Source organism: Bradyrhizobium sp. Ses1 (assembly GCF_059512365.1).
In genome coordinates this window covers 1-57671 of record NZ_JCAMOQ010000030.1, presented here as the reverse complement: position 1 = coordinate 57671, position 57671 = coordinate 1, and the positions used below count along the sequence as shown (strand labels likewise).

Sequence of the window (57671 nt, the reverse complement as noted above, 5' to 3'; positions counted from 1 at the left end):
CACCGGATCCTGCCTGACCGCGGTGAGGAAGGACGCGGCGCGGTCATAGCCGTTCGGTACGCGCGCCAGCGTGGTCGCGAGATCGAAGCGGAAGCCGTCGACGTGGCAGACCTCGACCCAGTAGCGCAGCGAGTCCATCACCATCTGCAGCACGCGCGGGTGGGTGAGCCTGACCGAATTGCCGCAGCCGGTGAAGTCGTCATAGTAGCGCGGATTGTCCGGCTTCAGCCAGTAATAGGAGGCGTTGTCGATGCCGCGGAACGACAGCGTCGGGCCCATATGGTTGCCCTCGGCGGTGTGGTTGTAGACGACGTCGAGCATCACCTCGATGCCGGCATCGTGCAGTCGCGCCACCGTGGTGCGGAAGGAATCGAGCGCATTGTCCTGCGCGTAGCGCGGCTCCGGCGCGAAGAAGGCGAGCGTGTTGTAGCCCCAATAGTTGGCGAGCTTCTTCTCGACCAGGATGCGGTCGTCGATCAGGCCGTGGATCGGCAACAGTTCGATCGTGGTGACGCCGAGCCGCCTCAGATGATTGATCATCGCGGGCGAGGACAGTCCGCCATAGGTGCCGCGCAGGTTCGGCGCGACGTCCTCGCGCTTCTGCGTCAGTCCCTTGACATGGGCCTCGTAGATGATCGTGTCTTCCCAGGGGATGTGGGGACGGATTTCGCGGCGGCCCCAGTTGAAGGTCTCATCGACCACGACCGCCTTCGGCATGCCGCGGGCATTGTCGCGCCGATCAAAGGATAGGTCCTCGCGCGCGCTGCCGGTGCGGTAAGCGAAATGCGCATCGCTCCACACCAGCCGCCCCGCGAGCCGCTTGGCATAGGGATCGAGCAGGAGCTTGTTGGCATTGAACCGGTGGCCGCGCTCCGGCGCGTAGGGGCCGTAGACGCGATAGCCGTAGAGCTGGCCCGGCGAGACGTCGTTGAGATAGCCGTGCCAGACGTCCTCGGTGCGCTCCGGGAGTTCGATGCGTTCGAGCTCGCGCCGGCCCTGGCTGTCGAACAGGCACAGCTCGACCTTCTCCGCATTCGCAGAGAACAACGCAAAATTGGTACCCCTTCCGTCCCAACTGGCGCCCAGCCGGGACGACGTTCCCCCAGTCAGTCGCATACGTCAGCTTTCAGGTACGAGGAAGATCGCAGCCAGCGGCGGAATGGTCAGGCTGAGCTCGGGCACAATGCCTTCATGCGTGACCACCTCACCGATATTGCCGACATTGCTGCCGCCATAGTGGGAGGAATCCGAATTCAGCACCTCGCGCCATTTCCCGGCAAAGGGAACACGAATGCGATAGTCGTGATAGACGTTCGGCGAGAAGTTGACCACCACCAGGCAGCGCGAACGCGCGCTGTTGCCCTTGCGGATCCAGGCGAACACGTTGTGGTCGGCGTCATCGGTGATGACCCATTCGAAGCCGGCCGGATCGCAATCCAGTTCATGCAGCGCGGGGAGCGCGCGATAGAGCCGGTTGAGATCGCGGATCAGCGCCTGCACGCCGGCATATTTCGGTTGCGCGAGCAGATGCCAGTCGAGCGAATGTTCGTGAGCCCACTCGCGCTCCTGGCCGAACTCGCAGCCCATGAACAACAGCTTCTTGCCGGGATGGCCGAACATGAAGCTGTAGTAGGCGCGCAAATTCGCGAAGCGCTGCCAGTCGTCGCCGGGCATGCGGCCCAGGATCGAGCGTTTGCCGTGCACGACCTCGTCATGCGAGAGCGGCAGGATGAAGTTCTCGGAGAAGGCGTAGTGCAGGCCGAACAGGATGTCGCCGTGGTGGTACTTGCGGTGGATAGGCTCCTTGCCGATGTAGCGCAAGGTGTCGTGCATCCAGCCCATGTTCCACTTGTAGCCGAAGCCGAGCCCGCCGAATTCGACCGGGCGCGACACCTGCGGCCAGGCGGTCGATTCTTCCGCCGCGGTCGTTGCCTGCGGAAAGCGCCCGAACAGTTCGGTGTTGAAGCGGCGCAGAAAGTCGATCGCCTCCAAATTCTCGCGGCCACCATATTTGTTCGGGATCCAGCCGCCCGGCGGACGGCTGTAATCGAGATAGAGCATGGAGGCGACCGCATCGACGCGCAGTCCGTCGATGCCATAGCGGTCGAGCCAGAACAGCGCGTTCGAGACCAGGAAATTGGTCACCTCGGTGCGCCCGTAATTGTAGATCAGCGTGCCCCAGTCGAGATGGCGACCCTGCAGCGGGTTGGCGTGCTCATAGAGCGCGGTGCCGTCGAAATGGCCGAGGCCGTGCGGATCGTCCGGGAAGTGTCCGGGCACCCAGTCGAGCAGCACCCCTAACCCTTCGCGATGACAGGCATCGACGAGCGCAGCGAAGTCGGCCGGCGAGCCGAACCGGCTGGTTGGCGCGAACAGGCCGGTCGGCTGATAGCCCCAGGAGCCGTCGAACGGATGCTCGCTGACGGGAAGGAATTCGAGATGGGTGAAGCCCATGTCGCGCGCATAGGCCGGAAGCTGCTCGGCGAGCTCGCGATAGGTCAGCCACTCATTGTTGCCTTTGCGGCGCCATGAGCCGAGATGGACCTCGTAGATCGAGATCGGCGCGCCAATGCCGTTGATGCCTGGTGGCGCTGCCTGCGGATGCGGAATGTGGTCGAGGTCGACCACGATCGAGGCGGTCTTCGGGCGCAGCTCGGCGCCGAATGCCACCGGATCGGACTTCAGCGGCAGATGTTGGCCATTGGGGCCGATGATGTCGAATTTGTAGTGGTCGCCGGCGCGGGCATGCGGGATGAACAATTCCCAATAGCCAGGGCCGCGGACCCGCATCGGATGCCGCCGCGCATCCCAGAAGTTGAAATCGCCGACCACGCTGACCCGCCGCGCGTTCGGCGCCAGCACCACGAAGGCGACGCCCTCCACGCCGTCGAGCGTCATCGGATGCGCACCGAGCTTGTCGTAGATGCGCTGGTGGGTGCCTTCGCCGAGCAAATAGAGATCGAAGTCGCTCAACACGGGCGGGAAGCGATAGGGGTCGTCGAGATCGACGACATGGTCGCCGAAGCGGGCGCGGAGCTGGTAACGGCGCGAGCCGTTCGGCAGCGCGCCGGCGAACAGGCCAGCATCATGAATGCGCGCGAGCGGCGCGGTTTCGCCATGCTCGCCGATCGCCTCGACATTGGAGGCTTCCGGCAGGAAGGCGCGCACCACGCTCTGGTCGCCCTCGGAGTGGAGCCCGAGATAGCGGAAGGGGTCGGAATGGCGGCCCTCGATGATCGCGTAGGCTTCAGCAGGCAATCTGGTCATTGCGGCTCATGCGGTTGTTGCGCCAGGATGCGGAGCATCCCGGTCAGCGGGACGCGCAGCCAGTCGGGCCGGTGCGCCAGCTCATATTCGATCTCGTAGAATGCTTTCTCAAGCAGGAAGAAGTTGAGCATCCGCTCGGCGGCTTCCGGATCGGCCGGCCACAAGGGCTGGCCCGCCATGGTCTCGCGATAGACGGCCAGGAACGTCGCGGTAGCCCGATCCCGCCAGTCGGCGAGCGCCAGCGCGAGCTTGCTTTGTTCGTCGGGTGCGACCTTGAGCGCCCGATCGAGCGCAGCGGTGACGGAGTAGTCGATCGAGCGGACTAGCCCGGCGACATCGCGCGCCGCCGGCGCCTTGCGCCGCCGCTCAGCGATGCTCCGCCGCGGCTCGCCCTCGAAATCGATGATGAAGATGTCGTCCTTGACGATCAGCATCTGGCCGAGATGGAAGTCGCCGTGATGGCGGATGTTGAGGCCGTCGATGTCTCCGGGCAGCAGCGCCTTCAGCCGGGCCGGCAAGCTATCCTGCTGCGCCAGAAACTGAGCCACCAGCGGGCGATCGGCCTCTTTCAGCGTATCCCGTCGCTGCGTCAGTGTCTCGAAAACGCGATCGGCACGGGCCAGGATGTCGTCGATCCAGCGCTGCACGTCTTCCGGCCTGGTCGGCTCCGGCACGAACTCGGGCAGGTCGCGGTTGCTCGCCAGCGCAATGTGCAGTTCGGCGACCCGCTTTCCCGTCTGCGCCATGTAGCGCAGATAGGAGATCTGCTGTTCGCTTTGCTTCGTCTCATGATTCGTCGCGAGCAGCCGCTGCTCCTCGACGAAGCGGTCGAGATAGGCTGATGTGACGGTCCATGCCTCGCCCTGGTTGGTGACAAAGGCGTGAACGATGCCGATCGCACTGCGCTTCTCGCCCTCGACGAGCTCGACCGTGCCGAGCAGCGCCGGCGTGTTGGCGAAGCCCGCGACGTCGGTGAGGAAGCGTCCCATCTCGATCTCCGGATTGATGCCGGGCTCGAGCTTGCGGTAGATTTTGACGACGTAATCCTCGTCAACCAGCGCCGTGCTATTGGACTGCTCGGTCTCCACCGCGCGGATGCGCTGGGGCTGTTTGATCGGCTTGTCCGTGAAGCGGCTGGTCGGGCGGAATTCGAGGCGCAGCGCGATGCCGAGCTCCTCGTCCTCGACCGTCAGCGACTGCGCCAGATTGCGGAGCAACAGCGCGATGAAGATCTCGTCGGTCGCAACATCGAGCAGCGTGCCCTCGCGCGCGCCTTGCCGTACCGCGGCTAGGGCGCGCGGATTGTAGCGCTCGCGGTCGAAGCGCACCCATTCGATCCGGATCGGCAGCACGTAGCGTGAGGTGGCGCCGCGCTGAGTCGTCTCGAAGAAAGCGAGCCAGGGGCGGTTGTCGCCGATATCGCAGAAGGGAATCGCGGAGACGAGCTGCGGCTGGATCGCCTTCGACAAACTCTCCGGATACCAGCGCGCCCGCGACAGGTGGCCCGGCAGCACGTCGCGCTCGAACACACCGCGGGCGCGCGCCAGCGACACCCAGGTCGAGTTCAGCGGCACGACCAGCGTCTCGAATTCCGGCACCGCGCGCCGCGGGATGGCGATGGACTTGTCCGGCTCCTGCAGCTGGAACCAGTAGAAGCCATACGGCGCGAGCGTGACCATGTAGGGCAGTTCGCCGATCGTCGGGAAGCGCGTGCGGCCGAGCATCTCCAGGGGAATGCGTCCCTTGAAGGCGGAAAGGTCGAGCTCGGTCGCCTGCGCCGAGCGCGACAAATTGGCGACGCAGAGAATAACCTCGTCCTGATACTGCCTGACATAGGCGAGCACCGAACGGTTCTCGGGGCGGATGAAGGTCATGGAGCCGCGGCCGAAGGCCAGCGTCGACTTGCGCACCGCGATCAGGCGTTTGGTGGCGCTGAGCAGCGATGATAGGCTGCGCGACTGCGCTTCGACGTTCACGGCCTCGTAGCCGTAGACGGGGTCCATGATCATGGGTGCGTAGAGCCGCGCCGGGTCGGCGCGGGAGAAGCCGCCATTGCGGTCCGGGCTCCATTGCATCGGCGTGCGGACGCCGTTGCGGTCGCCGAGATAGATGTTGTCCCCCATCCCGATCTCGTCGCCGTAATAGATGATCGGCGTGCCCGGGAACGAGAGCAGGAGCGAGTTCATCAATTCGATCTTGCGCCGGTCATTGTCCATCAATGGCGCGAGGCGGCGGCGAATGCCGACATTGATGCGGGCGCGGGGATCGTTGGCATAGGTCGACCACAGATAGTCGCGCTCGACATCGGTGACCATTTCCAGCGTCAGCTCGTCATGGTTGCGGAGGAACAGCGCCCATTGGCAACTGGCCGGGATGTCGGGCGTCTGCCGCAGGATGTCGGTGATCGGAAAGCGGTCCTCCTGCGCGATCGCCATGTAGATGCGCGGCATCAGCGGGAAATGATACGCCATGTGGCATTCGTCTTCCCGGCCGAAATATTCCTGCACGTCCTCCGGCCATTGATTGGCTTCGGCGAGCAGGATCTTGCCCCTGGCGTAGGTGTCGAGCTCGCGCCGCAGCAGTTTGATGATGGCGTGAGTCTCGGGCAGGTTCTCGTTGTTGGTGCCTTCGCGCTCGCAGAGATAGGGAATGGCGTCGAGCCGGAAACCGTCGACGCCGGTGTCGAGCCAGCGCTTCATCACCTGCACGATGGCGCGCACCACGCGCGGGTTGTCGAAGTTCAGGTCCGGCTGGTGCGAGAAGAAGCGGTGCCAGTAGAACTGGCCCGCTTCGGGGTCCCAGGTCCAGTTCGACTTCTCGGTATCGGTGAAGATGATCCGCGTGCCCTGGTATTTCTGGTCGGTGTCGCTCCAGACATACCAGTTGCGTGCGCTCGAGCCGGGATGGCTGCGGCGCGCGCGCTTGAACCAGGCGTGCTGGTCGGAGGTGTGGTTGACGACGAGCTCGGTGATGACACGAAGGCCGCGCTTCTTGGCTTCATGGATGAAGCGCTTGAAGTCCTTCATCGTTCCGAAATCGGGATTGATGTCGCCATAGTCGGCGATGTCGTAGCCGTCATCACGCCCCGGGGACGGATAGAACGGCAACAACCACAGCGTGGTGACGCCGAGATCCTGCAGATAGCCAAGCTTCTCGGTCAGCCCCGCGAAATCGCCGATGCCGTCATTGTTGCTGTCGGCGAAGGCCTTGACGTGGAGCTGGTAGATGATGGCGTCCTTGTACCAGAGCTCGTCCGCCGTCTCGGTGGCCACCAGTTCCTTTGTCTCGACCGCTGAAAGCACGTTCATGGCACCGCCCCCTTCAGGCCAGGCAGCGGAACAGCACCGCCGGATCGCGCATCGGATCGATCCGCACCCGGATGCCGCCCCAGTCGAGTGCATGGCGTTCGCCCGTGATCAGGTTCTCGACCGCAGCGACGTGGCGGCGCTCATCGCCGGTGCCCGTCTGGACATCGCCGAGCGGCAGCCAGACTTCGTGGGCGTCGCGCGACAATGCAATTGCGACCGCAACCGTGTTGCTCCCGTCGACGGATTCCTTCACGAACCCTATTACGTTGCCGTCCTCGATGGGCAGGAAACGCAGATTGCTGGTCTGCTGCAACGCTGTGTTGGCGCGGCGCGCCAGGTTGAGGTCACGGATATAGGGCTTGATGTTGCCGGGCTTGTCCCAGTCACGCACCTTGATCTCGTATTTCTCGGAATCGAGATATTCCTCCCGCCCGGGGATCGGCTCGTGCTCCAGCAGCTCGAAACCGTTGTAGATGCCGTAGGTGCCGGACAGCGTCGCCGCCAGGGCCACGCGCGACTTGAACATCCAGGGTTCGCCGCCCTGCAGATGGAAGGGCAGGATGTCGGGCGTGTTGACGAAGAAATTCGGTCGGTAGAAGTCGCGCTCCGGATAGCGGGTGAGCTCGATCAGATATTGCTCCAGCTCCCAGCGCTGGGTGCGCCAGGTGAAATAGGTGTAGGACTGGGTGAAGCCGAGTTTTGCCAAACCCTTCATCAGCTTCGGCCGGGTGAAGGCTTCGGCGAGGAAGATCACGTCGGGATGGTGCAACTGCACCTGGTGGATCAGCCATTCCCAGAACGGGAACGGCTTGGTGTGGGGATTGTCGACGCGGAAGATCTTCACGCCCTGGTCGACCCAGAACAGGATCACGTCCCGCAGCGCATTCCACAGCGAGCCTGAATCCTCGCAGCCGAAATCCGGGTTGACGATGTCCTCATATTTCTTCGGCGGATTCTCCGCATAGCGCATCGAACCGTCGGGGCGCTTCTTGAACCATTGCGGATGTTCCTTCAGCCAGGGATGGTCCGGCGAACATTGCACCGCGAAGTCGAGCGCGACTTCCATGTTGTGCTCTCTGCATGCCGCGACGAAGGCGCGGAAGTCGTGCAACGTGCCCAATTCCGGATGGATGGCGTCGTGGCCGCCTTCGGCGGAGCCGATCGCGTAGGGGCTGCCGGGATCGCCTTCCTTGGCGGTGACCGCATTGTTGCGTCCCTTGCGGTTGATCTTGCCGATCGGGTGGATCGGCGTGAAGTAGACCACGTCGAACCCCATCGCCGCGACGTCAGGCAACCGGTCGATGCAGTCGCGGAAGGTGCCGTGCTGTCCCTCGACTTTGCCCTGGCTGCGCGGGATCATCTCATACCAGGAGCCGAAGCGCGCCCGCGGCCGATCGGCGACGAACGGGAAGAGCTGTGAGCGCGTCAGGTCGGGTCGCGACTGGCTTTCGGCCATCGCGTCCTGCAATTCAGGTGTGAGCAGGGCAGCCGGATCGCCGGACTGGAGATAGGTCTCGCACTGCTTGAGGATGATGGCCGCCGCCGCCCGTCCGCCGGCCTGCGCCTTGGTCAGCATGCCCGCGCCTTCGATGGCATCGAGCGTCACATCGGTGCCGGCCTTCTGCTTCAGTTCAAAGCCGTGCCGCCAGGTGGCGAATTCGTCGGTCCAGGCCTCGATCGCATAGAAATAACGGCCGGGCGTGTCGGGGACGAAGGAGCCAAACCAGCGATCGTTCCCGTGCATGGTCATCGGCTCGCGCCGCCATTCGTGGTCGAGCTCGCCGCGCCAGATCAGTTCTGCAGCGACGATGTCATGCCCGTCGCGATAGACGTCGGCCCAGACCTCAACGGGCTCCCCCACGATGCGTTTCACGGGGTAGCGGCCGCCATCGATCAGCGGATAGACGTCTTCGATATGGAAAGTGCCGGCGGCACTCTCGACAGTTTGAGCGGTTTTGTTCACGGTGATGCCGCCATTGACAAGGAAATGACGCCCCCGTTGCGTGAAGGATACGCTCCGGACTGATATAGAAAGCCGCTCATGGGACATTGGTTCCCATGGAACGCCTCGAAGGACAGCGAGTTAAACGTCATCTATCCCCTTCCCGCATCTACATAATTTCGTGACCCACTCTCCCGGGTCATGTGCAAAGCGCGTGCCGAATGGACCCCTACGCCAAAGCCAGAGACCTTGGAATTACGACCGAATATATCGACGGTCAGGGCCACCGCCGTGTGACAGACGCGGCTGCGTTGAAAACGATCCTCGACGCCTTGCCGCCGCGCGAGCCACGCCGGTGGATCGATCAGCCGGTTGTCGTGCGGCGCGGCCGCCCGGCGCCCTCGGAGCTTTCGATCGACGCCAAGTTGCCGGTCGGATGGACGATTTCGGCTGGTGGCAAAATGATGGCGAAGGGTGAGGCGGGCGACCAGACGATATCCTGGCCGCAGGATTTGCCGGTCGGGGTGTACCAGCTCCGCCTGAACGATGCTGCCGGATCGACCGAAGAGCTGCCGCTGATTGTCGCACCGGAACGTGCCTTTGGCGGCGATTTTGACCGCTGCTGGCTGCTTGCGGTTCAGCTCTACAGCGTGCGTTCCGCGCGCAATTGGGGCATGGGCGATTTCACCGATCTGCGGGGCTTGATCGAACTCGCCCATCAATTGGGTGCCGGTGGTGTCGGACTTAACCCGCTGCATGCGCTGTTCGATGACCGTCCCGGTGATTGTAGCCCCTATTCGCCGAACAGCCGGCTGTTCCTCAACGCGCTCTATATCGACGTCGAGAAGCTGCCGGAATTCCGCGTCGATCCCAGCGCGAAGGACAAGCTCGCGCAACTGCGCGCCGGGGACATCGTCGACTATCGTGCGGTTGCGGCGTCAAAATGGCAGGCGCTGCGCTCCGCGTTTGCGAGCTTCAAGGCGAGCCCGACGCTCGAGCGCCGTCAGGACTTCGAACGCTTCAGGAGCGAGCGCGGGCCTCTCTTGTCGCGCTTCGCGTGTTTCGAGGTGTTGCGGAAAAAGTTCAACCAGCCCTGGTGGGAATGGCCCGAAGAATGGCGGCGGCCGGACGACGGCAAGTGCAGCCGTCTGCGCAAGGGCGCCGATTTCGGCGAGATCGAATTCGTCGAGTTCGTGCAATGGAACGCTGACCGGCAGCTTGCGGCATGCAAGGCGCTGGCGCACCAGCTCGGCATGAAGGTTGGGCTTTATCTCGATGTCGCCGTCGGCGTGCAGTCCGACGGCTTCGATGCCTGGAACGAGCAGGGAGCGATCTCGCGCCTGCTCGGCGTCGGCGCGCCGCCCGACCCGCTCAACACCGCCGGGCAGGATTGGGGTCTTGCCGGCTTCAACGCCGCCGGCCTCGAAATGCGCTCCTTCGAGCCGTATCGGGAGATGCTGCGCGCCTCGATGCGCCATGCCGGCGCAATCCGGCTCGACCATGTGCTCGGCTTGAAGCGGCTTTATCTGGTGCCGCAGGGCTTTGGCCCCGAGAACGGCGCCTATGTGCAGATGCCGTTCGAGGCGATGCTGGCCGCAACCGCGCAGGAGAGCGTGGCGCATCGTTGCGTCGTGATCGGCGAGGATCTCGGCACCGTGCCGGACGGTTTTCGTGAGCAGATGAACGACTGGGGCATCTGGTCCTATCTCGTGATGATGTTCGAGCGCGACGCTACCGGGGCGTTTCGCGGCACCGACCGTTACGCCGCCAATGCGCTCGTCACCTTCAACACTCATGATCTTGCGACCTATGCCGGCTGGCGCTCGTTCAGCGATTTGAAGCTGAAGCGTTCGCTCGGCATCGATCCGGGCGAAAGCGACCAGGCGCGCTGGCATGCGCTGGGCATGCTGGACGAGGTGCTGCGCCAGAATGGCATCGACCGCCATGATCTTTATTCGGTCGCTACTTTCCTCTCCCGGACCAGGTCCCGCCTGCTGACGATCTCGCTGGAGGACCTGCTCGGCCTGGTCGATCAGCCGAACATCCCCGGCACCGTCGACGAACATCCGAACTGGCGGCGGCGGCTGCCGGTGTCGATCGAGCACATCGCCTCCGCCATCGATGTCGAAGCACTGAGGAACGCCACTCGCGAGCGGTCGTCCGCACCAGCTTAAAGAGGAGCAGTCGCCACCGTGTCTTGCAGGATCGAGGATTACGGACTGATCGGCGATTGCGAGACGGCGGCGCTTGTCGGCCGCGACGGATCGATCGACTGGCTGTGCTGGCCCGCCTTCGATTGCGATGCCTGTTTCGCGGCGCTGCTCGGCAACAACAGGCATGGCCGCTGGTTGATCGCGCCAGCTGGGACCATCATCAAGACCTCCCGCCGTTACCGCGACAACACGCTGATCCTGGAGACGCGGTTCGAGACCGAAAGCGGCGTCGTCGAGCTGATCGATTTCATGCCGCCGCGCGGCAATGCTTCCGACATCGTGCGGCTGGTGCGCGGCGTGAAGGGTAGCGTCAAGCTGCGGATGGAGTTGATCATCCGATTCGGCTTGGGTGCTGATATTCCCTGGGTCAAGAAGAGCGAGGACGGGTCGGCGCTGCTGGCGATCGCCGGGCAGGACATGATCGTGCTCCGCTCGCCGGTCGAGACCCGCGGCCATAACATGACCACGGTGGCCGAATTCACGGTCGGCGAAGGCGAGAGCTTGCCTTTCGTGATGACCTATGGACCCTCGCATCTGCCGGTTCCCGGGCCGATCGATCCCGCCCAAGCCTTGCAGGACACCGAAGCGTTCTGGACCGAATGGTCGAGCCGCTGCACCTATGAGGGGTTTGGTCGCAACCTCGTGCTGCGCTCGCTGATCACGCTGAAGGCGCTGACCTTCGCGCCGACCGGCGGCATCGTCGCGGCGCCCACGACCTCGCTGCCGGAAAAACTCGGCGGCCAGCGTAACTGGGACTACCGCTACTGCTGGCTGCGGGATGCGACCTTCACGCTGCTGGCGCTGATGAACTCGGGCTACACCGAGGAAGCGCTGGCCTGGCACAATTGGTTGTTGCGCGCGGCCGCGGGGACGCCGGCCAACATGCAGATCATGTACGGCATCATGGGCCAGCGGCGGCTTCTGGAGTGGGAAGCGGTCTGGCTGCCCGGCTATGAGGGCGCGCAGCCGGTGCGCATCGGCAACGCCGCGCATGCGCAACTGCAGCTCGACGTCTACGGCGAATTGATCGACGCCTTCCACCAGGCGCGCGTCGCGAAGTTGCAGCTCGACGATGCGAGCTGGTCGCTGGAATGCGCTGTGCTCGAACACCTTGCGGAAGAATGGGACCGGCCGGACCACGGAATCTGGGAGCGTCGTGGCGCGGGCAAGCACTATGTCTTTTCGAAGGTGATGACCTGGGTCGCTTTCGACCGCGGCATCAAGAGCGCGCAGAAATTTGGCCTCAAGGCGCCGCTCAACAAATGGCTGGTGCTGCGCGAGACCATCCACCGCGATGTTTGCGCCAAGGGGTTTGATCGCAAGCTCAACTCGTTCGTCGAATCCTACGGCTCCAAGCTGCTTGATGCCAGCATCCTGCTGCTGCCGGCGGTGGGATTCCTGCCGCCGACCGATTCACGGATCCGCGGTACGCTGGCCGCGACCGAGCAATACCTGATGCGCAATGGCTTCGTGATGCGGCACGATCCGCGCGAAGTCTCCGAAGAGAAGCAGCCGATCGAAGGCGCCTTCCTCGCCTGCACGCTTTGGCTTGCCGATGCCTATGTGCTCGCGGGCGAGGTCGGGAAGGCGCAAACGCTGTTCGATCGCGTGATCGCGCTTGCCAATGACCTCGGCCTGCTCGCCGAAGAGTACGACGCCATCGCCGGCCGCCAGACCGGTAATTTCCCGCAGGCGCTGACTCATATCGCGCTGATCAACACCGCGCACAATCTCAGCGACGCCAAGCGGGCGGCCGAGAAGCCGGCCGTGCAGCGGTCGAAATAGGCTGCCGCCCGGACCCGCGCGAAGGAACCGGCGGGGTCAACGATCATTGTCTGAAAATATCTGGTTGGAGGATCGGCAATGGCTCGCCTGTTCGCCGCAGCGCTGGTTGCATGTCTGATGTCGGGGCAGGCATTCGCTGCCGGTCTTGATGCCGCGGCGATCAACAAGGCCGGGTACCGGGCTCGCCCCGCGTCCGAGGAAAAGGCCGACGCGACAATCATCAAGGCCCAGGTGCTGCTCGAGCGCGCGCTGTTCTCGCCCGGAGAGATCGACGGCAAGTTTGCCGAGAATACGCGCAAGGCGCTACAGGCGTTCGCGGAAGCCAAGGGCCTGTCCTTTCAGAAGACGCTCACGCCGGAGATCTGGGCAAAGCTGAACGAGACTGCCCAAGGCGACATCATCACGAGCTACACGATCTCCGAAAAGGATGTGAAAGGACCGTTTATCAGGAGGATTCCCGCCAAGTTGGAGGCGATGAAATCGCTGTCGGCGCTCGGCTACAAGAGCGCGCGCGAGGCGCTTGCGGAGAAATTCCACATGAGCGAGGGGCTGCTGGCCCAGCTCAACCCCGGCAAGAAGTTCGACCGCGCCGGCGAGACCATTCTTGTCGTCAACGGTCGCGATCCCCAGCTGAAGCTCAACGTGGCGCGGATCGAAGTCGACAAGTCGCGGCAGACCGTCAAGGCCTTCGACGGCGGCGGCGCGTTGGTCGCCTTCTTTCCGGCAACTGTCGGCAGCGAGGACAAGCCGACGCCGAGCGGCACGCTCAAGGTGATCTCGTCCGACGCCAATCCCTTCTACCGCTACAACCCGGCCTACAAGTTCAAGGGCGTGCACGCCAAGCGGCCGTTCGTCATCAAGCCCGGCCCGAACAATCCGGTCGGGCTATACTGGATCGGGCTTTCAGGGGAGGGTTACGGTATCCATGGTTCGCCTGAACCATCGAAGATCAGCAAATCGGAATCCCATGGCTGCGTCCGTCTGACCAACTGGGACGCAACGCTGCTTGGCACGAGCGTCAAGAAAGAAACGCCGGTGGATTTTGTCGAGGGCGCGGGGAGCAAGGAGAGCTGACGGGACGGCGGTGCATTCGCCGTCACGCGGTCTCGTTATAGTTCAGCACCATCTCGATCGCCTTGGCGAAGCCGTCATGCTCGTTGCTGTCGGTGACGAACTTGGCGTGGCTCTTGACCTCATCGGTTGCGTTGCCCATGGCAAACTGAACGCCGCTCCTTGCAAACATCGGCAAGTCGTTGCGCATGTCGCCGATGGTTGCCACCGCCTCGGTCGGAATGCCCAATCGTTTTGCCATCGCCTCGACAAAGGTGCCCTTGTCGTGGCCGGGCGGGGTGACGTCGAGATAATAGGTTTGCGAGCGGACGGCGGTCGCCTCGGTGCCGACGGCCTCTTGCATCGCGCTTTCGCAGCGCGCGAGCAGCGGGGCGTCGGAAGAGGCGCCGACGATCTTGCAGGCCTGGTCGAGATAGGGCGCGAAATCCGTAACGATGGTCGCCTCGTGCCTGATGGTGTGCCGCTCGTGCGCGACATATTCGCCGTCGAGATTGGCCGTCAGCCAGCGGTCGTTGGTGAACAGCCAGATGTCGACGCCGAATTCGCGGAGCAGATCGATGGCCCGCCGCGCGGTCGCGGGCGGGATCAGGTGCTGCTCGATCGGCTTGAGCTCTGGATCGATGATCGAGCTGCCGTTGAAGGCGCCGACCGGCAGCGTGATCGCCAGCGGCTCGATCAAAAATCCCATGCCGATCGAGGGGCGGCTGGAGACGATGGTGAAGCCGATGCCGGCCGCATGCAGTTTTTGCGCGGCTGCGCGGGCGGCGGCCGTCAAAACCTTGTCCTTGGTCAATAGCGTACCGTCGACGTCGGAAACGAGCAGGGCGATGCGGGTCATGGGGCTACTTCATTTGGCGGATGATGGCGTCGACGATGGTCTCGATCGTCGCGTCGATCGAGACGGTGATCGGGTGTTCGCTCAGGGCCGGCGGCTCCAGGGTCTGGAACTGGCTGGCGAGGAGGCCCGGCGGCATGAAATGGCCCTTGCGATGGGCGAGCCGGCTCGCGATTAGCGCCTCGGTGCCGTCGAGGAAGACGATGCCGACGTCACTGCGTCCATGCAGCAGGATGTCGCGGTAGGCGCGCTTCAGCGCCGAGCAGGCGACCACCAGGCGCTCGCCAGCCTTGCAGACACGGTCGATCTCATCGGCGATTGCCTGCAGCCAGGGGCGGCGATCGTCATCGGTGAGCGGCTGGCCTGCGCTCATTTTCGCGACATTGCTTGCGGGGTGAAAGCGATCACCGTCCTCGAAACGCCAGCCGAGCCGCCCCGCGAGCGTCTCGCCGATCGTGCTCTTGCCTGAGCCGGAGACGCCCATCACGACGAGGGCGCAGAGGGTTGCCGGATCAGCCACTAAAATTCTCCGGCCGCGCCGCCTCGTCGATCAACCAGACCGTCTCGCCGATCGATTGCGTGCGGTTCGCCGGCAGGTTCTCGCCGGCGAAGACGCGGGTCAGGATTGCGCGCTTCTCCTTGCCTGCGGCCTCGAACAGCATTTCGCGGCAGCAAGCCAGCGTCGGCAGGGTCAGGCTGACGCGCGGCACGAACGGTTCGACATTGGCCTTGGGCACGCCGACCGCCCAACGGTCGATCACCTCGATCGCGGGGTAGTTCGGAAACAGCGAGGCGGCGTGTCCATCCGGCCCGACACCCATCAGCACCAGATCGAACAGCGGATGGGCGGCGTCCAGATCTTCCGCGCCGTAGAACGATTGCAGCTCGCGCGCATAGCGCTCCGCCGCTTCATCGGGGCTGGCGGCATAGGTCGGGATCGGATGGATGTGGGGGGCGGGCGCGTAGCGATCCAGGAATGTCGCGCGCGCCATCGCCATGTTGTTCCTGGGATCGCCAGCCGGCACGAAGCGCTCGTCGCCGATGAACCAGTGCACGCGGTCCCACGGGATCCTGGCGCGGTAGGGCTCGGTCGCGAGCAATTGGTAAAGCGCTTTCGGGCTCGATCCGCCGGTCAGGCAGATCGCGATCCGGCCGCTGTTCGCGGCAATCCGCGCCAGCACCCGCTCAGCGGCGGCCTTCGCCAGCGCCGCGGGATCGGCGACGGTGATGATCTGGCGGCGACCGACGGCGGTCATGGTCAGCTCAGCTTTCGCCAGCTACGGCCGTCGCGGGTCAGAAGCGCGTTGGCCGCCTCAGGCCCCTCGCAGCCGGCCTTGTAGGGCTGCAGGCCGGCGCCGCCAGCCTTCTTCCAGGCATCGAGGAAGGGTTGCACGGCCTGCCAGCCGGCCTCGACGCTGTCGGCACGCTGGAACAGGATGTTGTCGCCGATCATGCAGTCATAGATCAGCGTCTCATAGCCGGTGGACGGCTCGGCCTTGAAGTAGTCCTTGTAGCGGAACTTCATCTCGACGCCGTCGATGTCGATGGTCGGGCCGGGAACCTTGGTGTTGAACTGCAGCTCGATGCCCTCGGTCGGCTCGGTCGAGATCACGAGGTAGTTCTGCGAGAGCTGGTCGATCGGCGTGTCGCGGAACATCGCGAACGGCGCCTGCTTGAACTTGATGGCGATCTCGGTGCGCTTGGCGGCCAAGGCCTTGCCGGTGCGCAGATAGAACGGCACGCCGGCCCAGCGCCAATTGTCGATGATCAGCTTGAGCGCGGCATAGGTCTCGGTGGCGCTGCCGGGCTTGACGTCCGTGGTCTTGCAATAGTCCTCGATCACGGTGTCGCCGATCTTGCCGCCGCGATACTGCCCCCGCACCGAATTGTGCAGCGCTTCCTGTTCGCTCTGGATCTGGATCGCGGCCAGCACATTGGCCTTCTCGGTGCGCACCGAATGCGCGTCAAAGCGGATCGGCGGCTCCATTGCCACCAGCGACATCAATTGGAACAGATGGTTCGGCACCATGTCGCGCAGCGCGCCGGTCGAGTCATAGAAGCTGCCGCGATGGCCGACACCGAGCTTCTCATCGACGGTGATCTGGATGTGGTCGATATGATTGCGATTCCAGATCGGCTCGAACATGCCGTTGGCAAAGCGCAGCACCAGGATGTTCTGGACGGTTTCCTTGCCGAGATAATGATCGATCCGGTAGATCTGATGCTCGTCGACCAGCTTCAGCAACTCGGCATTCAAGTGCCTTGCCGAGTCAAGGTCCGTACCGAACGGCTTCTCGATCACGATCCGCCGCCAATAGCCGTTTTCGGCCAGCATGCCAGTGCGGGCTAATTGCTTGGTGATCGGCAGGAAGGCGCCCGGCGGAGTGGCCAAATAGAACAGCCGGTTACCGCCGGTGCCGCGCGCCGCTTCCCGTTCCTTGAGTTCGCTCGCCATCCTGTCGAAGGAGGCGGGATCCTTCGGGTCGGCTTCGACCGCGGTCACGCATTCGAACAGGCGTTTGGCGACGGTCTCATCGACCGGACGGGTCGCGAACTGGCGCAATCCCTTCATCAGGCTCGCGTTCAATTCCTCGTTCGACATGCCGCCGCGGGCGACGCCGACGATGCAGAATCTGTCGGGCAATAGATTGGTCGCTGCGAGATTATAGAGGGCAGGGATCACCAGTCGGTGCGCGAGGTCGCCTGTGACGCCGAAGATGATGAAGGAGCAAGGGTCGGGTTTCTTTTGCGCGTGACCGTTCGTCATCATTGGGCCTTCCCTAGCTCTTCTTGGCGCTTTGCGGCGGCTCCCGGTGGCCGCCGAAACCGGCGCGCATGGCGGAGAGGATCTTCTCGGCGAAGGTGTGGTCCTTGCGCGAGCGGAAGCGGGCAAACAGCGCCGCCGTCAGCACTTCCGCGGGCACCGCCTCGTCGATCGCGGCGTTGACGGTCCAGCGGCCTTCGCCGGAATCCTCGACGAAGCCGGAATAATTATCGAGGGTGGCGTTCTCGGCGAGCGCGATGGCGGTGAGATCGAGCAGCCAGGACGGGATCACGCTGCCGCGGCGCCAGACCTCGGCGATATCGGCGATCTCGAGATCGAAGCGGTGATCCGGCGGGAGCGCCTCGCTGCTCGCATTCTTGAGGATGTCGAAGCCCTCGGCATAGGCCTGCATCAGGCCGTATTCGATGCCGTTATGGATCATCTTGACGAAATGCCCGGCGCCGACCGGGCCGGCATGGATGTAGCCCTGCTCGATACGGGGATCGCGGCCCTCGCGGTGCGGCGTGCGCGGAATGTCGCCGAGGCCGGGCGCGAGTGCGCTGAAGATCGGGTCGAGCCGGTCGACGACGGATTTCTCGCCGCCGATCATCATGCAGTAGCCGCGCTCGATGCCCCAGATGCCGCCGGAGGTGCCGACGTCGACGTAATTCAGGCCGCGTTCCTTCAGCGCCTTGCCGCGGCGGACGTCGTCCTGCCAGAACGTGTTGCCGCCGTCGATGATGGTGTCGCCCGGCTGCATCAGCTTGGACAGCGCCTCGATCGTCGCCTCGGTGATCTTGCCGGCCGGCAGCATCACCCAGGCGGTGCGTGGCTGCTCCAGCTTGAGCACGAATTCCTCCAGCGAGGCGGAGCCTAAGGCATCGTCGGCGGCAAGCGCGGCGACCGCCTTCGGATCCTTGTCGTAGACCACGGCGGTATGGCCATGGGCCATCAGCCGGCGGACGATGTTGCCACCCATCCGCCCCAAGCCGATCATGCCGAGCTGCATGTTGTCATGTCCTTGACTGTTGCGCGTGATCCGAGAACCGGTGTCCGGTTTTTCGGGACCATGCTCTAGTTGAGGGCTTCGTTAAGTGCGGCGTCCAGCGTGGCTAGCGCCGGGCCGAGTCCGCCCTTGAGATGGACGCGCAGCGCGCGCCGGCCGCGTTCGGTCAAGACGTCGAAATCGCCGCGCGCCTGCGCTGCCTTGATGACGCCGAAGCTCGCCTTCTGGCCTGGCACCGGCAGGTCCGCGGCATCATCGGCGGTGATCTGCAGGAACACGCCGCTGTCGGGGCCGCCCTTGTAGGCTTGGCCGGTCGAGTGCAGGAAGCGCGGACCGAACTCGGCGCAGGTGGCAAGATGCCTGCTGTCACGCACGGCAAGCCGCATTTTTTGCAGCGCGTCGATGAACGCTTTGTCGCGTTCGATATAGGCGAGCAGGGCGACATAGTCGCCGCGGTGCGAGCGCGACAAATGCGCCTTGAGCCATGAGCCGAGAGTGCCGTCGGCGCCGGCCTTGCGCAGCTCGGCGGCGTTGTGCTCGTCGGTGTAGAGGTCGGCCTCGGCGGTGGAGACCACCGGCTGTTCGGCTGGCAGCGATCCGGACTTCTCGAAGGCTGCGGTCAATTCGCGCGTCTTGATCTTGGCCGCCTCGACATCCGGCTGGTTGAACGGGTTGATGCCGAGCACCGAGCCTGCGACCGCCGTCGCGATCTCGAAGCGGAAGAACTCCTGGCCGATATGGTCGGTCGACGGCAGCACGATGCGGGCCACGGGATGGCCGGCCTGCTCCAGCGCGTCCAGCCGGGCGTCATGCTCGGCGTCGTCCTCGCCCTCGGTGCGGAGATCGATGAAGAAGCGGTCGTCGCCATAGGCAGCCGGCTCGGCCAGCGTCTCGCCGTCAATTGGGATCAGGCCCTTGCCGTCCTTGCCGGTGGATTCGGCGATCAACTGCTCGGCCCAGGCGCCGAAATCGGCAATCTTCCTGGACGAGGTGATCGTCACCTTGTCGCGGCCTTCGAGGCCGGCGAGCCCCATCGCGAGCCCGAGCTGCACGCCCGGGTTCTCGTGCGGCGGCACGTCGGCGCCGCAGGAGCGCACCATCGACAGCGTATGCTTGATCAGGCTGCGGACATTGATGCCGGCGGCTGCCGCCGGCACTAGGCCGAAGGGGGAAAGCACCGAGTAGCGGCCGCCGATCGTAGGCTCGCCATAGAAGATGCGGGCAAAACCCTGCCGCTTCGCCGTCTTCTCCAGCGACGAGCCGGGATCGGTCACTGCGATGAAGCGGTGGCCGGCCTTGGCGGCGCCGATCGTCTTGGAGACGCGGTCGAAGAAATAGTCCTTCATCACGTTCGGCTCGGTGGTGCCGCCGGATTTGCTGGAGACGATGAACAGCGTCTTCGAGATATCGACCGCCGCTTCCATCGCCCGCACCTGCGCCGGGTCGGTGGAATCGAGCACGTGCAGCTTGGGGAAGCCTGCCTTCTTGGCGAAGGTCTCCGCCAGCACCTCCGGCCCCAGGCTGGAGCCGCCCATGCCGAGCACGACCGCGTCGGTGAATTTCTGGCCCTTCACGCGCTCGGCGAAATCCTCGTAGTCGGCGATGTCGGCCTTCGCCGGGCTGGTCAGCCAGCCCAGCCATTTGTCCTCATCCTCGCCGGTCCAGACCGATTTGTCCTTTTGCCAGAGCCGGCGGACCTTGGCCGAGGCACGCCATTCCTCGGTATTCTCTTCGATGGCCTTGGCAAGCTCGCCGCCGACCTTGAGCTTCTGGCCGTCGATCCCGGTGCCGAGCGAGGTGGCGCGCTTGAACGCGACGGCGCCATAGAGCTTGTCGGCGGCATCGGCGAACAGCCTGACGCCGTCCTTGACCAGTTCGGCGGTGATCGCATCCAGCGAGATCCCGGATTTTTCCAGTTCATCGAGCACGCTCCGCGCGTCCTCGATGTTCTCCTCGAGGCTGTCGCGCACCTTGCCGTGGTCGCGGAAGGCGTCGAGCGTTGCCGGCGGCACGGTGTTGACCGTGTCGGGGCCGATCAGCTCCTCAACATAAAGAACGTCGCTGTAGTCCTTGTTCTTGGTGCCGGTCGAGGCCCACAAGAGCCGCTGTGGCTTGGCACCCTTTGCCATCAGTTTTTCCCAGCGCGGACCGGCGAAGATCCGCTTGTAATCCTGGTACGCCAGCTTGGCGTTGGCGATCGCGACCTTGCCCTTCAGCGACGCCAGCCGCTCCTTCTCGGTGGGATCGTTGGCCTTCGCGATTTTGTCGTCGAGCTGCTTGTCGACGGCGGTGTCGATGCGGCTGACGAAGAAGCTCGCCACGCTCGCAATATGCGAGGGGTCGCCGCCGCCGGCGACGTACTTCTCCAGGCCTTTCAGATAGGCCTCGGCGACCTCGAGATAGACCTTTTGCGAGAACAGGAGCGTGATGTTGATGCTGATGCCTTCGCCGATCAGGTGCTCGATCGCGGGCAGGCCTTCCGGCGTCGCCGGCACCTTCACCATCAGGTTCTTGCGCCGAACCTCCTTCCAGAGCCGCTGCGCTTCGGCGATGGTGCCCCTGGTGTCCATCGCCAGATAGGGCGACACTTCGAGGCTGACGAAGCCGTCCTTGCCGTCGAGCTGGTCATAGACCGGACGCAGCACGTCGGCGGCGTGCTGGATGTCCGTGATGGCGAGATGCTCGAACAGTTCGGCGACCGGGCGATCGCCCTTCTTCAGCGCATGGCCGATCGCCCCGTCATATTCGTCCGAGCTGCCGATCGCCTTCTCGAAGATCGAGGGGTTGGAGGTGACGCCTTTGACGCCGTCCTCGTCGATCAGGTGCTTGAGGTCGCCTTTGGCAACGAAGCCGCGGGCCAGGAAGTCCAGCCAAACCGATTGGCCGTGGTTTTCGAGTGTTTTGACGGGGTTCATGATGCCTGTTTCTGCTCGATCGGGTCGGTGGACGGGTTCCCCAGCAGCTTTCTGGGGCGAGACCGGATTGTCAACACGGGGCGGAAAGGGCTGCCAAAAATGAATATGCGCATCAAAAAGAGACAACTCCACCCTGACAGGTTCGATCCCTCGGATTTGATCCGATGCAACCGCGAACTCTGAACAATTTTATGACGGTGCAGTGCACTGTTCACGGCCTGAGATACAGGTAGCCCTGCGACTGCAGCTCGGCGAGGCGGACGACGCCGCCCTTGTCGGCGACCGCGAAGCCGGGGAGGAGCTCCTTCAGGCTGACATTCTGCGATTTCATGGCGTTGCCGCAGGCGGCAAGCTCCACGCCATCCCCGGAAATTGCTGAACGCGCCGCGACAGGTCGGGATTGGCGGAGGCTGCGTGGAACGCGCGCAGCGCCGGCCCGTGGACCACGAGGGCGATGGTCACATTCTCGGGTCCGACGACGCCGTCGAAATGGTTCTGGATGTTGCCGAGCACAAAGTCGACCTTTTCGAGGTCGCTCAGGTGATAGACTACCTTGAGGTTGGCGGGAGGAGATGCCTCGGTGGCGGCGCGGGCGCGTGAGCCGGCTAGGGCGCCTAAAGTCGTAAGCGCGCCGGCTAAGATGCTGCGGCGATGCATGGCACCCTCCCTCAATTGAGTTGGCTGGCCGACGAGCGTATTATCCACTTCGCGAGCGTATCATTTGTGCCTGATGGCGGCGAGTTCCCGGCGGTCGGTCACAAGCTCGGCACATTCTTCCGCGCCTGCGTGATCGACGCGAAAGAGCCTGTCGTCCGCGCCGGCGACGAGCGCGCCTTCGGCCTCATGGTCCGGCTTGTTGCGATTCCAAGTCCTGATCCGCTCAAGACGGATGATGGTGGACTTGTCGTCTTTCGACAATGCCACATTGATACCGCCACCTTCACAATCGACGCCGCAATCGAAACGGATTTCATTGCTCGCGTCCTCTGTGACAACATGGCCGCAAAAGCCGCTCGAGTCGAAATTGCCGGTGCGGTGACGGTACTTAATTCCAAGGCGGAAGGAGTGGCTGGTGGTTTTTTCCTCCCGCGCGTTCTCCGCCGCCACCAATAATTTCATCGCGCTCACTTTCTGCTTCGGACGTTGCGCCAGATGATTGGCGTCATAACCGCGCACGAAGCAGGCGTAGCTCTTTTCGGCGAGGGGGCCTGCGAATATCCTCTTGTCGAAAGCTGCGGTCTTGGCGCTGTCGACGCCATCTTCGGCGCGAGTGTGGCCAATTCCCGCGAGCATTGCGGCTGCTACAACAAGATGAACGGAGAATAAAATACGCTTCATGATCTGTTCAGCGAACGCAAGCGATCTATATGAAATGATACACGCCACCTCGATCGGCGCGGCAACGACGCAGCGTCACGATGTGCCGGCAGGTTTGGCTTAGTCGCGGCAGAAGCCGATGCGTTCAAACCTGTGGCAGTTCGTAGGCGTGAAGGAGCAGCGCGATGGCGGCCAAAAGGCGGTCAGAATGGCATTTGCGGATGGCAGGGAAGCCTGGTCTTTGTCGGTCCTCCGGCATGCATTCCGGTAGAATCACGGATGTGGCGGACCAGTTACATGGCCAAGAAAGTAAATGACAAATCGCGTTTTTGATGAACTATTAGGCTGGCTGCTTGTTGATAAGGCAGCAGCTGCTTGCGCCGCGCATTGCGGAAGAGAGGCTGGCGAGTGTCCAATAGGACCAGCATGTCGAGCATGATTCGAGGAACGTTTCGGCAAACCGGGTCGTTCTCGTAAGGCGGCGCAACATATCGTGGAGAGGGATCATGTACAACGATTCTCTGTTCAACGCTTTCGCTAGGTCGTTCGAGGCTCGAAGCCAGAGCGATATGTCGATGGCGGAATATCTCGAGTCGTGTCGAACTGATCCGATGCGATATGCGAATGCAGCAGAACGACTATTGGCCGCGATCGGCGAGCCGCAGATGATCGACACGGCCAAGGACCCTCGCCTTGGCCGTATCTTTATGAACCGCACGATGCGCACCTATCCGGCGTTCGCTGGCTTCTACGGCATGGAAGACACGATCGAGCGGCTCGTCGGCTTCTTCCGTCACGCCGCGCAAGGCTTGGAAGAGCGCAAGCAGATCCTCTATCTGCTCGGGCCGGTCGGCGGCGGCAAGTCATCGCTCGCCGAGCGGCTCAAGGCGTTGATGGAAGTGCATCCGATCTACGTGCTGAAGGCCGGCGACGAACTGAGCCCGGTGTTCGAAAGCCCGCTCAGCCTGTTCGATCCGGATCAGCTCGGGCCGATGCTGGAGGAGAAGTACGGCATTCCGCAGCGGCGCCTCACCGGGCTGATGAGCCCGTGGTGCTACAAGCGGCTCGAGGCCTTCGGCGGTGATATCTCGCAATTCCGCGTCGCCAAGATCCAGCCGTCGCGGCTGCGACAGATCGCGGTCGCCAAGACCGAACCCGGCGACGAGAACAACCAGGACATCTCCTCGCTGGTCGGCAAGGTCGATATCCGCAAGCTCGAGACCTACGCGCAGAACGATCCCGACGCGTACAGCTATTCGGGCGGACTCAATCGCGCCAACCAGGGCATCCTCGAATTCGTCGAGATGTTCAAGGCGCCGATCAAGATGCTGCACCCGTTGCTCACGGCGACGCAGGAAGGCAACTATATCGGCACCGAGAATATCGGCGCGATCCCGTTCGGCGGCATCATCCTCGCGCACTCCAACGAGGCGGAATGGCAGAGCTTCAAGGCCAACAAGAACAATGAGGCCTTCATCGACCGCATCTGCGTCATCAAGGTGCCTTACTGCCTGCGGGTCACCGAGGAGCAGAAGATCTACGAGAAGTTGATCCAGGGCTCCGAGCTTGCCAGCGCACCTTGCGCGCCGGCGACGCTGGAGACCTTGGCGCGCTTCTCGGTGATGTCGCGCCTGCGCAAGCACGAGAACTCGACGCTGTTCGCCAAGATGCGGGTCTATGACGGCGAGAGCCTGAAGGAATCCGATCCAAAGGCGCGCAGCGTCCTGGAATATCGCGATGCCGCCGGTGTTGACGAAGGCATGGACGGCGTCTCGACGCGCTTCGCGTTCAAGGTGCTCGCCGCCACCTTCAACCACGACACGACAGAGGTCGGGGCCGATGCCGTGCACCTGATGTATGTGCTCGAGCATTCGATCCGCCGCGAGCAGCTGCCCGAGGAGGTCGAGAAGCGCTATCTCGAATTCATCAAGGCCGATCTCGCCCCGCGTTACGCGGAGTTCATCGGCAACGAGATCCAGAAGGCCTATCTCGAATCCTATTCGGATTACGGCCAGAACCTGTTCGATCGCTACGTCGATTACGCCGACGCCTGGATTGAGGATCAGGACTTCAAGGATCCCGACACCGGCCAGTTGCTCAACCGCGAGCTTCTGAACCAGGAGCTGACCAAGATCGAGAAGCCCGCCGGCATCGCCAACCCGAAGGACTTCCGCAATGAGGTCGTCAAATTCTCGCTGCGGTCGCGGGCGCATAATGGCGGCAAGAACCCGAACTGGACCTCCTACGAGAAGGTTCGCGACGTGATCGAGAAGCGGATCTTCTCGCAAGTCGAGGATCTGCTGCCGGTGATCTCGTTCGGTTCGAAGAAGGACGGCGAGACCGAGAAGAAGCACGACGACTTCGTCGCGCGGATGGTGGAGCGTGGCTACACCGAGCGGCAGGTCCGCCGTCTCGTCGAATGGTATATGCGGGTGAAGCAGGCTGGCTGAGGCGGGATGCGAAGTGACGATGCACATTGTCGATCGGCGCCTGAATCCGGGCGGCAAGAGCCTTGAGAACCGACAGCGGTTCTTGAGGCGCGCAAAGGCCCTGGTTCAGGGAGCAGTCAAGAAGACGTCGCAGGACCGGGACATCAAGGATGTGCTGGAAGGCGGTGAGATCTCCATACCGCTCGACGGCATGGATGAGCCGCGCTTCCGCCGCGAGGGCGGCACCCGCGACATGGTGCTGCCCGGCAACAAGAAGTTCGTCGAAGGCGATATCCTGCCGCGTCCGAACCAGGGCGGTGGCCGCGGAACGGGGCCGGGCGAGGGCGACAGCGAGGACGCGTTCCGCTTCGTCCTGAGCCGCGACGAGTTCGTCAATTTGTTCCTCGACGACCTGGAATTGCCCGACCTCGCCAAGCGCAAGCTGGCGGAGGCGGAGAGCGAAGGCCTGCATCGCGCCGGCTACACCACCTCGGGCTCGCCCGCAAACATCTCCGTGAGCCGCACCGTCAAGCTCGCGCTGGCGCGTCGCGTCGCGCTGCGCCGGCCGCGGCCCGAACAGATCGCCGAGCTCGAGGCGGAGGCGGCGGAGGCCGAGGAGCCGCGACGCTCCGAACTGTTGGCGCAGATCGCGGCGCTGAAGGCCAAGGCCAAACGGATCCCGTTCATCGATCCCATCGATATCCGCTACCGCCGTTTCGAGACTGTGCCGAAGCCGGTGGCGCAAGCCGTGATGTTCTGCCTGATGGACGTGTCAGGCTCGATGTCGGAGCACATGAAGGACCTGGCGAAGCGGTTCTATATGCTGCTCTACGTGTTCCTGAAGCGGCGTTATCGCCACGTCGAGATCGTGTTCATCCGCCACACCGATCGCGCCGAAGAGGTGGACGAGGATACGTTCTTCCATGGCCCCGCTTCCGGCGGCACGCTGGTCTCGAGCGCGCTGCAGGCCATGCACGATATCGTACGCACCCGCTTTCGACCGGCTGACTGGAACATCTACGCCGCGCAAGCTTCGGACGGCGACAACATGACCTCGGACAGCCTCCTGACCGGACGGCTGCTCACCGAGCAGATCCTCCCGGTCACCCAGTTCTTTGCCTATCTCGAAGTCGGCGAGGCCGCAAACTACACCTTCGACATGCCGGACTCCTCGCTCTGGACCCTTTACGAGCGCCTGCGCAACGAGGGCGCGCCGCTCGCGATGCGCAAGGTGAGCGAGCGCAGCGAGATCTTCCCGGTGTTCCAGGACCTGTTCAAGCGTCGCGGCAAGCAGGAGAAGGCCACGCCATGACGAAGACAGGTGAGCGGCTGTTCGACGGCGCCGACTGGGATTTCCGCACGCTGCAGCGCGTCCACGATGCCTGCGAGGAGATCGCGAAATCGGAGCTCGGTCTCGACGTCTATCCCAACCAGATCGAGGTCATCACCGCCGAGCAGATGCTGGACGCCTATTCGTCGGTCGGCATGCCCCTGTTCTACAAACACTGGTCGTTCGGCAAACACTTCGCCTTTCAGGAAGCGTCCTACCGCAAAGGATATATGGGACTGGCGTACGAGATCGTGATCAACTCCTCGCCGTGCATTTCCTACCTGATGGAGGAAAACACCGCGACCATGCAGACGTTGGTGATCGCGCACGCAGCCTTCGGCCACAACCATTTCTTCAAGAACAACTACCTGTTCAAGCAATGGACCGACGCCGACGGCATCCTGGACTATCTCGAATTCGCCAAGGGCTATATCTCGCACTGCGAGGATCGCCACGGCCGGCGGGCGGTCGAGCATACGCTCGACGCCGCGCATGCCTTGATGTCGCACGGCATCGATCGCTATCCCGGCAAGAAGAAGCTCGACCTGCGCACCGAGGAGAAACGCGCCGGCGAGCGCCGCGCGCATGAGGAGAGCGCCTTCAACGATCTCTGGCGCACGGTCCCGACGGGACCCGCGAAGACCAGGGCTGCGCTGACCGCGGAGCGCCGCCGCATCCTGCTCGGGCTGCCGCAGGAAAACATCCTGTACTTCCTGGAGAAGACCGCGCCGCGGCTGCAACCCTGGCAGCGCGAAGTGCTGCGCATCGTTCGCCACATCGCGCAGTATTTCTATCCGCAGAGCCAGACCAAGGTAATGAACGAGGGCACCGCCACCTACACCCATTACCGCATCATGAACCGGCTGCACGAGCAGGACCGCATTTCCGACGGCAATTTCCTCGAATTCCTGCAGTCGCACACCAACGTCGTGTTCCAGCCGGAATTCGACGATCCCCGCTTCTCCGGCTTCAACCCCTATGCGCTCGGCTTTGCGATGATGCAGGACATCGAGCGGATCGTGACCGAGCCGGAGGACGAGGACCGCGAATGGTTTCCTGACATCGCGGGCAGGGGCGATGTCATGGGCGTGTTGCGCGAGGTCTGGGCCAACTACCGCGATGAGAGCTTCATCGGCCAATTCCTGAGCCCGCGGCTGGTACGGCGCCTGCGCCTGTTCCACCTGCATGACGATCCCGCGGAGACCGCTGGCATCCGCGTCGATGCCATCCATGACGAGCGCGGCTATCGCCGGGTGCGCCGCGAATTGGCGCGGCAATACGATGTCGGCTTCATCGATCCCAACATCGAGGTCGTCGATGTCGACCTTGAAGGCGATCGTCGGCTGATGCTGCGCCATACCGTCGTCAAGGGATCGCAACTGGTCGAAACCGATGCGCGTCGCGTGCTGCAGCACCTCGCCGACCTCTGGAGCTACGACGTGGTTCTCACCGAGGTCGACACTCACGACAAGGTGCTGAAGGAATATGTCGTGAGCCCGCGCATCCTGCCCGCAGTGGCGTAGCGGTCGAAGCCGTAGCCCGGGTGAAGCGTCAGCGTAACCCGGGACCTCTCGTAAATACAGATGCAGCCGTCCCCGGGTTACGCTCCGCTCCACCCGGGCTACGCAGCGATCGTGTGTCTCACGAATTGCCGGCACGCGGAATTCTTGCGCGATTGCCTCATCTGGCGCGATTGGTATGGTGCGCGCGGTCGAAAAAACCAAAAAGGAAATAGACCGTGACAACTCGCAAATGTCTGGCGGGCGCTCTCGCCTCCGCCGCGCTCTCGATGCTGACGATGTCAGCTTCGCTCAGTGCCGAAACCACCATCAAGCTTGGAAACACCGCGCCCTACAGCGGGCCCGCATCGGCCTACAGCACCATCGCGCGCGCGGAAGCCGCGTATTTTCAGATGTTGAACGACCAGGGCGGCATCAACGGCCGCAAGATCGAATTCGACAGCCTGGACGATGCCTATTCGCCGTCGAAGACGGTGGAGCAGACACGCAAGCTCGTCGAACAGGATGAGGTGCTTGCGCTGTTCAGTTCCGTCGGCACCGCGCCCAACATCGCCGTTCAGAAATACCTGAACATCAAGCGCGTGCCGCAGCTCTTCGTCTCGTCGGGCGCGACGCGGTGGAACGACCCGAAACAGTTCCCCTGGACCGTCGGCTTCAACCCGACCTACGAACTCGAAGGCAGGCTCTACGCCAAGTACATTCTGCGGACCAAGCCGGACGCCAAGATCGCCGTGATCACGCCGAACGAGGACGCCGGCAAGGATTATCTGAGGGGTTTCAAGGAAGGGCTCGGCGAGCATGTCGGCCAGATCGTATCCGAGACGACCTATCTGACCAGCGATCCGACCATCGATTCACAGATGGTGTCGATGCGCGAGTCCGGCGCAGACGTGTTCTTTGCCGAGGCGACACCGAAGTTCGCGGCGCAAGCGCTGCGCAAGGCCGCCGGCATGGGCTGGAAACCGCTGATCATCCTGCCGACCGTCTCCAATTCCGTATCCGCCGTGCTCGAACCTGCTGGTCTTGAGAACGCCGTCGGTGTTGTTACTGGCCTGTATCTGAAGGACCCGACTGATCCGCGCTGGGCCGACGATCCCGCGCAGCAGGAATTCTCGGCCTGGATGAAGAAGTATCAGCCGAATGCCAGCCCCGGCGATCTCTTCAATGTGCAGGGCTATACGGTTGCTGGCGTGATGGCTGCGGTGCTGAAGAACTGCAAGGACGATCTCAGCCGCGATAACATTATTAAGCAGGCCAGCAATCTCAACGGGCTCGAATTGCCGATGCTGCTGCCGGGCATCAAGGTGACGACCGAGCCGACCAATGTCACGCCGATCAGGCAAATCCAGATGGCGCGCTTCGACGGCAAGTCATGGGTCCTGTTCGGCGAGGTGCTCGGCGACAAGTGAGGGCGCGCAGGCTCCTTTCACCTCTCCCGCTTGCGGGAGAGGTCGGCGCATAGCGCCGGGTGAGGGCCCTCTCCACGTAATGACTCGTGGAGACACCCTCACCCCCGCCCTCTCCCGCAAGCGGGAGAGGGGGCGCAGCTAACGCAGGTTGGCGTTGATCTTGTCCAGCGCGGCGGAGCCGGGGCAGAGCGCCTTCGTATCCAGCGTATTGAGCGGGGTGTCCACCGTGTTGAGATGGGCGTGCAGATCCTCGGCTTCCGGATCGACGTACAACAGCCCGGTGACGATCTGGCCCTTGGCGGCGTGCTTCTGCAGGAAGGTCATCGCGCCCACCCGGTCATGCGGATCGTAATCGGCATCGAGCTTGCGCAGCGCGATCCGCGAGCCGTCGTGCTGCTCGACCACCTGCACGGTGCCGGGCGCATAGTCGACATGGATCGGCTCGCGGCCGACCAGCACGTCGAGCCGGTTCACGGCGTCGTTGTGCTCGCGGACATAATCGAAACTCTTGGTCGAGCCGGCGTGATTGTTGAAGGCGATGCAGGGGCTGATGACGTCGATGAAGGACGCGCCCTTGTGCTGGATCGCGGCCGCGATCAACGGCACGAGCTGGGTCTTGTCGCCGGAGAAGCTGCGCGCCACGAAGGTGGCCCCGAGCTGCAGCGCGATCGCGACCAGGTCGATTGCGTTGTCGGTATTGACCACGCCCTTCTTGGACTTCGAGCCCCGGTCGGCGGTTGCCGAGAACTGGCCCTTAGTCAGGCCGTAGACGCCGTTGTTCTCGACGATATAGGTCATGTTGACGCCGCGGCGGATCGAATGCGCGAACTGGCCGAAGCCGATCGAGGCGCTATCGCCGTCGCCGGAAACGCCGAGATAGATCAGGTCGCGGTTGGCGAGGTTGGCGCCTGTCAGCACCGACGGCATGCGGCCGTGCACCGAGTTGAAGCCGTGCGAATTGCCGAGGAAATAGTCCGGCGTCTTCGACGAGCAGCCGATGCCGGAAATCTTCGCCACCCGGTGCGGCTCGATCGAGAGCTCGTAGCAGGCCTCGATGATCGAGGCTGTGATCGAGTCATGGCCGCAGCCGGCGCACAGCGTCGAGATCTTGCCCTCGTAGTCGCGGTGGGTATAGCCGAGCTCGTTCTTCTTCAGGCCGGGATGATGGAATTTCGGCTTTGCAATGTAGGTCATAATAACACCTGCGATCCCCGCCGCGACATGGCCGGGCTTGACCCGGCCATCCACGTACTGGTCAGGAGAAAGAAAGGCGTGGATGCCGGGGTCAAGCCCGGGCATGACGCCGGAGAGATGAAAGGAGAGTTCATGACACGGCCTTGCGCAGAGGGGTCACTTTGAGATGGTCCTGGTGGTCGCCGATCGCGTTCGCAATGAAGCGCGCGGTGATCGGCGTGCCGTCATAATGCAGGATCGGCACCAGCCGCACGGGATCGATGCCGTTCTCGTTGACGATCAATTGCCGGAGCTGCGCGTCGCGGTTCTGCTCGACGATGTAAACGAAATCGTGGTCGGCGATGAAGCTGGCGACGCTGGAGTGGAACGGGAAGGCGCGGATGCGGAGCCGATCCAGATGATGGCCGCGCGCGTCCAGAATCTCGATCGCCTCGTCCATCGCCGGCGCGGTCGAGCCGAAATAGATCACGCCATATTTGGTCGGCTTGGCCGCATTGGCCTGCAGCGGCCGCGGCACCAGATCCTGCGCGGTCTCGAACTTGCGCACCAGGCGCTGCATGTTGTCGGCGTAGACAGGGCCTTCCTCCGAATAGCGCGCATAGCGGTCGCGCGAGGTGCCGCGGGTGAAGTACGAGCCCTTGGTCGGGTGCGTGCCGGGATAGGTGCGGAAGGGAATGCCGTCGCCGTCGACATCGAGATAGCGGCCGAAATCGCGGCCTTCTTCCAGCATCTCCCTGGTCATCACCTTGCCGCGGTCATATTGCCGCGCGTCGTCCCAGCGCAGCGGCCGGCACAGCCGGTGGTTCATGCCGATATCGAGATCGAGCATCACGAAGATCACGGTCTGCAGCCGCTCGGCAAGATCGAAGGCGGTCGCGGCAAACTCGAACGCCTCCGCCGGATCTTCCGGGAACAGCAGCACATGCTTGGTGTCGCCATGCGAAGCATAGGCGCAGGCGATGATGTCGCATTGCTGGGTGCGCGTCGGCATGCCGGTCGAAGGACCGGCGCGCTGTACGTTCATGATCACGGCCGGAATCTCGGCGAAGTAGGAGAGGCCAATGAACTCCGTCATCAAGGAGATGCCGGGGCCGGAGGTCGTGGTGAAGGCGCGCGCGCCGTTCCATGAGGCGCCGATCACGATGCCGATCGAAGCAAGCTCGTCCTCGGCCTGCACGATCGCATATTTCGCCTGACCGGTCTCCGGATCGTGCCGCAGCTTCTTGCAGTGGTTCGTGAAGGCCTCGGCGAGCGAAGATGACGGCGTGATCGGATACCACGCGCAGACCGTGGCGCCGCCATAGACTGCGCCGAGCGCGGCGGCGCTGTTGCCTTCCAGAAAGATGCGGTCGCCGACCTTGTCGGCTTTCTTGACCCTGAGCCCGATCGGGCATTTCAGGTTTTGCAGCGCCCAGTCGCGGCCGAGATGCAGCGCATGGACGTTGGAGGAGAGCAGCTTCTCCTTGCCCTTGTACTGCTCGCCGATCAGTTGCTCGATCAGCTTCGGATCCATCTCGAGCAGCGCGGACAGCGCGCCGAGATAGATGATGTTCTTGAACAGTTGGCGCTGGCGCGGATCGGTATAGGTCGAGTTGGTGATCGCGGTCAGCGGCACCCCGATCACGGTGATGTCGGCGCGGAATTTCGACGACGGCATCGGCTTGGTGGAATCGTAGAACAGATACCCGCCAGGCTCGATCGAGGCGACATCCTTGTCCCAGGTCTGCGGGTTCATCGCCACCATCATGTCGACGCCGCCGCGGGCGCCGAGATGGCCGGCTTCTGTCACCCGCACTTCATACCACGTCGGCAGGCCCTGGATGTTGGAGGGGAAGATGTTGCGCGGTGACACCGGCACGCCGTGGCGCAGGATCGCACGCGCGAACAATTCGTTGGCGCTCGCCGAACCCGAGCCGTTGACGTTGGCGAAGCGGACGACGAAGTCGTTTACGCTGCTGATCGGGCTTTGGACTGACATGTTGATCCCGCGTGAACCATATCGATGAGGTATTTCTGCATGTCCCAGGCGCCGGTCGGGCAGCGCTCGGCGCACAGCCCGCAATGCAGGCAGACGTCTTCGTCCTTCGCCATGATGCGGCCGGTCTTCAGCCCGTCGGCGACATAGAGCGCCTGGTCGTGATGCGGCGAGGGCGCCTTCAGCCGCTGTCGCAGATCGTCCTCCTCGCCGTTCTCTGTGAAGGTGATGCAATCCATCGGGCAGATGTCGACGCAGGCGTCGCATTCGATGCAGAGCGGCGCGGTGAACACGGTCTGCACGTCGCAGTTCAGGCAGCGCTCGGCTTCGCCGAGTGCGAGCTTGAGGTCGTAGCCGAGCTCGACCTCGGCGCGGATGTCCTTCAGCGCGATCACCTTGTCGCGATGCGGCACCTTGAACCGCTTGTCGGTGGAGATGTCGTTGTCGTAGCTCCATTCATGGATGCCCATCTTCTGCGAGGAAACGTGCACCTCGGGCAGCGGGCGCTCGTTGATGTCCTCGCCGGACAGCATCTTGTGGATCGACAGCGCGGCATCATGGCCATGCGCCACCGCCCAGATGATGTTCTTCGGGCCGAACGCGGCATCGCCGCCGAAGAACACTTTTGGATTGGTCGACGCGAAGGTCGTCGGATCGACCTTCGGCATGTGCCATTTGTCGAATTCGATGCCGCAATCGGCCTCGATCCAGGGGAAGGCGTTTTCCTGGCCGACCGCGACCAGCACGTCGTCGCAGGCCACAGTCTCGTCGGGCTCGCCTGACGGCACCAGATTGCGCCGGCCCTTGGCGTCGTATTCGGCCTTCACCTTCTGGAAGGTGACGCCGGTGAGCTTGCCGTTGTCGTGGATGAAGGCGATCGGCACCATGTAGTTGAGGATCGGGATGTCCTCATGGATCGCGTCTTCCTTCTCCCAGGGAGAGGCCTTCATCTCGTCGAAGCCGGAGCGGACGATCACTTTCACGTCCGCCCCGCCGAGGCGGCGCGCGGTGCGGCAGCAATCCATCGCCGTGTTGCCACCGCCGAGCACGATCACGCGGCGGCCGATTTTCTCGACATGGCCGAACGACACTGACGACAGCCACTCGATGCCGATGTGGATGTTGGCGGCTGCCTCCTTGCGGCCGGGAATGTCGAGCTCGCGGCCGCGCGGCGCACCGGAGCCGACGAAGATCGCGTCATAGTTCTCGGACAGCAGTTGCTTCAGGCTGTCGATGCGGTGGGCGCCCTTGAACTCGATGCCGAGGCCCAGGATGTAGTCGGTTTCCTCGTCGATCACCGAATCCGGCAGGCGGAATTTCGGGATCTGCGTCCGCATCATGCCGCCGGCCTTGGGATCCTGGTCGAATATGGTGCAGTGATAGCCGAGCGGGGCAAGGTCGCGCGCCACCGTGAGCGACGCGGGGCCGCCGCCGATCAGCGCAATGCGCTTGCCGTTCTTCGGTCCGGGCCGTGGCAAACGGTGCTTGATATCGTCCTTGAAGTCGGCCGCGACGCGCTTCAAGCGGCAGATCGCGACCGGATTTTCCTCGACGCGGCCGCGACGGCACGCCGGCTCGCATGGACGGTCGCACGTGCGGCCCAGAATGCCGGGAAACACGTTCGATTGCCAATTGATCATGTAGGCGTCGCTGTAACGCCCCTCGGCAATCAGACGGATATATTCGGGAACCGGAGTGTGTGCGGGGCAGGCCCATTGGCAGTCGACTACTTTGTGAAAATAGTCCGGCGCCGAGATATCAGTCGGTTTCATTCCTACCTTATCCGCGCAGGACCCAAGTCGGAGCCCAAAGTCAGATGCGCGGCCTTATCTTTGCCTGCGAACGCCCAACGGACGGGCGTTCTTCTGGTTTTCCAATTGCATCATAGACGGCTCTTATTAGAGCCATTCCAGATCAGCCACACAAGCCAATTCTGCGCGACATCAGGCATTCGCGCGGTGCAGCACGCGCCTGCCGCTCAGCTCCATGAAGGCTTTATGCGGCGGTGCAACAATTCGTGACACCGCCGCCGCGGATTACGCGCGGGGCAGGTCGCTCTTGGCGAGGTCCCACATCAGCCGGTAAGTGCCGCTGGAGATCACCAGCGGCTTGCAGGCGGCGTTGTCAGTCACCAGCGCCAAGGCGGTCGGGACGGCCCTTACATCGGTCGCGTCAATCAGCACGAACCAGTCTCCGGCGCCCGGGGCGGCATTCGATGTATCTGATGTCAGCGGTTTCGAAAGGGCAGGGTCGTTTTCGATCAAATGGATGGAGATGATCCCATCGAGCTTGGCGGGATCGAGCCGGTCGCGCAGCGCTTCGCGCAGTCTGTCTTTGCCTTCGCCGGGCGGACGAAGCCGGACGATGCCGAGCGCAGCGCCGCGGCCGGTGCCCCGGCTGATGGTGATGCGCGCGACGCCGCGGATCATGTTCTTGAAGCGCGCGATGTTGGCCTTGGACCATTCGGTCTGGTTGGCGAGTGCCGTGCGGTAGGCCGGACTATCCAACACCTCGAAGGTCTCAGTCGAGTAGAGGCTGAGATATTTCGGTTTTCCCTCATGTGCGACGTAGCGACGCGCCTCCAGGAAGCCATCAATGGCGACGCGCTCCTCGAGATGCTCGCGGTCATACCATCGATTGAAATCGGCCTCATCAGCGGGATCGATATCCATCGACGTCAGCAGCATGCCTTTTCCGGCCAAGGGCATTAGTGTTCTCCAGAAGTTTCCAACTGCGGAATTACTGTCCGCCTATTCAGCCGTTCGGTAGCCCTGCTTTGCGCATACCTTCGGCGATCCGTGCGCGCTGCGCGAGGCAGGTCGGGTTGTCCATTGGCGCGATGCCGAGGAAGTGGGAGAGCGTGAAATCGGGATCGAGGGCCAGCCCCGCCTGTACCGAAGCCTGTGCTTCCTCGATCCGCTCGAGATGTGCCAAGGCCGCGGCAAGGTAGAAGTGAACGAACGCGGCGACATTCCGGTTGGTCTCGATGGATCGCCTAAACCAGTAGGCAGCCGCTTCATCGGCTGCAAGATAGGACTGCGCGACACCCGCTGTATTCATCCAACTGAACGCTCGGTTGTCACGTGGCGAAAGCCGAAATGCTTCCATGACGTAGGCTTCAGTTTCTTCGGCTCGACCGAGATAACATTTGCCAAGCCCAATCCATGCGTAAGCTGTGGCCAGATTTCGATCCAGCGCCAGGGCCCGCTCACATTCGGCGATGCCCTGAGCGGCACGCTTGGTAAAAATCTGGACGACGCCAAGAAGGCAATGCGCCATCGCGTGGTTGGGCACGTACGCCAGGACCTTGGTCAAAGACGTCTCGGCCGCCAGAAGGCGTGCGGTCCGGTCGCCGGTCTGCATGGACGTTCCCCGCATGGCATCGACGAACGCCATGCCAACCATTGCCTCAGCGTTGCCGGCATCCAGGCATAAGGCCTGTTCGAAGAACCTGCGCGCATGCGACAGGTTGGCCGGGTCCGATCCCCGGTTCACACACGCCATGCCCTGGAAATACAGGTCCATCGAATCCGGAAGCGGCGCCCGCGCCGCCCGCCGCGCCTCAGCCGTGACCAATTCCGTTCCAAGCTGATTGGCAAGACGCGCGCCGATTTCATCCTGCATGTCGAAGAGATCGGCGATCGGCTTGTCGAACCGTTCGGCCCACAGGTGATTGCCGGTCTCGGCATCAATGAGCTGAACGTTGATACGCATGCGGCTTCCATTACGCTGCACGGAACCCTCGAGGACATAGCGAACGCCGAGTTCTCGACCGATCTGCTTCAGATCGACATGCTTGCCCTTGTAGGTGAAAGCGGTGTTGCGACCGATCACGAAGATCCCGACCATGCGCGACAGATCCGTGGTCAGGCTCTCGGTCACGCCGTCGACGAAATATTCCTGCTCGGGATCGGAGCTGAGATTGGTGAACGGCAGGACGACCAGCGAAGGTTTATCAGGAATGGCAAAGCCCGGTTTCGGCGAGCCGTCCGACACCGTTGCGCCCGCTGGCACAGCCGTTTCGTGCACCGTGCCGATGAAACGGACACCCTTGCGCGGAAACGTTCTGATGAGGCGCTGTTCGTCCCCGGAGTCGCCAATCGCCCTGCGCGCAGCATTCAGGCGCGTGGTCAGGGCCACATCCGAAACGATGCGGCCTTGCCAGATGGCTTTGATGAGATCGTCCTTGCTGACGACGTGGTCCCGGTTGCCGATCAGATAGCCAAGCAAGTCGAATACTTTCGGCGCGATAGCGATGACATCCGCGCCGCGACGCAGCTCGCGCCGGGCGGTATCAAATGAAAAATCTTCAAAAAAATAACGCAAGCGACTTCCCCGCACGGCGGCCAATCATGGAAGTTTATGCCCGAACGCAAGAGTAAGCCGACGATAAGGAAAAAGTAAGCCGGAGACCAAGCCTGTCCATCCTCGCCGTGGTACATCCAAAGGTAGAGTAAGCGCGGAATGAGATCAGGTTGGGAGACAGTTGATGATCACACGTCGTGACTTGTTGACCGTGTCGGCGGCCGGTGTCGCGTTCTCCGCCGCGGGTCTCGTGCAGCGTGCCATCGCACAACCATCAGCAAGAACCGTGCATATACTGACAGGCTTTACGCCGGGGTTGCAGGACGCCCTGGCAAGGCTCGTTGCCGGCCAGATGAAGGATTATGCGGAGACGATCGTGGTCGAGACCCGACCAGGCGCCGCCGGCCGTGTCGCGGTCGAGGCGGTGAAGACGGCTGACGCCGACGGAACCGTCCTGCTGTTCGCGCCGCTTGGATTCATGATGCTCTTTCCGCACGTCTACAAGACGCTCAGGTATGAGCCGCGGGATTTCACGGCGGTGTCGACCGTCGCCTCGACTCCGACCTTGCTGACGGTCGGTCCGAAGGTGCCGGGTGACGTAAGGACCCTTGCAGATTTCGTCGCCTGGTGCCGCGCCAACCCAAAGCAGGCCACCTACGGCACGGCGGGTGCCGGCACCACGCTGCATTTCCTTGGCGCGATGCTGGGCCGCACCGCGGGCTTCGATTTTCTTCATGTGCCCTATCAAGGCAATGGCGCGATCCAGGATTTGGTCAAAGGAGAGATCGCATCGGCCATTATGCCGGTCGGCAGCTCGCTCGGCCTCGTCCGATCCGGAGATCTTCGTGCGCTGGCGACCACCGGACCGCGCCACAGTCCGTTTCTTCCTGATGTGCCGACGGTGCGAGAACTCGGCTATCCCTCGCTTGAGGACCTCACATGGTACGGGTTTTTCGTTCCCGCGCAGACGCCGGCGGATATTGTCGAGCGCCTCAATGATTCCATCCAGGCTGCCCTCCGCATCGACGAGGTAAGGTCCGGCATGGTAAAGCTGGCAGTAGAGCCCGACGCGATCGCGATGGGCGACTTCGCCCGGCTGATCGCATCCGAATCCGAACGCTGGAAAGCGATCGTGCAAGCAACGGGATTCACTCCGACCAATTGAAGACTCCGATCGACTGCAGTCCCGGGCTCTCATCCTGTTGGAGGAGCACATGAACGGATCAGAATCGATATTCGATCTCGTGCAATCCCACCGCGTAACGGCGGCGATCTATGCCGCCGCCAAGCTCGACCTCGCGGAGGCGATCGGAGACGATGCAAAATCGATGGCCGAGCTTGCCCGGTTGGTGTCCGCCGACGAAAGCGCGCTGCGCAGGCTGCTCGTTGCGCTGACAACGATTGGGGTCTGCAACCGGGCAGGCGGGGACAGGTTTACGATCACCGACCTCGGCCGACAGCTTGATCGGAATGCCAATCCCTCTTTCAAGGACTGGGTTCTCTTCGAAGGCGAAGTCCTCGTGCGATCCTGGGCCGGCCTTGTCGATTCCGTTCGCTCCGGGAAGACCGCGACCGAGATGCGGGGAGAGGGACACGATCGCTATGCTGTGATGGGTAATTCGCCGGAAGTCGTCAGCCGGTTCAATGCCGCGATGGTCAGTCTGACGCGGAGCCTCGTTCCGAAAATCGTTCAGGCCTACGATTTCTCGACCGCGCGCGTCGTCATGGATCTCGGCGGAGGCTCAGGCGAGCTGATCGCCGGCGTGCTGCTGCATAATCCGTATCTCACGGGAATAGCGTGCGATCTTGCACGCTGCGAGAAGGAGGCGCGAGCGCATTTCAATCGGGTTGGCATCGCCGACCGCTGCCGGTTCGTTGCCGGCGATTTCTTCGAGGCGGTCCCGAGCGGCGCCGATACAATCCTGATGAAGAGCATCCTCCATAATTGGAGGGACGATCGGAGCCAGATCATACTGCGCAAGTGCCGGGATGCGCTTCCAGTGGGCGGCAAGCTGATCATCATCGAGCGGATCATGCCGGAGCTTCCCACAACGGCCGCTCAAGATCGCGAGCGCGCCATGAGCGACCTTAACATGCTGCGGGAGCCGGGCGGCCTGGAGCGCACCGAAGCCCAGTACCGCACCCTTGCCGAGGCGGCCGGCTTCACCTTTGCAGGGCTCTCCAGCGCCGGCTCGTTCAGCCTGATTCAGTTCGACAAGATCACGAACTGAGGTCGGTGCGGAAACTCCGAGTCTGGGTCAGCCGAGCCTCGACCGACGTTAAAGTCTCGCGAGCCAAGCCTCCAGGCGGGTTGGTCCAAGCCTGGCTGTACCGCTGGGCGTCAGCGAGGCATCGTCGATCGGCGCGCCATAATACTCCGCGGTTGGATCGCCGAAAACGAGCCGGCTGTCGCCTGATGCCTTCAGGCGGCGCGCAACGAATTCATTGAAGGGCGCCTTCTCCGGGCCTGCTATATCTATCGTGGCGTTCAGCGGCTGCCCAATCGCAACCTCTGCCAGGCAGTCAACGACATCGTCGGCCGCGATCGGCTGGAACAGGGCCGACGGAACGACAATCCTGTTCCCGATCGCTCCGGTTTCGGCGATGGCGCTCAGGAATTCGAAGAACTGGGTCGCGCGGACGATGGAGTAGGGAACGCCGGACGATTTGATCAGTGTCTCCTGCGCGATCTTGGCACGAAAATAGGCGATATCCGGCGAGCGGTCGGTCCCGACAATCGATAGCGCGACGTGATGCGTCACGCCGGCTGCGGTTTCCGCAGCAACGAGATTGCGGGTGGAACGCTCGAAAAAGTCGAGCACTGCGGCAGGTTCCCAGGATGGCGAATTGGAAACGTCCACCACGACTTGCGCGCCGGTGAGCGCGGCCGCGAGCCCTTCTCCCGTCACCGCGTTCACGCCCGACCGCGGAGAGGCCGGCACGGCCTCGTGTCCCTGTTGGCTGAGTTTTGCGACCAGCTTCGATCCGATCAGCCCGGTGCCGCCGATGACGATGATCTTCATGACACTCTCCCTCAGCGTTTGACGAAGGCGAGTAGTTCCGGATTGACGACTGGGACGGCTCGCCAACAGGTGCGCAAATATCTCACGAGCCGCTACGTCCAGCAACTCTTGGGAGCGATGATGGAGGATCGCATGAAATGTGGTACTGCGAATGCTGAAAGGCTGAGAGCCGGCGTGACGGCGGTTCGTGCCTCGGCGAGCAACGATGGAATACGAAGTCGCGATCAGTAGCTCAGGTGTGTTGGATATGCTCCGTGCGTTCGATCCCCATGTCGTCGGCACTCTTCCCTTGGCGATTTCCGTGCCGGGCAGCGATATCGACATCGTCTGTCACGCATTTGACCCGGCGGTCTTTGCCGAGGCGATCTGGAAACAATACCAATCCTGCGATGGCTTCCGTCTTTATCAGTGGACCTCCTCGGGACGACCGGTGGTCGCTCGCTTCGAATGGAGCGGGTGGCCCTTCGAGGTGTTCGGCGACACTCGGCCGGTGGATCAGCAGGACGGCTGGTTGCATTTCGAGATCGAAAGAAGATTGCTGGCGCTCGACGACGGACGCCTCCGCAAGGCCGTCCTTCAGCAAAGGTCGCTCGGGATCAAGACCGAGCCCGCCTTCGCAGCCGTTCTTGGGATAGACGGCGATCCCTATCGCGGCCTGCTCGAACTCGCGTCCGAGACCGACATTCAGTTGCGCGCTCGGCTGAACTCATTGTGAGGAATTGTCCGACGCACCGCTGGCGAGCCGCTCTGTTACCGCCGTAGCTCAAATTCCGTCGCCTTTGCCAGACCGATATCGCATGCTTCAACGACGGAGAATGGCAAGCAGGAGACAGAAGTGCCTTACGCGGACGTTAACGGTCAGCGGCTCTATTACGAGGATACGGGCGGGCCTGGCCCGGCGATTGTCTTCTCACACGGACTGTTGCTTGACGGCACCATGTTCTCACCGCAGGTGACGGCGTTCCGGGACAGGTACCGCTGCATCGTGTGGGACGAGCGCGGGCATGGGAAGACTGCCACGGAAACATTGCCTGCCTTTTCTTACTACGATTCCGCAAACGATCTCTCCGCACTCCTTGCGTTTCTAGGCATCGACAGCGCCATTCTCGTCGGCGTGTCTCAGGGCTCCTTCCTCGGTATGAGATGCGCCCTGATGCATCCTGAGCGCGTCCGTGCCTTGGTCTTGATCGCAACGCAGGCGGGCGTAGATGATCCGAAAACACTCGCGAGCTATCGCGCGCTGCGCGGTGCATGGATCGCGGGCAAGCTGCCGGACGAAATCGCCACCACGGTCGAGCACATCATTTTCGGTCCCAACTGGCCTGGCGCCTCCGCATGGAGGGAAAAGTGGCGTGCCATGACCGCGCCAAATCTCTTGAGCTGTCTCGACACGCTCGCTCGCCGAGACGACATCAGCGACAAGATCTCCTCGATCCGCGTCCCCGCACTGGTCATCCATGGCGATGCTGATGCCGCCATTCCACTTTCGAGGGCGCAAGCCATGAAGGCAGCAATCCCCAATGCGGAACTGATCCTGATTGCGGGCGGTCACTCAGTCAACATGACCAACCCAGGCCCCGTGAACGCAGCCATCAAGGACTTCCTTGAACGACATCCTCTCGTCTCGTGAACGCTGAAGGTGTGAAGGTGGACATGTCAGAAGGTGCTGCTGAGCGTGCACGTGATCCAGTCCAAGGCCGTGGCTGAAACGCTGCGGCTTTGGCGCGCCTCGACAAAACTCCAGCAGCGATCATTTGCGGCGGTACCGAAGCGCATCGACCAATAGCGAGAACGCCGGCGATGGCTGCCTGCGGCTCGGATAATAGAGGTGATAGCCGGAGAACGGCGGGCACCAGTCCGACAGGACGCGCACAAGCTGGCCGCTCGACAAATACGGCTGCACATGGCCCTCCGTCAGGTAGGCGAGCCCGAAGCCTTGCAAAGCGGCGCTGAGCAGTGCGCCGGCGCCATTGAAGACAAGCTGGCCCTCGACGCGCACATTCACTTCACGCCCGTTCTTCTCGAATTCCCAGGCATAGAGGCTCCCGCCATGCGTGGGCAGGCGAAGGTTGATGCAGTTGTGATGGGTCAGATCCTGCGGCGTCCGCGGCCGCTTCCGGTTGGAGAAGTAGGAGGGCGCGCCCACGACCGCCATGCGCAGGTCCGGACCCACACGCACGGCGATCATGTCCTTTGCCACCAACTCGCCGGGCCGGATCCCGGCGTCGTACTGGGCCGCGACGATGTTGGTGAGACCATAGTCGATCAGCACCTCGACCTTGATATCCGGGTAGTGCGGCAGGATGTTCGCCAGGGCAGGCATCAGGATCGCGTCCGCGGCATGTTCCGTGGCGGTGATCCGGATCGTGCCTGCAGGCTTCTCGCGCAGTTCGCCCAAGGCCGCCAGCTCGACATCCATCTCGTCGAACTTGGGCCCGATCTTCAGGAACAGCCGTTCGCCGGCCTGAGTTGGTGTGACGCTCCGGGTCGTGCGGTTCAGCAAGCGGACACCCAACCGCTCTTCCAGGCCGCGGACGATCTCGCTGAGGGTCGGTTGCGAGATTCCGAGCTTTGCCGCCGCCCGGGTGAAACTTCGCTCCCGCGCCACTGCCAGAAAGGCAAGTAGATCGCTCGCGTTCTCGCGGTCCATTTATAGGCCACTCCGATAAATCTGATCGGATTTTATCATCTAATCCTCGGATGCCCAAAGCGCTACGTTCGCCCGCGATCGCTGACCCAGCCATCTGCTACCGAGGAGAGTTCTCCATGAGAGTGCTCGCAGCCGCCGCCGTCTCACTCTGTCTGATGGCGCAGGCTTCGGCCCAGACGTCCGCAACCAATGGAGCAAGAACGATGCCCACGCCCCAAGATATTCGGGCGGTCGCGCCCGCCCTCGAAAATTACGCGCAAGGCGTTGTGCTTGGCGATCTCTGGAAGAGGCCCGGCCTCTCGGCGCGGGATCGCAGCATCGTGACCGTCGCAGCCCTGATCGCCCGCGCCCAGACGGTCGAGCTGCCATACTATCTCGATCTCGCCATCGACAATGGCGTGAAGCCGTTGGAGCTGTCGGAAATCATCACGCATCTGGCGTTCTACACCGGCTGGGCGAATGCAATGAACGCGATTCCGGCCGCGCGCGAGGTTTTCAGGAGCCGCAACATCGGAGCCGATCAGCTCCCGCCCGCGTCCGGACCGCAGCTCCCCCTCGACGAGGCCGCGGAGACGCTGCGGGCGACGCGCGTCGGGCAGCAGTTCGGCGAGATCAGCCCGAGCCTTGTTCAGTACACGACCGACGTGCTGTTCCGCGATCTCTGGCTGAGACCCGGCCTTGCCCCTCGGGACCGCAGCCTCGTTACCGTAAGCGCACTCGTCGCGACCGGACAGGTCGCTCAAATCACGTATCACCTGAACCGGGCGATGGATAACGGATTGACGCGAGAAGAGGCCGGAGAGGTGCTCGGCCATCTGGCCTTCTATGCCGGCTGGCCCAACGCGTTTTCCGCGGCGCCGGTGGTCAAGGAGGTGATCGAGAAGCGGCCCCGCTAGCATGATCCGGACGTACTCGCGTCGACGATTGATCGCTGGCAGCGCGGCCGGGCTCGCCCTGACCGTGATCGGCAGGGCCGCAGCGCAAAAGTCGACCACCGAGCGAAGGAGTGGAGACATGGATATCGAGATCAAGCGAAATGGCTCGCGGCCCGCCGCCAAGGGCTCGCCGGACTGGTTCACCGGTTCGGTCCGCGTCGAGCCGTTGTTTCAGGCGCCTGATCCGGCGCGGATCGGCGCCGGGCAGGTCACCTTTGAGCCCGGCGCCCGAACCGCCTGGCACACCCATCCGCTCGGCCAGACATTGATCATCACATCGGGATTGGGGTGGGTGCGGCGCGACGGCGGACCGATCGAGGAGGTGCGGCCGGGCGACGTGGTGTGGTTCCCGCCAGGCCTGAGGCACTGGCATGGAGCGACGCCGACCACGGCAATGACCCACATCGCCATCCAGGAATCGCTCGATGGCAAGAACGTCGACTGGATGGAGAAGGTCAGCGACGAGCAGTACCGCAAGTGACCAAGCGGCGACTGGATGGAGAGAGCGAATGAAGCCCTACGTCATCTGCCACATGGCAGCGAGCATCGATGGCCGCACGCTTCTCAGCCGTTGGAGTCCTGAGGCCAGCGTGTCGCCAGGGCTGTTCGACCGATTGCACGAAGAGCTCGGAGGCGACGCCTGGCTGGTCGGACGCACAACCGGTCAGGAATATGCCAAGGGCAGCAAGTATCCCTCGTCCACAAAGGATGTCTTCCCGCGCGAGCCCTGGCTCGCGCATCGCGACGCAAAGGCCTACGGCATCGTGCTGGACGCGCATGGGAAGATCGTGTGGGGCCGCTCGGACATCGGCAATGATCCCATCGTCGTCGTGCTGACGGAGGAGGTCTCGGATGCACATTTGGCGGGACTTCGCAGCGAGGGGATCTCCTACGTCTTCGGCGGAAAGCAACAACTCGATCTGCCGCTGACGTTGGACGTCCTGAACCGCGAACTCGGCGTGAAACGTCTGTTGCTGGAAGGCGGCGGCATCACCAACGGTGCCTTCCTGCGAGGAGGGCTCGTCGACGAGGTGAGCCTGATCCTGTTTCCGACGGTAGACGGCGCGAAGGGCGCGCCGGCCGTGTTCGACTCGCTAGAGAAGGAGCAGGGACGATCGGCGCCCGTCCGATCGATGACTCTCGAGAGCCATCAGGTGCTCGAGGGCGGCGTTATCGGGCTGCGTTACAAGCTGCAGAATGAATGATCCAAGGACCCGCATCTCAATCGGCCTGAACGGGTCGCCCGTCCTCTACACAAGCACTAATAGGAGCGAATTCAATGTATCTGCCTTTCAAGAACCAGGTCGCGCTGGTCACGGGCGCTGCATCCGGCATGGGTTTGGCCACCGCCAGAGCTTTCGCGGAGGCCAGCGCGGCTGTCGCGCTCGTCGATGTCCGGGAAGATGCCGTCCGCCGAGCCGCCGATGAGTTGGCGGCGGCCGGCCATAAGGCGATCGGGATTCAATGCAACGTTGCAGATGAAGGTGACGTCGCCGCAGCGGTCGAACGGACCATATCGGAATTCGGGCGGGTGGATGCTGCGTTCAACAATGCCGGCGTGCAGTCGCCTGCGATCGAGACTGCCGACGTCTCGGGCGAAGAATTCGATCGGGTCAATGCCATCAATTTACGCGGCGTCTGGACCTGTATGAAGCATGAGCTCAACCACATGCGAGAGCAGGGCAGCGGCGCCATCGTCAATTGCTCGTCCATTGGCGGCCTGATAGGTCTGCCAGGGCGTGCGGCTTACCACGCCACCAAACATGGAGTGATTGGGCTGACGAGAAGTGCTGCGCTCGAATATGCAGCGCGCGGCATTCGCATCAACGCGGTGTGCCCAGGCACCATCGACACCCCCATGGTTTCCGAGATGCTCTCCAAAGAACCGGAAGCGATGAAGGAAATCCTGCGGGATCAACCGATCGGTCGGCTTGGTCGCCCCGATGAGATCGCGTCTGCCGTACTCTGGCTGTGCAGCCCCGGCGCAAGCTTCGTGATCGGGCATGCGCTCGTGGTGGATGGCGGGTTTACCGCGCACTGAATACGACCAGCGGAAGACGCTTCACAGACGGTAGGTCCCGGTCACTTCATCGTAATGGTGATGCGGGCCAGGCTGGCCGAGAGCTCCACTCCTAACCTCGGTCCGCTAAGCACCAGGACGACGCCATTCGCATTCTGCAGGCGCACAGCGCCGGCTCCGGCCACGAGAGCACCTCCGGCTCCGACCGCAGTGTACGTGCCTGCCAGATCGGCGGGATTGTGCAGGTTCTGGGCCTGCCCGACGAACTCATCAATTGACAGCGCAAGCGTCGCGCCAAAACTCGCGCCCGAAACGTCGAAGGGATATTTTTTGCCGTGGAATGTCAGCACGCCTGTACCATTGCCGACGGTGGCGATGATTCCGGCCTTGGAGAAGAGGACATGCACGCTGCCAGTGTCCGCCGGTGACGGACTGGTCGTTACCGTCCACGCGGCGAATGCCATCAGGCTGGATGCAATTGCACTGCGAAGGTCGCGCATAAGACCTGGTCCCCGTGTTTTGAACGAGCTGAGGTCGGACTCCGAGCTTGAAACGAGAGACAATCCTGATCACGCGGAAGAACGCTTGAGTTAGATCAACGCGGTCTTTGTCCGCATGAAAATGCGCCGGCTCCGAATCCTAACCTGAGCAGCGGAATCATGCTGAGCGCTGACAGCTTCAGTGCAGGCGACCCTAGCCACGGTTCCATTCGCTGATCGCGCCGAAAGGGCCGCGACGAAAAGCCAGTGGAACGTACAGGGCAGGCCAAGGATTGCCATAATTGGCGTAATTCCTGTTCAGCGGTGGTTCACCCGTCGAGGAATCCAATCGGCATCCGATAGGGGATACGATCATGACGCGCATTCTGCTCGCATTGTTCATCGGCCTGGTGTCATCGATCGCGCTGCCCGCACAGGCGCAAGAGCAGGAGAAGCGGCTCGCGCTGGTGATCGGCAATGGCGCCTACGCGTCCGGCGCGCTGCCGACGGCGGCCAACGATGCGGGCCTCGTGGCGCAGACGCTGCAGGCCGCGGGCTTTGACGTCGTCGGTGCGCGCGACCTCGACGGCGAGACGCTGCGGAAGTCGTTCCGTGAGTTCGTGCAGAAGGTGCAGGAGGCGGGACCGAACACGGTCGCGTTTGTCTATCTCGCCGGCTATGGCGTGCAGCTTACGGGTGAGAACTATTTCATTCCGGTCGATGCGAAGATCGCCCGCGACATCGATGTGCCGGTCGAAGGCCTGCGGCTGTCGGACTACATGCGCCAGCTCTCGGCGCTGCCGGTGAAGGCCAACATCATCGTGCTCGATGGCGCGCGTGCGAATTCCTTCGCCAAGGAGGGGCAGCCGCTCGCCGGCGGCCTCGCGCTGGTCGAGCCCGACGCGAAGATGCTGGTGGCGTTCAATGCCGCACCCGGCACGATCGCGCCCGAGGGACAGCCGCCTTACGGCGCCTACGCGCAGGCGCTCGCGGAGATGATCCGCGCTGGCGGCCTGCCGCTGCCTGAACTGTTCGACCGCGTCCGCCTGCGCGTCAGCGAGATGACCAAGGGCGCTCAGATTCCGTGGAACGCGCAGAAGATCGACACGCCCTTCATGTTCTTCGAACGGCAGCAGGACGCGCCGCCGACCCAGGTCGATGCCAGCGCCCGCGACAAGCCGATCCGCGACTTCGACGCCAAGGACGCCTATGCGGCCGCGCTGGAGCGCGACACGCTGCAGGGCTACGAAGACTTCCTGCAGGCGTTTCCGAATGATCCGCTCGCCAAGCGGGTGAGGGCGATCGTTGCCGCGCGGCGCGAGGCGATCACCTGGGGTCGGAGCTATCGCAGCGATTCGCCTGATGCCTATTGGTCCTATCTCCATCGCTATCCGCGCGGCCCTCATGCGGCCGATGCGCGGCGGCGTCTTACAATCCTTTCGGCGGCGCTGGAGCCGCCGCCGTCCTTTGCGCCGATCGACTACGACGTTGGGCCGCCGCCGCCCGACGAGCTGACGTATGTGGACGACCGGCCGGTGCTCTACTTCGATGATCCGGTGTACGCCTTTGCGCCGCCACCGCCGCCGCCGGTGTTCTTCCTGCCGCCACCGCCGCCGGATTTCGTGGTGCTGGCGCCACCGCCGCCTCCGGTGGATGTGTTCGTGCTGCCTGTTCCGCTGTTCGTGCCGATCCCGGTCTTTGTCCGGCCGCCGATCTATGTTGCGCCGCCGCCGAACAACATCGTGTTCGCCAACATCCACAACACGACGATCATCAACAACGTCATCAACAATCCGAACCCAACTCCGGCGCAGCTCGGCGCGCTCGGAACGAAGTTCAGTGGTGGCGCAGCTCGACCGGCGATTGCGCCATCGCTGCCGCCGGCCGCGGCGCAGCGGGCCAATCTGGTCCAGCCATCGCCGCAGGGCGCCGGTCAGTCGGCGCTGGGCACCAAGTTTGCGCCGCGTGCGCCGACACAAGCCACGCCGGGCGCGGCACCCAACACTCCCGGCGCGAATGCATTGCCAGGCGCCGGAAGGCAGCCATTGCCGCAGGCGCCGCCGCCCGCGACCGCCGCGCAGCCTGATGCGGGCACCAAGGCGTCGAGACTGACGTCGCCGCCCGGCACAGCTCCCAACGCGGCTGGTGCCAATGCGCCGGCTGGGACCAAGGGGCGGCCTTCGTCGCAGACCGCGACGGCACCTGCCACGGCCGCGCAGCCGAACGCGACCAGGCCGGGAGCTTCGCCGAGCGCGGCCGCTGCGCCGACCGACACGAAACTCAACCGGGCAGCGCCCGCACAGCGCCCATCGGCCGCACGGCCGGCGGATGTTCCGAGGGCCGCTGGCGCGCCGCCGTCGCGCCACGCGCCTGCGGCAACCGCATTGGCAAGGCCGACGCCTTCCGTCGCTCCGCCGGCTGCCGCGCATCGCCCGTCACCGCCGCCGGCTGCGGCGCGGACACCGCCGCCCGCGCGTGCGGCGGTCGCACCGCCGCCAGCTCCTGCTCCGCGCGTTGCGGCGCCACCGCCGCGGGCAGCCGCGCCGCCACCACCGCGGGTCGCATCACCGCCGCCGCAGATGCATCAGGTGCAGCGCGCGGCGCCAGCGGCGCGGCCCGCCGCTCCGGCGGGGCGCGGCGGAGCTGCCTGCCCGCCTGGCGGGTGCCCTCAGCATTGACCGGTGTGAAGCGCGGGCCTCGGCGATATCAATCCCGCTTGCGCGAGGCGAGGTCGGAGATTGCCCTCATCACGGCGTCGCGGATACCAGGGTCGTACAGGATGTGCCCGGCGCCTTCGACGATACGGATTTCGCCCCTCGGCCAGCCTGCGGCCAGCGCAAACGAGGTGGCCGGCGGACACAGCAGATCGTAGCGGCCCTGCACCAGGATGCCGGGAATGTCCGCAAGCTTGCCGGCGTCGTTCATCAACTGGTCGGGCGCCATGAAGCAGCCATTGGCGAAGTAATGCGCCTCCATGAATGGCGTCGCGGGCAAAGCGCGCGACGAGTTCAGTGAGGCGAGATCGAGCCGTGTGCGGCTGGGCGCGTTGACGGAGAGGATATGCTCGGTGTCATGCCAGGCGCGCGCGGCCGGGCTGTGCACCGCCGCGTCGGCATCGAGGATGCGGCGCCAATAGGCCTCGAGTGGTTGCTCGCGTTCTTCGGCCGGCAGAACGCTCAGGAAGTCCGCCGACAGCGCGGGATAGAAGCGCGGCAGCGTGTCGAGGAAGGCGCCTTCCAGCTCAGTGCGCGTGCCGAGGAAGGTCGCCCGCAGCACGAGGCCGGTGACGCGATCGGGATGCGCCTGCGCATAGGCCAGCGCGAGCGTCGCGCCCCAGGAGCCGCCGACCACCAGCCAGCGCTCGAAACCGAATTTCTGCCGGATCGCCTCCATGTCCGCGATCAAAAGCGGCAGCGTGTTGGCCTCGCGCTTTCCTTTGGGGCGGCTGCGTCCGGCGCCCCGCTGGTCGAACAGCACCGCGTGAAAACGCTCGGGATCGAACAGGCGACGGTGATCCGGCTGGCAGCCGCTGCCGGGGCCGCCATGCAGATAGACCGCAGGCACGCCGCCCTCGCGGCCGACGCTCTCGACATAGATCTCGTGGTCGTCGCCGACGCCTAAGAATTCGGAGGTCAGTGGCGCGAAGGGATCCGTGCGGCGCGATGCTTTGCCCGCCTCGGCGTCAGGCGCCATGGTCACCTTCCGTCTCCAGCGTGCCGCCGGCGAAATTGCGATAGAGGAAGCGGTTGTTGTCACCGGCCGCCTCGGTCTCCGCGAGCTTGAAGATCTTCTCGTGCATCGGCGACAGCGTGCAGGCCGGATCGGTGTTGCCGGCATCGCCGGTCAGCGCAAAGGCCTGGCAGCGGCAGCCGCCGTAGTCGATCTCGCGGAATTCGCAGGATTTGCACGGCTCGGGCATCCAACCGGTGCCGCGATAGCGGTTGAAGGCTTCCGAGTTCTGCCAGATCCAGGCGATCGAATGGTTCGAGCGCACGGATTCGAACTGGAGCCCGGTGATGCTTTCGGCGGCATGGCACGGCAGCACCTTGCCGGCCGGCGAGATGTTGAAGAACTGCCGGCCCCAGCCGCCCATGCACTTCTTCGGCCGCAGCGCGTAATAGTCCGGCACCACATAGTCGATTGCGAGCACGCCCTTCAGCCGCGCCTGCGCCTCCTCGACGATGCGGCTGGTCTCCTCGATCTGCGCGATCGTCGGCATCAAGGCGGCGCGGTTCTTCAGCGCCCAGCCGTAATACTGCACGTTGGCGACCTCGAGCCGGTCGGCGTCGAGATCGACCGCCATCTGGATGATGTCGGAAAGCTGGTGCAGGTTCTGGCGGTGCATCACCGCATTGACGGTGAGCGGCAGATCGAGCTCGCGCGTCCATTTGGCGGCCTGGATCTTCTTCTCGTGCGAATTTTTCAGGCCCGCAACGCGGTCGGCGACAACAGGCTCGTTGCCCTGGAAGCTGATCTGCACGTGGCAGAGGCCGGCATCGGCGAGCGCCGCCAGCTTTTCTTTCGTCAGCAGCACCGCCGACGTAATCAGGTTAGTGTAGAGCCCGACGTCATTAGCATGCTGCACCAGCTCGACGAGATCCTTGCGCGCGGTCGGCTCGCCGCCGGAGAAATGGATCTGCAGCACGCCGAGCTCGACGAGCTCGGTCATCACCTTCTTCCATTCCTCCGTGGTGAGCTCGCTGCCGGCACGGTCGAGCTCGACCGGGTTGGAGCAATAGGGGCATTGCAGCGGGCAGCGGTGCGTCAGCTCTGCGAGCACCGCCAGCGGAATGCCATAGCTCGTCGCCGTCGAGCGGTGCTGCTCCAGCACCGCCAGCCCGTCATTCGGCGCGGCCGTTGTCTTGCCGTCGGTGAGAATGTCGCTCATGGCGTCTTCTCCCGTGCTTCGCTCAGAAAACCCTTGTCCGCCAGATCCTGCAGCAGCGCGATCACGTCGGTCGCGATCGCCTCGCGCGGTGCGGCGTATTTCGCCGCGAGCTGATCGACCATGTCGGCGACGCTGCGCTCGCCGTCGCAGAGCTGCAGCACTTCGACCGCGATCTCATCTGGCGCCAGCACGCGTTCCGGCGCCAGGATCACCCAGACCTGCCGTGTCTCGTCGAACTTCAGCTTGGCATGCCGCGGCAATTTCGGCCGGCTTGTCTCGCTGACGTTGATGTTGCGGCCCGCCATCGAAGAATTCCTCTAGCTCGCCGTCGGCACGAAAGCGCCGGGCGGGATGTGGCCGTCGACATAGGCATGATAGAGCGCATCGAGCTGCACCCACAGCACGTTGGTCTTGAAGATCAGCGCATTGCAGACCGCCTCGCGCTCCGCCTGTGTCGTGGCGTGCTTCTTGACATAGTCGAGCGCAAAGCCGGCATCGCGCGGCGCCTGCTGCAGGCGGCGTTTGAAGTAGCTCATGATATCAGGACTGACGAAGTTGTAGTGCTGCAGCATCCCCGAGATGCGCTCTTCGTGCAGGTTCGGCGCGAACAACTCCGTCAGCGAGGAGGCGATCGCCTCCAGCGGCGTGCGGTCGCGGCAGAAATGCACATAGGCTTCCACCGCAAAGCGCGTCGCCGGCAGGATGCCTTCGGTCGATTCGACATAGGCGCTGTCGAGGCCGAGGCCTTCGGTCAGCTTCAGCCAGCGCTCGATCCCGCCTTCGCTGTCGACATCACCGTCATGATCCTCGATGCGATGGCGCCACTCGATGCGGGTCATGCGGTCGCGGAAGCGCGAGATCACGACCGCGTCCTTGATCGGGATCGTGCTCTGGTAATAGTAGCGGTTCAGCGCCCAGGCCTGCACCTGGCCCTTGTTCAATTTGCCGCCGTGCAAGAGCTTATGGAACGGATGCAGGTTGTGATAGCGCGTCGCGCCGACATGGCGCAGCACGGCTTCCAGCTCCGCGGCGCTATCGAGCGACACGCCCTTGCCGATCGAATAGGCGGTCATCGCTTGGAGTGAGGGTCCTTGGGGTAAAGGTGCATTCAAAGCTCTATCTCCGTTCCATCGGCAGGGATCTGCCAGCCGGCCCGCTCGGCCATCTTCCGCTCGGGAGAGTCCTTCAACAGGGCCGGGTTGGAGTTGTTGATATGCAGGAACAGTTTTCGGCCGATGGCAAGCCCTGCAAGGCTCTCGATCGCGCCGTGACTGCCTGACATCGAAATATGTCCCATCCCCTGACCGGTCTTGTTGCCGAGTCCCGCCGCGATCAATTCGTCGTCGCGCCACACCGTGCCATCGAAGAACACCAGCGGCGCTCCTGCAAGCCGAGATTTCAGATCATCGGTCACGCGCGCGCAGGCGGCGAGAAAGTAGAAATATTTGCCGCTGGCCTTTTCCGCAATGCGCAGGCCCAGCGTGTCGCCTGCGCCGTCATTGCCGGCCGGATGTGCCTTGCCCTCGAGATACCACGCGCCCTTGCCGGGAACCTCGAACGGCAGCACTTCGAGCCCGGAAGCGGAGCCGTCGGGCAAGGTCGGCTCGAATGCGTGGTCCACGGCCATCGGCCGGCGCTTCACGTTCTTCTCGCTCAGCACGTCGAACACGCTGTTGGACTTCAGGATCGCCAGCACCCGCTGGTGCGCGTAGATGGTAAAGGGCGAGCCCTCGCGCATCGACAATAGTCCCGCAATGGCGTCGATCTCGCCATTGGTGAGGATGACGCCGGCGATCGGACTATGACGAAGCTCGCCGCGCTTTGGGTGCAATTGCGGCGTTGCGGTCACTTGCTGGCGCAGGTCGGGCGAGGCGTTGATCAGGAACCAGTGCGCGCCGTCGGCGCTGACCGCGATCGAAGCCTGGGTGCTCTGCAGGTCCGCCGCCTCGCTTCTTGCGGTGGTGCAAACCGGGCAACCGCAGTTCCACTGCGGAACACCACCGCCGGCCGCCGCGCCCAGGACGACGACGCGAAGCATGATCCGTCTCCTGGCGAAAACCTGACGCGTAGGAACAAACGAGCCAGGGACACAACAAAGCGGACCCGGGCGTCAACACACATTCCCTTTGGGAAGGTCGGACGCCCGCAAGTCCAGCAACGTATTAAGGCTAAGGTCGTCGCGCCCGCTTACTTGCGGGTTGCGCACATATACATGTTGATTTCCATGCCGACGGACACTTCGACGATCTTTGGTGCTTTCCAGGCCATCAGGTTCTCCTGTTTATGATCCGGGCGTATTTCGTCCCGGGCGATAAAGTAATGCGGGCGAAAAAGTTCGCCAGTTAAATTTTGACGTGCTGCGCTGCATCAGTCATGCTGCATCGCACTGGATCATGACCAGATTAGACGGAATCAGATCATGATCTCATCTCTTTGTTTGATCATGATCTCCGCGCAAACGCTTCGCGTTTGTCGCGAGGGAAGACCGGTTTCCACTTTTCCGGATCATGTTCTAGGAATTCACGCAGTTGTGCGAGAGCCGCAAGTCAAATCATACGTTTCGTTGTTGTTCGCATTGCGATCAATGGCGATTCTGAGTTTCACGGAGGTCCCATCGCAGGGGGTCTCAACCGGAGTGTCTGCCGCCGATGCCGCGCTATTTCTTCAACACCCGTATCGGCGATGAGCTGATCTCCGACCCCGAGGGCGAAATCCTGCGGGATCCCGATCGCGCCTGGGAGATGGCGCGCGCCATGATTCGGGAACTGCTGCGGACCGAAGGCGCCGATGCCACGCTGTTGAATGCCGTCATCGAGGTGACCGACGACGAGGGCGATATCGTGCTCGAATTTCCATTCTCGGAGGCAATCATCGGTCCGCCGGATACGGGCTCGGTCACGAAACATTGAAGGTCTGCACGGTCGTTCTGCGCTAGATCGCTCCCCCGCCTCGATTCCGACCATGTTCCGGATTGCATCCGTGGACGAATGTCGGAAACTGCCACTCAGGAAGCCACGCCGGCATGCGCAGGATGCTGCACATGCGAGGACCAACAGGCTTTCGCATCTGGGGAGAACCACAGCGATGAACAATCTGACCACGCCGCGCAGCCTTGTTCGCGGCTTTTTCTTGGCCGGCGCTTTCTTCGGCGCATTCACGCTTGCCGCCTATGCCCAGCAGCCCGCCAGTCCGCCCGCCGCCGGCGCGGCACCCGCTGCAGCGCAGCCGCTGCCCCCGGGCTCGCCCCTGATCGGGCGTCCGGAGAACGAGGCGGCCGCCAAGCTTGCCCCGGTCGCGCCGCCGCCGCTGGCGGCCGCGCCCGACAAATTGCCGCTTGCCAAGCTGAAGGTGCCGGCCGGCTTCAACGTCGAGGTCTACGCCGCCGGCATGGCAAATGCGCGGTCGCTGGCGCAGAGCGACAAAGGCACGGTGTTCGTCGGCAGCCGCCTGGTCGACAAGGTCTATGCCATCGTCAACAAGGACGGCAAACGCCAGGTGAAGGTGATCGCCTCCGGCCTCTATCGCCCGAACGGCGTCGCCTTCAAGGACGGCACGCTCTACATCGCGGAGCTCTCGAAGATCTCCAAGATCGAGAAGATCGACGATGTCATCGACAGTCCGCCGAAGCCGACGGTGATCTATGACAATCTGCCGAAGGACGAGGCCCATGGCTGGAAGTTCATCGCCATCGGCCCGGACAACAAGCTCTATGTCCCGGTCGGCCAGCCCGGCAACAACGTGCTGCACGACGATGCGCATGGCCAGATCCGGCGCATCAATCTCGATGGCTCGGGTGCGGAAGTCTATGCGGTCGGCGTGCGCAACACGGTCGGCTTCGACTGGAATCCGGAGACCAAGCACCTCTACTTCACCGACAACGGCCGCGACTGGCTGTCCGAGACGGTGCCGGAGGATGAGCTCAACCGCGTGACCAAGGCCGGCGAGGATTTCGGCGCGCCGTTCTGCTACCAGGGCAACATCATCGACCAGGAGCTCGGCTGGGGCAAATCCTGCAGCGACTATACCCCGCCGGTCGGCCTGATGGGCCCGCACACCGCTTCGCTCGGCATGCGCTTCTACACCGGCAACATGTTCCCGAAAGCCTACAAGAACGCGATCTTCGTCGCGCGTCACGGCTCCTGGAACAAGTCGAAGAAGGAGGGCGGCGACGTCGTCGTGGTCAAGCTCGACAAGGACGGCAAGGTGAAGTCGGTCGAGCCGTTCCTCACCGGCTTCCTCGAGGATAACAAATATGTCGGCCGTCCCGTCGACGTGATGCAGTTGAAGGACGGTTCGCTGCTCGTCTCCGACGATTGGAACGGCGCCGTCTACCGCATCAGCTACGGCAAGCAGAAGGTCGCGGGGCAGTAGGTCGTACTCTCCGTCATTGCAAGCGAAGCGACTTGTCCGCCGTAGCTCAAAGAGCGAAGGCGGAAGCAATCCATGCCTCCGCAAGTGGCGAAGTGGATTGCTTCGTCGCGTCGCTCCTCGCAATGACGAGCGCCAGGAAAGATCGATGTACAAAAAAATAGTCGCCGCGCTCGCCCTCGCATCCATCACCTTCGCCGCCAGAGCTGAGACCATTCAGGAGCGCGCCGCGCCCTGTCTTGCCTGCCACGGCGAGCGGGGCACGTCCGAGACCGAGAACACGCCTTCGCTCGGCGCCCAGCAAGCGGCTTACGTGCTGATCCAGCTCTTCATGTTCCGCGAGAAGCTGCGCGCGTTCGACACCATGAACGAGATGGCGAAGGATCTGTCCGACGACGACCTCCGCACCTTTTCCGACTTTATCGCCACCCTGCCGAAGCCGGCATCGCCCGCCGAGGCCGGCGATTCCGCCCGCATGGCGCGCGGCCAGGCGCTCGCGCATCAATATCTCTGCAACAACTGCCACAGGCCGGATTTCTCCGGCAATGATAACGTCCCGCGCATCGCCAACCAGCGCGAGGACTATCTCAATAAGACGCTCAGCGAATACAAGGACAACACCCGCCACGGCTATGACGGCACCATGGCCGACGTGATGCAGCCTGTGACGAAGGAACAGATCGCCGAACTGGCCTACTACATCGCCCACTACCGCTAAAACGCGCTGTTCGGGTGAGTGGGGTCCGAGATTACGTCCGCGATCGTCATTCCGGGGCGATGCGATAGCATCGAGCCCGGAATCCATTTCTCCGCTCGCAACTGCGGCCCGATGGATTCCGGGCTCGCGCTCCGCGCGCCCCGGAATGACGGCGTCACCGTTTTTCGCGGAGACCCCCCTCATCCTTGCGCTGGCCACGTCAGCACGGTGACGCTAAAACACGCCCGTCGCAACGGAGTCGGCAATGGAAGAACTTTGGCGCCTGTCGGCCGCGGATCTGGCCGGCCTGATCAAATCGAAAAAGGTTTCGGCGAGGGAGGCGGCGACTGCCGCCCTGGCGCGGCTGGACGCGGTCAATCCCAGGCTCAATGCCGTGGTCGACCACAGGCCTGCGGACGTGCTGGCGCAGGCGGACGCCATCGATGCCGCGATCGGCCGCGGCGAGGAGGTCGGCGCGCTCGGCGGCGTCCCTGTCACGATCAAGGTCAATGTCGACCAGGAAGGGTTTGCCACCACCAACGGCTTGACGCTGCAGCGCGACGTGATCGCGAAGGCCGACAATCCCGTGGTGGAGAATTTGCGCAAGGCGGGCGCCGTCCTGCTCGGCCGCACCAACTGCCCGGCCTTCTCCTATCGCTGGTTCACCACCAACCTGATCCATGGCGACACCAAGAACCCCCGCGATCCGAACCTTACGCCAGGCGGCTCGTCCGGCGGCGCGGGGTCGGCGGTGGCGGCCGGCATCGGGCATATCGCGCATGGCACCGATATCGCGGGCTCGATCCGCTATCCGGCCTATGCCTGCGGCGTGCATGGCCTGCGGCCGACTATGGGTCGCATCCCCGCCTTTAACGCGGCGCTGCCGGAGCGGCCGATCGGCCCGCAGATCAGCGCGGTCTCGGGACCGCTGGCGCGCACCGTTGGCGATCTGCGCATCGCGCTCGCGGCGATGTCGGCCCGTGATATCAGAGATCCCTGGTGGATGCCGGTGCCGCTGGAGGGACCTTCCGTGCCGAAGCGCGTCGCGATGTGCCTCGATCCCGACGGTCTCAATCCGGTCGCCGAGGTGAAGGCTGCGGTGGCGGACGCCGGCAAGCGGCTGGAGCGTGCCGGCTGGACCGTCGAGGAGATCACGGCAACGCCGCCGCTGCGCGAAGCCGCCGACCTTCAGACAAAACTCTGGCTCGGCGATGGCTATGAGGCGCAGCTCGCCGCTGCCGAGCGCGAGGGCGATCCCGGCGCGCTGGCCTGCCTGCGCGGCAACCGCGCCAAGGTGCATCCATTCGATCTTTCGAAGGCGCTGACGCGCCGGGCGACATTGACGCGCGAATGGCTGGCGTTCTTCGAGCAATACGCGGTGCTGCTGATGCCAGTCTCCGGCGAATTGCCGTTCCCCGATCAACTCGACTGCAAGGACGATGCCTCCTTTGCCCGGGTCTGGCACGCGCAACTGCCGCAGATCGCCATTCCCTTCATGGGCCTGCCGGGGCTGGTTGTGAGCACAGGATTGGTCGGCTGCATTCCCGTCGGCGTCCAACTGGTCTCTGGCCGCTATCGCGAAGATCTCTGCCTTGCCGCGGGCGAGGCAATCGAAGCCGGCGGCACGCCGTCCGCGGTCATTGATCCTGCAGGCTGAGCGAAGAATCGAACATGACGATCTTAGGTCGAAGTGACGACGGCGCTTCTCCCTCTCCCCGTTCTTACGGCAGGGCTATCGCATATGGCCGAGCAAGGTGAGGAGGAAGCTGTCGTCCCAGCCGGCGCGCTTGATTTTTCGACGTATGGAGGTGGGACCAGGACAAGACCGAAGGATGTTGAGCGCGAGCCTGCGCAGGATGGCGAGGTTCTCGGGAGCATTGTCCATTCTGGCCCGGTTGCCGTCCTCGTCGAAGTGGACGTCAAGCACCCAGTGCAATTGGTTCTCGATAGTCCAATGACTGCGCGTGACCTGCAGCAGCCGCCTGGCGGACATGGACTTGGAGAGCACGTAATAGCGCACGACCGG

General features: G+C 63.4%; 46 protein-coding genes and 1 pseudogene (1 of these 47 running past the window's edge). 20 read left to right on the top strand and 27 right to left on the bottom strand.

The features are described from left to right. The 4 genes in view from glgX to AC5ZG5_RS28520 are tightly spaced (at most 13 nt apart) and all read right to left on the bottom strand, a layout consistent with a single transcriptional unit that may run on beyond the window. Window positions 1–1116: the 5' portion of a glycogen debranching protein GlgX gene (gene glgX / locus AC5ZG5_RS28535; protein ID WP_130224477.1), read on the bottom strand. It extends 960 nt beyond the left edge of the window; only the first 1116 of its 2076 coding nucleotides appear in the window; its start codon is at window positions 1114–1116; the stop codon falls past the left edge of the window. Window positions 1117–1119: 3 nt separating this feature from the next. Beyond that, on the bottom strand, window positions 1120–3267 hold the full coding sequence (gene glgB, locus AC5ZG5_RS28530; protein ID WP_130224475.1) for a 1,4-alpha-glucan branching protein GlgB: 2148 nt from the start codon (window positions 3265–3267) through the stop codon (window positions 1120–1122). Then, window positions 3264–6575: a maltose alpha-D-glucosyltransferase gene (gene treS / locus AC5ZG5_RS28525; RefSeq protein WP_130224473.1), complete on the bottom strand. Its 3312-nt coding sequence runs from the start codon at window positions 6573–6575 to the stop codon at window positions 3264–3266. Before treS ends, glgB begins: the two co-directional genes overlap by 4 nt. Window positions 6576–6588: 13 nt before the next feature. Continuing rightward, window positions 6589–8538, bottom strand: a complete 1950-nt coding sequence (locus AC5ZG5_RS28520) for an alpha-1,4-glucan--maltose-1-phosphate maltosyltransferase (RefSeq protein WP_456642059.1) — start codon at window positions 8536–8538, stop codon at window positions 6589–6591. Window positions 8539–8738: 200 nt separating this feature from the next. Between AC5ZG5_RS28520 and malQ the strand changes: the two genes are divergently transcribed. The 3 genes from malQ (at window position 8739) to AC5ZG5_RS28505 (ending at window position 13589) form a co-directional block, all read left to right on the top strand. After that, window positions 8739–10691 carry a 4-alpha-glucanotransferase gene (gene malQ, locus AC5ZG5_RS28515; RefSeq protein WP_456642058.1) on the top strand — a complete coding sequence of 651 codons (1953 nt, stop codon included), beginning with the start codon at window positions 8739–8741 and terminating at the stop codon, window positions 10689–10691. 18 nt (window positions 10692–10709) lie between these two features. Continuing rightward, window positions 10710–12515 (top strand): glycoside hydrolase family 15 protein, encoded by a 1806-nt coding sequence (locus tag AC5ZG5_RS28510; RefSeq protein ID WP_456642057.1) that lies wholly within the window; start codon window positions 10710–10712, stop codon window positions 12513–12515. 78 nt (window positions 12516–12593) lie between these two features. Then, a complete protein-coding gene (locus tag AC5ZG5_RS28505) occupies window positions 12594–13589 on the top strand; it encodes a L,D-transpeptidase (protein ID WP_456642056.1) in 996 nt (331 codons plus the stop codon). A gap of 22 nt (window positions 13590–13611) precedes the next feature. On the opposite strand, the gene AC5ZG5_RS28500 is transcribed toward AC5ZG5_RS28505, so the two are convergent. From AC5ZG5_RS28500 to AC5ZG5_RS28465, 8 genes and pseudogenes are all read right to left on the bottom strand, one after another. Continuing rightward, window positions 13612–14424, bottom strand: a complete 813-nt coding sequence (locus AC5ZG5_RS28500; RefSeq protein ID WP_456642055.1) for an HAD family hydrolase — start codon at window positions 14422–14424, stop codon at window positions 13612–13614. 4 nt (window positions 14425–14428) lie between these two features. Further along, entirely contained in the window at window positions 14429–14905 is a 477-nt protein-coding gene (locus tag AC5ZG5_RS28495; RefSeq protein ID WP_051397014.1) for a gluconokinase, read from the bottom strand. Window positions 14906–14933: 28 nt separating this feature from the next. Next, window positions 14934–15677, bottom strand: coding sequence for a 6-phosphogluconolactonase (gene pgl / locus AC5ZG5_RS28490; RefSeq protein WP_456642054.1), 744 nt, complete (start codon window positions 15675–15677; stop codon window positions 14934–14936). A gap of 2 nt (window positions 15678–15679) precedes the next feature. Continuing rightward, on the bottom strand, window positions 15680–17191 hold the full coding sequence (zwf, locus tag AC5ZG5_RS28485; RefSeq protein ID WP_456642053.1) for a glucose-6-phosphate dehydrogenase: 1512 nt from the start codon (window positions 17189–17191) through the stop codon (window positions 15680–15682). Window positions 17192–17201: 10 nt separating this feature from the next. Then, a complete protein-coding gene (gene gnd / locus AC5ZG5_RS28480; protein WP_028166575.1) occupies window positions 17202–18194 on the bottom strand; it encodes a phosphogluconate dehydrogenase (NAD(+)-dependent, decarboxylating) in 993 nt (330 codons plus the stop codon). Window positions 18195–18259: 65 nt separating this feature from the next. Continuing rightward, window positions 18260–21106, bottom strand: a complete 2847-nt coding sequence (locus tag AC5ZG5_RS28475) for a bifunctional transaldolase/phosoglucose isomerase (protein ID WP_456642052.1) — start codon at window positions 21104–21106, stop codon at window positions 18260–18262. A 211-nt stretch (window positions 21107–21317) separates the two neighbouring features. After that, a pseudogene (locus tag AC5ZG5_RS28470) lies at window positions 21318–21763 on the bottom strand (DsrE family protein). A gap of 60 nt (window positions 21764–21823) precedes the next feature. Next, window positions 21824–22444 carry a hypothetical protein gene (locus AC5ZG5_RS28465; RefSeq protein ID WP_456642051.1) on the bottom strand — a complete coding sequence of 207 codons (621 nt, stop codon included), beginning with the start codon at window positions 22442–22444 and terminating at the stop codon, window positions 21824–21826. 485 nt (window positions 22445–22929) lie between these two features. On the opposite strand from AC5ZG5_RS28465, the gene AC5ZG5_RS28460 reads away from it, so the two are divergent. The 4 genes from AC5ZG5_RS28460 (at window position 22930) to AC5ZG5_RS28445 (ending at window position 29111) form a co-directional block, all read left to right on the top strand. Further along, entirely contained in the window at window positions 22930–24873 is a 1944-nt protein-coding gene (locus tag AC5ZG5_RS28460) for a PrkA family serine protein kinase (RefSeq protein ID WP_028166580.1), read from the top strand. Between the two features lie 19 nt (window positions 24874–24892). After that, on the top strand, window positions 24893–26164 hold the full coding sequence (locus AC5ZG5_RS28455; protein WP_456642192.1) for a YeaH/YhbH family protein: 1272 nt from the start codon (window positions 24893–24895) through the stop codon (window positions 26162–26164). Next, on the top strand, window positions 26161–27705 hold the full coding sequence (locus AC5ZG5_RS28450; protein ID WP_028166582.1) for a SpoVR family protein: 1545 nt from the start codon (window positions 26161–26163) through the stop codon (window positions 27703–27705). Before AC5ZG5_RS28455 ends, AC5ZG5_RS28450 begins: the two co-directional genes overlap by 4 nt. A 215-nt stretch (window positions 27706–27920) precedes the next feature. Next, window positions 27921–29111, top strand: a complete 1191-nt coding sequence (locus tag AC5ZG5_RS28445) for an ABC transporter substrate-binding protein (protein ID WP_456642050.1) — start codon at window positions 27921–27923, stop codon at window positions 29109–29111. Between the two features lie 138 nt (window positions 29112–29249). Here the strand turns inward: AC5ZG5_RS28445 and AC5ZG5_RS28440 are convergent, their stop codons facing one another. From AC5ZG5_RS28440 to AC5ZG5_RS28420, 5 genes are all read right to left on the bottom strand, one after another. Then, window positions 29250–30305 (bottom strand): 2-oxoacid:ferredoxin oxidoreductase subunit beta, encoded by a 1056-nt coding sequence (locus AC5ZG5_RS28440; protein ID WP_456642049.1) that lies wholly within the window; start codon window positions 30303–30305, stop codon window positions 29250–29252. Between the two features lie 130 nt (window positions 30306–30435). After that, entirely contained in the window at window positions 30436–32283 is a 1848-nt protein-coding gene (locus tag AC5ZG5_RS28435) for a 2-oxoacid:acceptor oxidoreductase subunit alpha (RefSeq protein ID WP_456642048.1), read from the bottom strand. Further along, window positions 32253–34052, bottom strand: a complete 1800-nt coding sequence (locus AC5ZG5_RS28430) for an FAD-dependent oxidoreductase (protein ID WP_456642047.1) — start codon at window positions 34050–34052, stop codon at window positions 32253–32255. The genes AC5ZG5_RS28435 and AC5ZG5_RS28430 overlap by 31 nt, the downstream gene beginning before the upstream one ends. 264 nt (window positions 34053–34316) lie before the next feature. Beyond that, window positions 34317–34988, bottom strand: a complete 672-nt coding sequence (locus AC5ZG5_RS28425; RefSeq protein WP_456642046.1) for a hypothetical protein — start codon at window positions 34986–34988, stop codon at window positions 34317–34319. Window positions 34989–35034: 46 nt separating this feature from the next. After that, window positions 35035–36606, bottom strand: a complete 1572-nt coding sequence (locus AC5ZG5_RS28420; RefSeq protein WP_456642045.1) for a winged helix-turn-helix domain-containing tetratricopeptide repeat protein — start codon at window positions 36604–36606, stop codon at window positions 35035–35037. Window positions 36607–36769: 163 nt separating this feature from the next. Here AC5ZG5_RS28420 and AC5ZG5_RS28415 point away from each other — a divergent pair, with 163 nt between their 5' ends. Then, entirely contained in the window at window positions 36770–37750 is a 981-nt protein-coding gene (locus AC5ZG5_RS28415; protein WP_456642044.1) for a Bug family tripartite tricarboxylate transporter substrate binding protein, read from the top strand. 49 nt (window positions 37751–37799) lie between these two features. Then, window positions 37800–38816: a methyltransferase gene (locus AC5ZG5_RS28410; protein ID WP_456642043.1), complete on the top strand. Its 1017-nt coding sequence runs from the start codon at window positions 37800–37802 to the stop codon at window positions 38814–38816. A gap of 48 nt (window positions 38817–38864) precedes the next feature. On the opposite strand, the gene AC5ZG5_RS28405 is transcribed toward AC5ZG5_RS28410, so the two are convergent. Further along, window positions 38865–39608 carry an SDR family oxidoreductase gene (locus AC5ZG5_RS28405; RefSeq protein WP_456642042.1) on the bottom strand — a complete coding sequence of 248 codons (744 nt, stop codon included), beginning with the start codon at window positions 39606–39608 and terminating at the stop codon, window positions 38865–38867. 205 nt (window positions 39609–39813) lie between these two features. On the opposite strand from AC5ZG5_RS28405, the gene AC5ZG5_RS28400 reads away from it, so the two are divergent. Continuing rightward, window positions 39814–40323, top strand: coding sequence for a DUF4269 domain-containing protein (locus tag AC5ZG5_RS28400; protein ID WP_456642041.1), 510 nt, complete (start codon window positions 39814–39816; stop codon window positions 40321–40323). Window positions 40324–40443: 120 nt separating this feature from the next. After that, window positions 40444–41238 (top strand): alpha/beta fold hydrolase, encoded by a 795-nt coding sequence (locus AC5ZG5_RS28395; protein WP_456642040.1) that lies wholly within the window; start codon window positions 40444–40446, stop codon window positions 41236–41238. 120 nt (window positions 41239–41358) lie between these two features. On the opposite strand, the gene AC5ZG5_RS28390 is transcribed toward AC5ZG5_RS28395, so the two are convergent. After that, the gene (locus tag AC5ZG5_RS28390; RefSeq protein WP_456642039.1) at window positions 41359–42258 is read right to left on the bottom strand and encodes a LysR family transcriptional regulator; all 900 of its coding nucleotides are present in this window, start codon (window positions 42256–42258) and stop codon (window positions 41359–41361) included. Between the two features lie 116 nt (window positions 42259–42374). Here AC5ZG5_RS28390 and AC5ZG5_RS28385 point away from each other — a divergent pair, with 116 nt between their 5' ends. The 4 genes from AC5ZG5_RS28385 to AC5ZG5_RS28370 all read left to right on the top strand — a co-directional run bounded on the left by AC5ZG5_RS28385 (window position 42375) and on the right by AC5ZG5_RS28370 (window position 45234). Further along, complete coding sequence (locus AC5ZG5_RS28385) at window positions 42375–43154, top strand: carboxymuconolactone decarboxylase family protein (protein WP_456642038.1); 780 nt, start codon at window positions 42375–42377, stop codon at window positions 43152–43154. A gap of 124 nt (window positions 43155–43278) precedes the next feature. Further along, window positions 43279–43674 carry a (R)-mandelonitrile lyase gene (locus AC5ZG5_RS28380; protein WP_456642191.1) on the top strand — a complete coding sequence of 132 codons (396 nt, stop codon included), beginning with the start codon at window positions 43279–43281 and terminating at the stop codon, window positions 43672–43674. Window positions 43675–43702: 28 nt separating this feature from the next. Next, on the top strand, window positions 43703–44398 hold the full coding sequence (locus AC5ZG5_RS28375) for a RibD family protein (protein ID WP_456642037.1): 696 nt from the start codon (window positions 43703–43705) through the stop codon (window positions 44396–44398). Window positions 44399–44472: 74 nt separating this feature from the next. Beyond that, window positions 44473–45234, top strand: coding sequence for a glucose 1-dehydrogenase (locus tag AC5ZG5_RS28370; protein ID WP_456642036.1), 762 nt, complete (start codon window positions 44473–44475; stop codon window positions 45232–45234). A 41-nt stretch (window positions 45235–45275) separates the two neighbouring features. Here AC5ZG5_RS28370 and AC5ZG5_RS28365 read toward each other — a convergent pair whose 3' ends face one another. After that, window positions 45276–45713, bottom strand: coding sequence for a hypothetical protein (locus AC5ZG5_RS28365; protein ID WP_456642035.1), 438 nt, complete (start codon window positions 45711–45713; stop codon window positions 45276–45278). A gap of 353 nt (window positions 45714–46066) precedes the next feature. Here AC5ZG5_RS28365 and AC5ZG5_RS28360 point away from each other — a divergent pair, with 353 nt between their 5' ends. After that, window positions 46067–48370 (top strand): caspase family protein, encoded by a 2304-nt coding sequence (locus AC5ZG5_RS28360; RefSeq protein ID WP_456642034.1) that lies wholly within the window; start codon window positions 46067–46069, stop codon window positions 48368–48370. A 28-nt stretch (window positions 48371–48398) separates the two neighbouring features. Here AC5ZG5_RS28360 and pip read toward each other — a convergent pair whose 3' ends face one another. From pip to pqqA, 6 genes are all read right to left on the bottom strand, one after another. Beyond that, window positions 48399–49385, bottom strand: coding sequence for a prolyl aminopeptidase (pip, locus tag AC5ZG5_RS28355; protein ID WP_456642190.1), 987 nt, complete (start codon window positions 49383–49385; stop codon window positions 48399–48401). Beyond that, complete coding sequence (gene pqqE / locus AC5ZG5_RS28350) at window positions 49375–50580, bottom strand: pyrroloquinoline quinone biosynthesis protein PqqE (RefSeq protein ID WP_456642033.1); 1206 nt, start codon at window positions 50578–50580, stop codon at window positions 49375–49377. Before pqqE ends, pip begins: the two co-directional genes overlap by 11 nt. Next, window positions 50577–50885, bottom strand: a complete 309-nt coding sequence (gene pqqD, locus AC5ZG5_RS28345; RefSeq protein WP_456642032.1) for a pyrroloquinoline quinone biosynthesis peptide chaperone PqqD — start codon at window positions 50883–50885, stop codon at window positions 50577–50579. Before pqqD ends, pqqE begins: the two co-directional genes overlap by 4 nt. 12 nt (window positions 50886–50897) lie before the next feature. Further along, complete coding sequence (pqqC, locus tag AC5ZG5_RS28340; protein ID WP_456642031.1) at window positions 50898–51653, bottom strand: pyrroloquinoline-quinone synthase PqqC; 756 nt, start codon at window positions 51651–51653, stop codon at window positions 50898–50900. Between the two features lie 35 nt (window positions 51654–51688). After that, window positions 51689–52618 carry a pyrroloquinoline quinone biosynthesis protein PqqB gene (gene pqqB / locus AC5ZG5_RS28335; RefSeq protein ID WP_456642030.1) on the bottom strand — a complete coding sequence of 310 codons (930 nt, stop codon included), beginning with the start codon at window positions 52616–52618 and terminating at the stop codon, window positions 51689–51691. Between the two features lie 149 nt (window positions 52619–52767). Next, entirely contained in the window at window positions 52768–52848 is an 81-nt protein-coding gene (gene pqqA, locus AC5ZG5_RS28330; RefSeq protein ID WP_035635412.1) for a pyrroloquinoline quinone precursor peptide PqqA, read from the bottom strand. A gap of 380 nt (window positions 52849–53228) precedes the next feature. Here pqqA and AC5ZG5_RS28325 point away from each other — a divergent pair, with 380 nt between their 5' ends. The 4 genes from AC5ZG5_RS28325 (at window position 53229) to AC5ZG5_RS28310 (ending at window position 57302) form a co-directional block, all read left to right on the top strand. Then, window positions 53229–53489, top strand: coding sequence for a DUF6894 family protein (locus AC5ZG5_RS28325; RefSeq protein WP_028166081.1), 261 nt, complete (start codon window positions 53229–53231; stop codon window positions 53487–53489). 175 nt (window positions 53490–53664) lie between these two features. After that, entirely contained in the window at window positions 53665–54951 is a 1287-nt protein-coding gene (locus AC5ZG5_RS28320) for a PQQ-dependent sugar dehydrogenase (RefSeq protein WP_456642029.1), read from the top strand. A 145-nt stretch (window positions 54952–55096) separates the two neighbouring features. Beyond that, complete coding sequence (locus AC5ZG5_RS28315; RefSeq protein WP_456642028.1) at window positions 55097–55666, top strand: c-type cytochrome; 570 nt, start codon at window positions 55097–55099, stop codon at window positions 55664–55666. A 244-nt stretch (window positions 55667–55910) separates the two neighbouring features. After that, on the top strand, window positions 55911–57302 hold the full coding sequence (locus tag AC5ZG5_RS28310; RefSeq protein WP_456642027.1) for an amidase family protein: 1392 nt from the start codon (window positions 55911–55913) through the stop codon (window positions 57300–57302). A gap of 75 nt (window positions 57303–57377) precedes the next feature. Here AC5ZG5_RS28310 and AC5ZG5_RS28305 read toward each other — a convergent pair. Continuing rightward, a partial coding sequence (locus AC5ZG5_RS28305) for an ISAs1 family transposase (RefSeq protein WP_496165475.1) occupies window positions 57378–57671 on the bottom strand: 294 nt, incomplete at its 5' end.

Bases quoted from the DNA above. Each gene is read 5' to 3' on its own strand.
- glgB (WP_130224475.1), bottom strand. From the start codon at position 3,267: ATGACCAGATTGCCTGCTGAAGCCTACGCGATCATCGAGGGCCGCCAT.
- treS (WP_130224473.1), bottom strand. From the start codon at position 6,575: ATGAACGTGCTTTCAGCGGTCGAGACAAAGGAACTGGTGGCCACCGAG.
- malQ (WP_456642058.1), top strand. From the start codon at position 8,739: ATGGACCCCTACGCCAAAGCCAGAGACCTTGGAATTACGACCGAATAT.
- AC5ZG5_RS28505 (WP_456642056.1), top strand. From the start codon at position 12,594: ATGGCTCGCCTGTTCGCCGCAGCGCTGGTTGCATGTCTGATGTCGGGG.
- AC5ZG5_RS28500 (WP_456642055.1), bottom strand. From the start codon at position 14,424: ATGACCCGCATCGCCCTGCTCGTTTCCGACGTCGACGGTACGCTATTG.
- AC5ZG5_RS28495 (WP_051397014.1), bottom strand. From the start codon at position 14,905: ATGGGCGTCTCCGGCTCAGGCAAGAGCACGATCGGCGAGACGCTCGCG.
- pgl (WP_456642054.1), bottom strand. From the start codon at position 15,677: ATGACCGCCGTCGGTCGCCGCCAGATCATCACCGTCGCCGATCCCGCG.
- zwf (WP_456642053.1), bottom strand. From the start codon at position 17,191: ATGATGACGAACGGTCACGCGCAAAAGAAACCCGACCCTTGCTCCTTC.
- gnd (WP_028166575.1), bottom strand. From the start codon at position 18,194: ATGCAGCTCGGCATGATCGGCTTGGGGCGGATGGGTGGCAACATCGTC.
- AC5ZG5_RS28475 (WP_456642052.1), bottom strand. From the start codon at position 21,106: ATGAACCCCGTCAAAACACTCGAAAACCACGGCCAATCGGTTTGGCTG.
- AC5ZG5_RS28465 (WP_456642051.1), bottom strand. From the start codon at position 22,444: ATGAAGCGTATTTTATTCTCCGTTCATCTTGTTGTAGCAGCCGCAATG.
- AC5ZG5_RS28460 (WP_028166580.1), top strand. From the start codon at position 22,930: ATGTACAACGATTCTCTGTTCAACGCTTTCGCTAGGTCGTTCGAGGCT.
- AC5ZG5_RS28455 (WP_456642192.1), top strand. From the start codon at position 24,893: ATGCACATTGTCGATCGGCGCCTGAATCCGGGCGGCAAGAGCCTTGAG.
- AC5ZG5_RS28450 (WP_028166582.1), top strand. From the start codon at position 26,161: ATGACGAAGACAGGTGAGCGGCTGTTCGACGGCGCCGACTGGGATTTC.
- AC5ZG5_RS28440 (WP_456642049.1), bottom strand. From the start codon at position 30,305: ATGACCTACATTGCAAAGCCGAAATTCCATCATCCCGGCCTGAAGAAG.
- AC5ZG5_RS28435 (WP_456642048.1), bottom strand. From the start codon at position 32,283: ATGTCAGTCCAAAGCCCGATCAGCAGCGTAAACGACTTCGTCGTCCGC.
- AC5ZG5_RS28430 (WP_456642047.1), bottom strand. From the start codon at position 34,052: ATGAAACCGACTGATATCTCGGCGCCGGACTATTTTCACAAAGTAGTC.
- AC5ZG5_RS28425 (WP_456642046.1), bottom strand. From the start codon at position 34,988: ATGCCCTTGGCCGGAAAAGGCATGCTGCTGACGTCGATGGATATCGAT.
- AC5ZG5_RS28415 (WP_456642044.1), top strand. From the start codon at position 36,770: ATGATCACACGTCGTGACTTGTTGACCGTGTCGGCGGCCGGTGTCGCG.
- AC5ZG5_RS28410 (WP_456642043.1), top strand. From the start codon at position 37,800: ATGAACGGATCAGAATCGATATTCGATCTCGTGCAATCCCACCGCGTA.
- AC5ZG5_RS28405 (WP_456642042.1), bottom strand. From the start codon at position 39,608: ATGAAGATCATCGTCATCGGCGGCACCGGGCTGATCGGATCGAAGCTG.
- AC5ZG5_RS28400 (WP_456642041.1), top strand. From the start codon at position 39,814: ATGGAATACGAAGTCGCGATCAGTAGCTCAGGTGTGTTGGATATGCTC.
- AC5ZG5_RS28390 (WP_456642039.1), bottom strand. From the start codon at position 42,258: ATGGACCGCGAGAACGCGAGCGATCTACTTGCCTTTCTGGCAGTGGCG.
- AC5ZG5_RS28385 (WP_456642038.1), top strand. From the start codon at position 42,375: ATGAGAGTGCTCGCAGCCGCCGCCGTCTCACTCTGTCTGATGGCGCAG.
- AC5ZG5_RS28375 (WP_456642037.1), top strand. From the start codon at position 43,703: ATGAAGCCCTACGTCATCTGCCACATGGCAGCGAGCATCGATGGCCGC.
- AC5ZG5_RS28370 (WP_456642036.1), top strand. From the start codon at position 44,473: ATGTATCTGCCTTTCAAGAACCAGGTCGCGCTGGTCACGGGCGCTGCA.
- AC5ZG5_RS28365 (WP_456642035.1), bottom strand. From the start codon at position 45,713: ATGCGCGACCTTCGCAGTGCAATTGCATCCAGCCTGATGGCATTCGCC.
- AC5ZG5_RS28360 (WP_456642034.1), top strand. From the start codon at position 46,067: ATGACGCGCATTCTGCTCGCATTGTTCATCGGCCTGGTGTCATCGATC.
- pip (WP_456642190.1), bottom strand. From the start codon at position 49,385: ATGGCGCCTGACGCCGAGGCGGGCAAAGCATCGCGCCGCACGGATCCC.
- pqqE (WP_456642033.1), bottom strand. From the start codon at position 50,580: ATGAGCGACATTCTCACCGACGGCAAGACAACGGCCGCGCCGAATGAC.
- pqqD (WP_456642032.1), bottom strand. From the start codon at position 50,885: ATGGCGGGCCGCAACATCAACGTCAGCGAGACAAGCCGGCCGAAATTG.
- pqqC (WP_456642031.1), bottom strand. From the start codon at position 51,653: ATGACCGCCTATTCGATCGGCAAGGGCGTGTCGCTCGATAGCGCCGCG.
- pqqB (WP_456642030.1), bottom strand. From the start codon at position 52,618: ATGCTTCGCGTCGTCGTCCTGGGCGCGGCGGCCGGCGGTGGTGTTCCG.
- pqqA (WP_035635412.1), bottom strand. From the start codon at position 52,848: ATGGCCTGGAAAGCACCAAAGATCGTCGAAGTGTCCGTCGGCATGGAA.
- AC5ZG5_RS28325 (WP_028166081.1), top strand. From the start codon at position 53,229: ATGCCGCGCTATTTCTTCAACACCCGTATCGGCGATGAGCTGATCTCC.
- AC5ZG5_RS28320 (WP_456642029.1), top strand. From the start codon at position 53,665: ATGAACAATCTGACCACGCCGCGCAGCCTTGTTCGCGGCTTTTTCTTG.
- AC5ZG5_RS28315 (WP_456642028.1), top strand. From the start codon at position 55,097: ATGTACAAAAAAATAGTCGCCGCGCTCGCCCTCGCATCCATCACCTTC.
- AC5ZG5_RS28310 (WP_456642027.1), top strand. From the start codon at position 55,911: ATGGAAGAACTTTGGCGCCTGTCGGCCGCGGATCTGGCCGGCCTGATC.